Origin of the sequence: Pseudomonas sp. S09G 359 (assembly GCF_002843605.1) — a bacterium.
GTDB lineage: Bacteria > Pseudomonadota > Gammaproteobacteria > Pseudomonadales > Pseudomonadaceae > Aquipseudomonas.
Genome location: NZ_CP025263.1, coordinates 3,519,754 through 3,576,586, shown reverse-complemented (window position 1 = coordinate 3,576,586; position 56,833 = coordinate 3,519,754). Strand labels below are relative to the sequence as shown.

Annotated in this window: 51 protein-coding genes (2 of these 51 running past the window's edge); 20 read left to right on the top strand and 31 right to left on the bottom strand. The window is 61.9% G+C overall.

Annotated elements, in window-relative coordinates; genetic code table 11:
• A protein-coding gene (ahpF, locus tag CXQ82_RS16005) for an alkyl hydroperoxide reductase subunit F (RefSeq protein WP_101270640.1) crosses the window boundary here: on the top strand, positions 1-548 show its 3' portion. The gene continues 1,018 nt to the left of window position 1, outside the view; 548 of the gene's 1,566 nt are visible here — the last part of the coding sequence; the start codon falls outside the window, past its left edge; its stop codon occupies positions 546-548.
• Between the two features lie 62 nt (positions 549-610).
• Here ahpF and gloA read toward each other — a convergent pair whose 3' ends face one another.
• Positions 611-1,132 (bottom strand): lactoylglutathione lyase, encoded by a 522-nt coding sequence (gene gloA / locus CXQ82_RS16000; RefSeq protein ID WP_101270638.1) that lies wholly within the window; start codon positions 1,130-1,132, stop codon positions 611-613.
• A 194-nt stretch (positions 1,133-1,326) separates the two neighbouring features.
• Here gloA and CXQ82_RS15995 point away from each other — a divergent pair, with 194 nt between their 5' ends.
• Positions 1,327-1,863, top strand: a complete 537-nt coding sequence (locus CXQ82_RS15995) for a DUF4946 domain-containing protein (RefSeq protein WP_101270636.1) — start codon at positions 1,327-1,329, stop codon at positions 1,861-1,863.
• Between the two features lie 110 nt (positions 1,864-1,973).
• On the opposite strand, the gene CXQ82_RS15990 is transcribed toward CXQ82_RS15995, so the two are convergent.
• The 3 genes from CXQ82_RS15990 to CXQ82_RS15980 form a co-directional block, all read right to left on the bottom strand.
• Positions 1,974-2,339, bottom strand: coding sequence for a histone-like nucleoid-structuring protein, MvaT/MvaU family (locus CXQ82_RS15990; protein ID WP_101270634.1), 366 nt, complete (start codon positions 2,337-2,339; stop codon positions 1,974-1,976).
• A 198-nt stretch (positions 2,340-2,537) separates the two neighbouring features.
• On the bottom strand, positions 2,538-4,079 hold the full coding sequence (locus CXQ82_RS15985) for an EAL domain-containing protein (RefSeq protein ID WP_101270632.1): 1,542 nt from the start codon (positions 4,077-4,079) through the stop codon (positions 2,538-2,540).
• Between the two features lie 16 nt (positions 4,080-4,095).
• Positions 4,096-5,007, bottom strand: coding sequence for a LysR family transcriptional regulator (locus CXQ82_RS15980; protein WP_101270629.1), 912 nt, complete (start codon positions 5,005-5,007; stop codon positions 4,096-4,098).
• A gap of 75 nt (positions 5,008-5,082) precedes the next feature.
• On the opposite strand from CXQ82_RS15980, the gene CXQ82_RS15975 reads away from it, so the two are divergent.
• Together CXQ82_RS15975 and hppD are read left to right on the top strand one after the other, a co-directional pair.
• A complete protein-coding gene (locus CXQ82_RS15975) occupies positions 5,083-5,997 on the top strand; it encodes a DMT family transporter (protein WP_101270627.1) in 915 nt (304 codons plus the stop codon).
• A 244-nt stretch (positions 5,998-6,241) separates the two neighbouring features.
• Positions 6,242-7,318, top strand: coding sequence for a 4-hydroxyphenylpyruvate dioxygenase (gene hppD / locus CXQ82_RS15970; RefSeq protein ID WP_101270625.1), 1,077 nt, complete (start codon positions 6,242-6,244; stop codon positions 7,316-7,318).
• Between the two features lie 45 nt (positions 7,319-7,363).
• Here the strand turns inward: hppD and rarD are convergent, their stop codons facing one another.
• From rarD to CXQ82_RS15955, 3 genes are all read right to left on the bottom strand, one after another.
• Entirely contained in the window at positions 7,364-8,245 is an 882-nt protein-coding gene (rarD, locus tag CXQ82_RS15965; protein ID WP_101270623.1) for an EamA family transporter RarD, read from the bottom strand.
• A gap of 673 nt (positions 8,246-8,918) precedes the next feature.
• A complete protein-coding gene (locus CXQ82_RS15960; protein WP_101270621.1) occupies positions 8,919-9,929 on the bottom strand; it encodes an aldo/keto reductase in 1,011 nt (336 codons plus the stop codon).
• Positions 9,930-10,010: 81 nt separating this feature from the next.
• Complete coding sequence (locus tag CXQ82_RS15955) at positions 10,011-10,913, bottom strand: LysR family transcriptional regulator (protein WP_101270619.1); 903 nt, start codon at positions 10,911-10,913, stop codon at positions 10,011-10,013.
• Positions 10,914-11,013: 100 nt separating this feature from the next.
• Between CXQ82_RS15955 and CXQ82_RS15950 the strand changes: the two genes are divergently transcribed.
• Entirely contained in the window at positions 11,014-11,718 is a 705-nt protein-coding gene (locus CXQ82_RS15950; protein ID WP_101270617.1) for an SDR family oxidoreductase, read from the top strand.
• Between the two features lie 129 nt (positions 11,719-11,847).
• Here the strand turns inward: CXQ82_RS15950 and CXQ82_RS15945 are convergent, their stop codons facing one another.
• Complete coding sequence (locus tag CXQ82_RS15945) at positions 11,848-13,158, bottom strand: MFS transporter (protein WP_101270615.1); 1,311 nt, start codon at positions 13,156-13,158, stop codon at positions 11,848-11,850.
• A 161-nt stretch (positions 13,159-13,319) separates the two neighbouring features.
• Here CXQ82_RS15945 and CXQ82_RS15940 point away from each other — a divergent pair, with 161 nt between their 5' ends.
• The 4 genes from CXQ82_RS15940 (at position 13,320) to CXQ82_RS15925 (ending at position 17,361) form a co-directional block, all read left to right on the top strand.
• A complete protein-coding gene (locus CXQ82_RS15940; protein WP_101270613.1) occupies positions 13,320-14,420 on the top strand; it encodes a sugar diacid recognition domain-containing protein in 1,101 nt (366 codons plus the stop codon).
• Positions 14,421-14,517: 97 nt separating this feature from the next.
• A complete protein-coding gene (locus CXQ82_RS15935; RefSeq protein ID WP_101270611.1) occupies positions 14,518-15,657 on the top strand; it encodes a glycerate kinase in 1,140 nt (379 codons plus the stop codon).
• Between the two features lie 53 nt (positions 15,658-15,710).
• Entirely contained in the window at positions 15,711-16,787 is a 1,077-nt protein-coding gene (locus CXQ82_RS15930) for a DUF1176 domain-containing protein (protein ID WP_101270608.1), read from the top strand.
• Positions 16,788-16,848: 61 nt separating this feature from the next.
• The gene (locus tag CXQ82_RS15925) at positions 16,849-17,361 is read left to right on the top strand and encodes a GNAT family N-acetyltransferase (protein ID WP_101270606.1); all 513 of its coding nucleotides are present in this window, start codon (positions 16,849-16,851) and stop codon (positions 17,359-17,361) included.
• Here CXQ82_RS15925 and CXQ82_RS15920 read toward each other — a convergent pair.
• Positions 17,358-18,050, bottom strand: a complete 693-nt coding sequence (locus tag CXQ82_RS15920; RefSeq protein ID WP_101270603.1) for an aspartate/glutamate racemase family protein — start codon at positions 18,048-18,050, stop codon at positions 17,358-17,360. The two genes, CXQ82_RS15925 and CXQ82_RS15920, sit on opposite strands and share 4 nt — an antisense overlap.
• A 162-nt stretch (positions 18,051-18,212) precedes the next feature.
• Here CXQ82_RS15920 and CXQ82_RS15915 point away from each other — a divergent pair, with 162 nt between their 5' ends.
• Complete coding sequence (locus CXQ82_RS15915; RefSeq protein ID WP_101270601.1) at positions 18,213-18,707, top strand: hypothetical protein; 495 nt, start codon at positions 18,213-18,215, stop codon at positions 18,705-18,707.
• 5 nt (positions 18,708-18,712) lie between these two features.
• On the opposite strand, the gene CXQ82_RS15910 is transcribed toward CXQ82_RS15915, so the two are convergent.
• Complete coding sequence (locus tag CXQ82_RS15910) at positions 18,713-20,929, bottom strand: tetratricopeptide repeat protein (RefSeq protein ID WP_101270599.1); 2,217 nt, start codon at positions 20,927-20,929, stop codon at positions 18,713-18,715.
• A 172-nt stretch (positions 20,930-21,101) separates the two neighbouring features.
• On the opposite strand from CXQ82_RS15910, the gene CXQ82_RS15905 reads away from it, so the two are divergent.
• A complete protein-coding gene (locus CXQ82_RS15905; protein WP_101270597.1) occupies positions 21,102-21,776 on the top strand; it encodes a DUF3313 domain-containing protein in 675 nt (224 codons plus the stop codon).
• Positions 21,777-21,791: 15 nt separating this feature from the next.
• Here the strand turns inward: CXQ82_RS15905 and CXQ82_RS15900 are convergent, their stop codons facing one another.
• The 15 genes from CXQ82_RS15900 to CXQ82_RS15830 form a co-directional block, all read right to left on the bottom strand.
• Positions 21,792-24,284 carry a spermidine synthase gene (locus CXQ82_RS15900; protein ID WP_101270595.1) on the bottom strand — a complete coding sequence of 831 codons (2,493 nt, stop codon included), beginning with the start codon at positions 24,282-24,284 and terminating at the stop codon, positions 21,792-21,794.
• Positions 24,285-24,350: 66 nt separating this feature from the next.
• The gene (locus CXQ82_RS15895) at positions 24,351-25,937 is read right to left on the bottom strand and encodes an arylsulfatase (protein ID WP_101270593.1); all 1,587 of its coding nucleotides are present in this window, start codon (positions 25,935-25,937) and stop codon (positions 24,351-24,353) included.
• 76 nt (positions 25,938-26,013) lie between these two features.
• Positions 26,014-27,015 carry an HAD family phosphatase gene (locus CXQ82_RS15890; protein ID WP_101270591.1) on the bottom strand — a complete coding sequence of 334 codons (1,002 nt, stop codon included), beginning with the start codon at positions 27,013-27,015 and terminating at the stop codon, positions 26,014-26,016.
• Positions 27,012-28,061: a BatD family protein gene (locus tag CXQ82_RS15885; RefSeq protein WP_101270589.1), complete on the bottom strand. Its 1,050-nt coding sequence runs from the start codon at positions 28,059-28,061 to the stop codon at positions 27,012-27,014. Before CXQ82_RS15885 ends, CXQ82_RS15890 begins: the two co-directional genes overlap by 4 nt.
• Entirely contained in the window at positions 28,058-29,524 is a 1,467-nt protein-coding gene (locus CXQ82_RS15880; RefSeq protein ID WP_101270586.1) for a VWA domain-containing protein, read from the bottom strand. Before CXQ82_RS15880 ends, CXQ82_RS15885 begins: the two co-directional genes overlap by 4 nt.
• Positions 29,511-30,506, bottom strand: a complete 996-nt coding sequence (locus tag CXQ82_RS15875) for a VWA domain-containing protein (protein ID WP_101270584.1) — start codon at positions 30,504-30,506, stop codon at positions 29,511-29,513. The genes CXQ82_RS15880 and CXQ82_RS15875 overlap by 14 nt, the downstream gene beginning before the upstream one ends.
• Positions 30,493-30,948 carry a DUF4381 domain-containing protein gene (locus CXQ82_RS15870; RefSeq protein WP_101270582.1) on the bottom strand — a complete coding sequence of 152 codons (456 nt, stop codon included), beginning with the start codon at positions 30,946-30,948 and terminating at the stop codon, positions 30,493-30,495. Before CXQ82_RS15870 ends, CXQ82_RS15875 begins: the two co-directional genes overlap by 14 nt.
• The gene (locus CXQ82_RS15865; RefSeq protein ID WP_101270580.1) at positions 30,945-31,868 is read right to left on the bottom strand and encodes a DUF58 domain-containing protein; all 924 of its coding nucleotides are present in this window, start codon (positions 31,866-31,868) and stop codon (positions 30,945-30,947) included. The genes CXQ82_RS15870 and CXQ82_RS15865 overlap by 4 nt, the downstream gene beginning before the upstream one ends.
• Positions 31,865-32,839, bottom strand: coding sequence for a MoxR family ATPase (locus tag CXQ82_RS15860; RefSeq protein WP_101270578.1), 975 nt, complete (start codon positions 32,837-32,839; stop codon positions 31,865-31,867). The genes CXQ82_RS15865 and CXQ82_RS15860 overlap by 4 nt, the downstream gene beginning before the upstream one ends.
• A gap of 24 nt (positions 32,840-32,863) precedes the next feature.
• Complete coding sequence (locus CXQ82_RS31445; RefSeq protein WP_177409910.1) at positions 32,864-33,358, bottom strand: hypothetical protein; 495 nt, start codon at positions 33,356-33,358, stop codon at positions 32,864-32,866.
• Positions 33,359-34,172: 814 nt separating this feature from the next.
• On the bottom strand, positions 34,173-34,925 hold the full coding sequence (locus tag CXQ82_RS15850; protein WP_101270574.1) for a DUF2092 domain-containing protein: 753 nt from the start codon (positions 34,923-34,925) through the stop codon (positions 34,173-34,175).
• 48 nt (positions 34,926-34,973) lie between these two features.
• Positions 34,974-35,879 (bottom strand): transporter, encoded by a 906-nt coding sequence (locus CXQ82_RS15845; RefSeq protein WP_101270572.1) that lies wholly within the window; start codon positions 35,877-35,879, stop codon positions 34,974-34,976.
• A 60-nt stretch (positions 35,880-35,939) separates the two neighbouring features.
• On the bottom strand, positions 35,940-37,340 hold the full coding sequence (locus CXQ82_RS15840) for a DUF1254 domain-containing protein (protein ID WP_101270570.1): 1,401 nt from the start codon (positions 37,338-37,340) through the stop codon (positions 35,940-35,942).
• 62 nt (positions 37,341-37,402) lie between these two features.
• A complete protein-coding gene (locus CXQ82_RS15835) occupies positions 37,403-38,194 on the bottom strand; it encodes a hypothetical protein (protein WP_101270568.1) in 792 nt (263 codons plus the stop codon).
• Positions 38,195-38,334: 140 nt separating this feature from the next.
• Positions 38,335-38,697 (bottom strand): response regulator, encoded by a 363-nt coding sequence (locus tag CXQ82_RS15830; protein WP_101270566.1) that lies wholly within the window; start codon positions 38,695-38,697, stop codon positions 38,335-38,337.
• 311 nt (positions 38,698-39,008) lie between these two features.
• Here CXQ82_RS15830 and CXQ82_RS15825 point away from each other — a divergent pair, with 311 nt between their 5' ends.
• The 5 genes from CXQ82_RS15825 to CXQ82_RS15805 all read left to right on the top strand — a co-directional run bounded on the left by CXQ82_RS15825 (position 39,009) and on the right by CXQ82_RS15805 (position 45,576).
• On the top strand, positions 39,009-42,506 hold the full coding sequence (locus tag CXQ82_RS15825; RefSeq protein ID WP_101270564.1) for a response regulator: 3,498 nt from the start codon (positions 39,009-39,011) through the stop codon (positions 42,504-42,506).
• A complete protein-coding gene (locus tag CXQ82_RS15820) occupies positions 42,507-43,337 on the top strand; it encodes a protein-glutamate O-methyltransferase CheR (RefSeq protein WP_177409909.1) in 831 nt (276 codons plus the stop codon).
• On the top strand, positions 43,334-43,933 hold the full coding sequence (locus CXQ82_RS15815; RefSeq protein ID WP_101270562.1) for a chemotaxis protein CheB: 600 nt from the start codon (positions 43,334-43,336) through the stop codon (positions 43,931-43,933). Before CXQ82_RS15820 ends, CXQ82_RS15815 begins: the two co-directional genes overlap by 4 nt.
• Positions 43,927-45,120, top strand: a complete 1,194-nt coding sequence (locus CXQ82_RS15810; RefSeq protein ID WP_101270560.1) for a hybrid sensor histidine kinase/response regulator — start codon at positions 43,927-43,929, stop codon at positions 45,118-45,120. The genes CXQ82_RS15815 and CXQ82_RS15810 overlap by 7 nt, the downstream gene beginning before the upstream one ends.
• 78 nt (positions 45,121-45,198) lie before the next feature.
• Positions 45,199-45,576, top strand: coding sequence for a response regulator (locus tag CXQ82_RS15805; protein WP_101270558.1), 378 nt, complete (start codon positions 45,199-45,201; stop codon positions 45,574-45,576).
• 23 nt (positions 45,577-45,599) lie between these two features.
• Here the strand turns inward: CXQ82_RS15805 and CXQ82_RS15800 are convergent, their stop codons facing one another.
• The 4 genes from CXQ82_RS15800 to CXQ82_RS15785 form a co-directional block, all read right to left on the bottom strand.
• Positions 45,600-47,270: an ATP-binding protein gene (locus tag CXQ82_RS15800; protein WP_101270556.1), complete on the bottom strand. Its 1,671-nt coding sequence runs from the start codon at positions 47,268-47,270 to the stop codon at positions 45,600-45,602.
• Positions 47,270-48,769 (bottom strand): ATPase domain-containing protein, encoded by a 1,500-nt coding sequence (locus tag CXQ82_RS15795; protein ID WP_101270554.1) that lies wholly within the window; start codon positions 48,767-48,769, stop codon positions 47,270-47,272. Before CXQ82_RS15795 ends, CXQ82_RS15800 begins: the two co-directional genes overlap by 1 nt.
• Positions 48,770-48,874: 105 nt before the next feature.
• A complete protein-coding gene (locus CXQ82_RS15790) occupies positions 48,875-49,933 on the bottom strand; it encodes a tetratricopeptide repeat protein (protein ID WP_101270552.1) in 1,059 nt (352 codons plus the stop codon).
• A 64-nt stretch (positions 49,934-49,997) separates the two neighbouring features.
• Positions 49,998-50,891 carry a bestrophin family protein gene (locus CXQ82_RS15785; protein WP_101270549.1) on the bottom strand — a complete coding sequence of 298 codons (894 nt, stop codon included), beginning with the start codon at positions 50,889-50,891 and terminating at the stop codon, positions 49,998-50,000.
• Positions 50,892-51,094: 203 nt separating this feature from the next.
• Between CXQ82_RS15785 and CXQ82_RS15780 the strand changes: the two genes are divergently transcribed.
• The 4 genes from CXQ82_RS15780 to CXQ82_RS15765 are packed head-to-tail and all read left to right on the top strand — an operon-like array spanning position 51,095 to position 54,981.
• Positions 51,095-51,862, top strand: a complete 768-nt coding sequence (locus tag CXQ82_RS15780) for an SDR family NAD(P)-dependent oxidoreductase (RefSeq protein ID WP_101270547.1) — start codon at positions 51,095-51,097, stop codon at positions 51,860-51,862.
• Positions 51,863-51,874: 12 nt separating this feature from the next.
• Entirely contained in the window at positions 51,875-53,059 is a 1,185-nt protein-coding gene (locus CXQ82_RS15775) for an acetyl-CoA C-acyltransferase (RefSeq protein ID WP_101270545.1), read from the top strand.
• A 9-nt stretch (positions 53,060-53,068) separates the two neighbouring features.
• Positions 53,069-54,196, top strand: a complete 1,128-nt coding sequence (locus CXQ82_RS15770) for an acyl-CoA dehydrogenase (protein ID WP_101270543.1) — start codon at positions 53,069-53,071, stop codon at positions 54,194-54,196.
• 11 nt (positions 54,197-54,207) lie between these two features.
• Positions 54,208-54,981 (top strand): enoyl-CoA hydratase, encoded by a 774-nt coding sequence (locus CXQ82_RS15765; RefSeq protein WP_101270541.1) that lies wholly within the window; start codon positions 54,208-54,210, stop codon positions 54,979-54,981.
• A 385-nt stretch (positions 54,982-55,366) separates the two neighbouring features.
• Here CXQ82_RS15765 and CXQ82_RS15760 read toward each other — a convergent pair whose 3' ends face one another.
• Both CXQ82_RS15760 and CXQ82_RS15755 read right to left on the bottom strand, forming a co-directional pair.
• Complete coding sequence (locus CXQ82_RS15760) at positions 55,367-56,518, bottom strand: acyl-CoA dehydrogenase family protein (protein ID WP_101270538.1); 1,152 nt, start codon at positions 56,516-56,518, stop codon at positions 55,367-55,369.
• A gap of 3 nt (positions 56,519-56,521) precedes the next feature.
• Positions 56,522-56,833, bottom strand: the 3' end of a protein-coding gene (locus CXQ82_RS15755) for an enoyl-CoA hydratase/isomerase family protein (protein WP_101270536.1). 792 nt of this gene lie beyond the right edge of the window; 312 of the gene's 1,104 nt are visible here — the last part of the coding sequence; its start codon lies off the right edge, out of view; the stop codon is at positions 56,522-56,524.

Here is a 56,833-nt window from a genome sequence, read left to right as displayed (position 1 = left end):
GCGTGTGCTTCTGCCCGCACTGCGATGGTCCGTTGTTCAAGGGCAAGCGTGTTGCGGTGATCGGCGGCGGTAACTCCGGTGTTGAAGCGGCTATCGACCTGGCCGGTATCGTCAGCCACGTGACCCTGCTCGAGTTCGACAGCAAATTGCGCGCCGATGCGGTGTTGCAGCGCAAGCTCTACAGCCTGCCGAACGTGGACGTGATCACCAGCGCGCTGACCAGTGAAGTCAAGGGTGATGGCCAGAAAGTCACCGGCCTGGCGTACAAGGATCGCGACAGCGGCGAGTTCAAGACCATCGACCTGGAAGGTATCTTTGTACAGATCGGTTTGCTGCCGAACACCGACTGGCTCAAAGGCACCGTGGAGCTGACACCGCGCGGCGAGATCATCGTTGACGCGCGTGGCGAGACTTCACTGCCAGGTGTGTTCGCTGCCGGTGACGTCACGACTGTGCCGTACAAGCAGATCGTGATCGCCGTAGGCGAGGGTGCCAAGGCTTCCCTGAGTGCTTTCGACCACCTGATCCGCACTTCCGCCCCGGCATAAACCCGGGCCCGGAAATGAAAAACCCCATGAGCGATCATGGGGTTTTTTATTGTCTCAGACTTTTACAGCGGTGCTGGCTGAATAATCTCGACCCAGTAAGCATCAGGGTCTTTGATAAAGGCCAGGCTCTTCATGCGGCCGTCGCTCAGGCGCTTCTGGAAGTCACAGCCCAGCGCTTCGAAACGCTCGCACGCAGCGACGATATCCGGCACCGAAATGCAGATATGGCCAAAGCCACGCGGATCGCTGTTGCCGTTGTGGTAGGCAAAATCGGCATCGTTTTCAGTGCCGTGGTTGTGGGTCAGTTCCAGGATCCCCGGGATCGACTTCATCCACTGGGTACGCGCGGCGGCGTCGGCCGGGATCTGGGATTTGTCCACCAGGGCGAGGAAATACAGGCTGAATTCGGCTTCCGGGAAGTCACGTTTTTCAACCAGGGAAAAACCCAGCACGCGGGTGTAGAAATCCAGCGACTTGGTGATGTCCTTGACGCGCAGCATGGTGTGGTTGAACACGAAGTTCGAGGTGGCGGTATCAGGTTGGGCGGTGACGCCCGGGAAGGTGTTCAATTCGTGCAGGCTCATGGGCCCTCCAGAAAAAATGGGGCAAACGCGGCTCCAGAAAATGAGCGATCCCTTGGCTTGCGGCAAGCATCCGTGCAGCCGAACCATGATACGCAGGGCTGCCGGCTGCGCCAAATTAAAAAGCGCCCGCAGGCCTTGCGAGCAACGGGTGGCGGGCTCAAACTTTGCTGCTTGAACCTTGGGCGTTTTTTGCAATGATCGGATTTCGTAAATCGCTGTTGAGCACTCTCTGTTTACTGCTGGGCAGCCCCTGTGTGCTGGCGGCCGACCCGGAGATTCATTGGCCCAGTGGCTGGCAGGTGGAGGAGGTGGTTGCCGACGACCAGGCCCCCGTCAAGCCGTCTGCCGTGTCGCGCCAACGTGCAATCAAGAACGACGAAAATGGCACCACCTTGATGGTCATGGAATTGACCGGTACGCCGATTGAAGCCGGCCATAAAGTTAATCTTCAGGGCGTGTTGCTGGAAATGCGTAAATCCATCCAGAAGGATTTTGCTCAAGGCGGCTATCAAAGTGTGTGCACCAAGATGCACCCGGCGACATTGAGCGGCCTTGAAGCGTTGGAAACTACTTGCGTGATTACAGAGAACGGCCGACACGTGCTGTCGCAAACATTGGTGGGTGCTGTTGATACTGATAAGGCGTATGTTTTTTCTTACGCAGGCCAAGCCGAGGCATACGAAGCCAGCAAGGAAGAAGTCGATTCGGTACGCAACAGCCTGAAACTTTAAATCCTGTTGCCGAGCGTTTTTGAACAAAGTGAAATGTTATTTAAGTTCGGTTTCGAACCCTTGAATAAAAAAGCCCCGCATAGGCGGGGCTCTCTTTTAGTGCAGCTCGATCACTTGCGCAGCCACGACTCTACGGTCTCCGAACCGTGCTGTTCTTTCCAGGCTTTGAGGCCGCGGTGGTTGCCGCCTTTGGTTTCAATCAGCTCACCGGTGTGCGGGTTCTGGTAAACCTTGACCACGCGCGCGCGGCGCTGTTTTGGCGCAGGAGCCGCTGCAGCGCTGGCCTTGCCCAGGTTAGGATCGAGGATAGCGATGATGTCACGCAGGCTTTTGCCGTAGGTCTTCATCAACCCTTGGAGCTTTTCTTCGAATTCGATTTCTTTCTTCAGGCCAGCGTCGTTCTTCAGGGATTCCAGCTGGGCAAGCTGCTCTTGAAGGGCTTTTTCTGCTGCGCGAAATTCGGCGAGTCTGGACAAAATAGGTACTCCAAATAATGGTGTTGGCTGATATCAACTGCAAACAAAGCTGTAAGCCAAGAGCGTTAGGCTACTCAAAAAATCGCCTTCCTGCGTGTTCAACACAGGCAAGGAAAAATTGTAGTAGTTAATTCGCTACGAGTAAATCACGTCTTTTGTTTCACCAACATTATTTCAACCCGCCTAGTGCATGGCTATTCAATGGAGGGTCAGGGATTTAATGAATTCATCGTAAGGTAACGGTCTACCAAACAGGTAACCTTGTAGGAAATCTACACCTCGAGCGGCCAGGTATTCGCATTGCTGCTGTGTTTCAACGCCTTCTGCAACGATGCCCAGGTCAAGCTTGCCGGACAATTCGATGATGCTGTCGAGAATATGCCCAGAGAGTGCATCTGCACCAATCATGGCGACAAAACTCTGGTCGATCTTCAAGTAGTCCACATTGAAGTTGCGCAAGTAACCCAGGCTGGAATGGCCGGTACCAAAGTCATCAATGGCAATCAATACCCCCAATTGGTGCAGGGCGTCGAACAGGCTGCGGGTGATATCGGTGGGTACGATCAGCTCGCGCTCGGTCAGTTCCAGCACCAGCGTGACCTGGCCTGGCTCAAAGGCGGCGAGAAACTCACGGCAATCCTCCACCAGCGCCAGGTCCTGGCAATGCCGGGCGGTGATATTTACGCCGATATGAAAACCCGGAGTGAAACGCGACGCATGCGGCGCCAGTTGCGCAGCGGTCTGGCGCAGCAGGGCGCGCGTCATCGGCACGATCAGGCCACAATCTTCTGCAAGCGGGATAAACAGGTCGGGCCTGACCAGCCCTTCCTTCGGATGTTTCCAACGCATCAGCACTTCACAGCCGGCCCATTCACGGCTGTCGCCGCGCACCACCGGCTGAAAGTATGGGATGAACTCATTGGCACCCAACGCCCGTTGCAGTTCTTGGGTTGGCGCCGACGCGCGCTTTTGCAGCCAATGCGCAAGCAGGCCCGCCAACACGCCAAAGAACAGCACCAGGCTGAACAGCGCCGGATAACGCGCGTGCATATAGCGCCATACTTCGCCGTCGGGCATGCCGGCATCGACGCTGTAATGGTAGCGCTCCGATGCCAGGTGCTGGTGGGCCACGGCAAACTCCGGAACTGGCGTGTTCTGCACCTTGCCATCGGCGCCGAGCCAATTGGGGCCCACCTGTAGCACCAGCTGGGCATAGCGGCTGATCAGGCGTAGTGCGTTAGTGAGGTGGTAACCATCGATCGAGGCAAAAGCGGCCTTGTCGCCCTCGACCAGTCGGTATACCAGCAGCGCGGTATCCGGCGTCACCGGGTTGCCGTTCATCAGCCACAGTCGCCCGTCCACGTAGTCGTCGGGGTTTACCCGCGACTCATAGTTGCCGCCGAACAATGAGCTGCAATAGATGTTTTTTTGCCAGGACAATGTCGTCGCCCGTACAAACGGCCGGCGGGTGACCTGCTCACGCAGCGCCAATTGGGCGCCGTTGTCACACGGCTGCCCGGCCAATGGCAGCAGGCTCTGTGCGGCGAGGGCGGTGTTGTCGAGCATCAGGTCGAATTGACGCACGGCTTCTTCGGCCGTCCGCGCGGTGCTCTGCTCAAGGCTGGTTTCGGCCTGCCAATGCAGCATGAGCCCCCCCAGGAACACCGGCAGCAGGCCGCACAGCACACTGATCGAATGGCGGGTGAGGGGCTTTCGAGGGCCTTTGACGGTGAGGGGCATGGAGGTGAAGGCCTGTTTAGGGATGTGCCGATGATAGACGGCCCGGCTCAAACGTGCTCGCCAGAGCAAGGCCTTGCGCAATCTCGATAAAGGCCAGGGTGGCCGGTGACGATTGGCGGCGATCAAGCACCGCCAGGCCGATCCGCCGAGGTACGCGCGGCGTCAGTGGCCGTATTACATAGCGCGGATCGTGTGCCTGCGGCAGCGACGCCTGCGCGACGATGCTCAGCCCGTCCCCGCGGCTGACCGCTTCCAGGGTGCTCAGCAGTTGGGCGCAGCGGTAACGCACCTTGGGCCGCAGTTGGGCGGCGCTGAACAAGCGCGTGACCAGCTCAGACGAACCGGCCTCGGTAAGGATGAACGGGTCGTCACACAGGGCCTGCAGGGTCAGCGTGTCTTGCAACGCCAAGGGGTGGCCAGCCGGCAGCAGTGCCACCAACTGATCCTCGAACAACCCGAAGGTGTCGAAGCGCTCCTGCTCCAGCACCACAAAGCCCACATCGATGCGCCGCTCATCCAGCCACTGCAGCACTTGCCGGTCGGGCCCTTCGTCGATGTGCACTTCAATCCCCGGATGGGCCGCGCGAAACCGGCCGAGAATCGCCGGCAACAGGCGAATCGACGCGGTGGGCCCGAACGAACCGATGCGCAAGGTACCGCGCTTCATGCCTCGGGCATCGGCGGCTTCCTGTTGCAGGGTGTTGGCCAGACCCAGCATGGCACGGGCGCGCTCCAGCAGTTGCTGGCCAATGTCGCTCGGTTCTACCAGGCCCTGATGGCGTCTAAACAGCTCTACGCCGAGTTCTTGCTCCAGCGCCTTGATCGCATGGGACACCGCCGATTGGCTGATGCCCAATCGGTGCGCGGCACTGGTAAAGCCTTGCAGCTCGGCCACCAAGGAGAAAATCTCCAATTGAGTCAGGGTCATGAGTGATTACTCATTTTACGATGATCGGGGATTAGCTTGAGGATACGCGAATTCTTCCTGGCTTGAGCCCGCCTCATGAACGATCGCCTGACTTATTGCAAACTCGCCGCCGTCACTATGATCTGGGGCGGCACTTTTGTGGCGGGCCGCTTCCTGGCGGATCAGCTCAACCCGCTGCTGGCCGCCAGCCTGCGTTTTGTCTTGGCCAGCCTGGGGTTGCTGTTGTTCCTGGCCTGCGCGCGGATACGCCTGGCACGCCCAAGCCCCCGGCAAATGGCGCAATTGGCGGTGTTGGGGTTCTTCGGGATTTTTTTCTACAACCTGTGCTTCTTCTATGGGTTGCAGTACATCAACGCGTCCAGGGCCTCGCTGATTGTGGCGTTGAACCCGGCGGTGATCGGCGTGGCGAGCTGGCTGTTGCTCAAGGAACGGCTGGGACGTCTCAAGTTGTTGGGCATTGGGCTGTGCCTGGCGGGAGCGGCAACGGTGATTGTCAGCCGCAACCCGCAACTGTTGCAGGCCACCGCGAATGCCTGGGTCGGCGACCTGCTGATCCTCGGCTGTGTGGCAGGCTGGGGCGTTTACTCGCTGTATTCCCGGGGGCTCAGCCAAAGCCTGGGGCCGTTGCAAACGGTTACCTGGTCGGTGTTGCTGGGCACGCTGATGCTGGCCGTGACCACGCTGGTCACGGGCAACCTTACCGTGGAGGCGCTGGGCAGCGTGCATTTACCCCAGCTGTTGAGCCTGGCGTACTTGGGCCTGTTAGGCTCGGCGCTGGCCTATATCGGCTATTACGATGGCATCCGACGTATCGGTGCGACGCGCGCCGGCGTCTTTATCGCCCTCAACCCGCTGACCGCCGTGATCTGCGGGGCACTGCTGCTGGGCGAACACCTGACCATCCCCATGCTGGTGGGCGGCGCAGTCATCTTGCTGGGCATCTATCTGTGCAACAAACCCCTTGCACCGGCCAGGGCAATGGGGATTTGATAAGAGTACGGACAAATCCGGTTACGCTGTGTAGAATCGATTTACGCATACAAGAATATGGACTTGCGCTCACGCAAGCCTCGGCCGTCAGAGACTGATGCACCATGAAGCTACTCGGCTCCCCCCTCATTTTCGGTGACTTCCTCGCCCGCAGCGTGCGGGGTCTCTCCTGCGCGCCACCCTGCAACCTCATCCTTGCCTGCAAATAACTGATTGCTACCAACAAGAATGATGAGGTGCCGAAATGGCCGACCAATACGAAAACCCAATGGGCCTGATGGGCTTTGAATTTATCGAATTTGCATCGCCGACCCCGGGTACCCTGGAGCCGATCTTCGAGATCATGGGCTTCACCAAGGTGGCGACCCACCGCTCCAAGAACGTGCACCTGTACCGCCAGGGCGAGATCAACCTGATCCTCAACAACGAGCCCGACAGCCTCGCGTCGTACTTTGCCGCCGAGCACGGTCCGTCTGTGTGCGGCATGGCGTTCCGCGTCAAGGATTCGCAAAAAGCCTACAGCCGCGCCCTGGAACTGGGCGCCCAGCCGATCCATATCGAAACCGGTCCGATGGAGCTGAACCTGCCGGCCATCAAGGGCATCGGAGGTGCGCCGCTGTACCTCATCGACCGTTTCGGTGAAGGCAGCTCGCTGTATGACATCGACTTCGTCTACCTCGAAGGCGTGGAACGCAACCCGGTGGGTGCCGGCCTCAAGGTCATCGACCACCTGACCCACAACGTGTATCGCGGGCGCATGGTCTACTGGGCCAACTTCTACGAGAAGCTGTTCAACTTCCGTGAAGCGCGCTATTTCGATATCAAGGGCGAATACACCGGCCTCACGTCCAAGGCCATGAGTGCCCCGGACGGCATGATCCGCATCCCGTTGAACGAAGAGTCGTCCAAGGGCGCAGGGCAAATCGAAGAGTTCTTGATGCAGTTCAACGGCGAGGGCATCCAGCACGTGGCGTTCCTCACCGACGACCTGGTCAAGACCTGGGACGCGCTGAAGAAAATCGGCATGCGCTTCATGACGGCACCGCCCGACACCTACTATGAAATGCTCGAGGGCCGCCTGCCGAACCATGGTGAGCCGGTCGACCAGTTGCAGGCGCGCGGCATCCTGCTGGACGGTTCTTCGATTGCAGGCGACAAGCGCCTGCTGCTGCAGATCTTCTCGGAAACCTTGATGGGCCCGGTGTTCTTCGAGTTCATCCAGCGCAAGGGCGATGATGGATTTGGCGAGGGCAACTTCAAGGCGCTGTTCGAGTCGATCGAACGCGACCAGGTGCGACGCGGTGTATTGACCGCCGACTGAGTGTGAAAAAGCCCTGGCATGCCAGGGCTTTTTACTGCCTGCGCATCAGGCTTTGCGCTGACGCACCAAGTGCTTGAACCCTTCGAATACCAACACCATCACCGCGATCCAGATCGGAATGTAGGTCAGCCATTCGCCCGATTTGATCCCTTCACCCAGCAGCAGCGCGACCACCAGCAACAGCACCGGCTCGACGTAGCTGAGCAGCCCGAACAGGCTGAATGCCAGCAAGCGGCTGGCGATGATGTAGCTCACCAGCGCCGAAGCACTGATCAGGCCCAGGATCGGGATCAGCGCGTAGAGCTTTGGATGAGTATCCATCACCGCAAACCCCTGTTCGCCGCTTTGCACAAACCACCAGGCCACCGGCAGCATCAGCGCCATATCCAGCCAGAGGCCGCCCAGATGGTCGGTCTTGAGGTATTTGCGCACGATGAAGTACAGCGGGTAGCCGATGATCACCACCAGCGTTGCCCAGGAAAAACCACCGGCCTGGTACAGCTCGTTAAGCACCCCGAGGCCAGCAAAGAATACGGCGATTTTTTGCAGGTAGGACAGCTGCTCGCCCCACACCAGGCGCCCGGTGAGCACCATGGTCAGCGGCAACAGGAAGTAACCCACCGACACATCCAGGCTGCGCCCGTTCAACGGCGCCCACATGAACAGCCACAATTGCACGCCCAGCAATGCCGAAGACAGCACCACGCCGCCCATCAGCCGCGGCTTGGCCGCCAGCACGCGCAATAATTCCCAGGCCCGCCGCCATTCGCCGCTGACGAGCATGAACACGGTCATGCACGGCACGGTGAGCAACATGCGCCAGCCGAAGATTTCCAGGCCACTCAACGGCGTGAGCAGCGATGTGAAGTAATACATCACGGCAAACAACACCGAGGCCGATACCGATAACACAACACCTTTAGACACGCTGTCCTCGCGAAAACTGATGGGTACAAAAGAGGAGGAGATTATGGTGGTTTTGGCGAGGGATGGTTGCGCTGTTTTGGGGCGTTTTGAGAGAAATTTTCTCACCCGCAAGGTTTGCGCGGGGTTATGTGGCACTGGGCTTATGTGGCAGTGGGGTATGTAGCAATGGGCTTGTGTGGCAGTGGGGTATGTAGCACTGGGCTTGTGTGGCAGTGGGGTATGTAGCACTGGGCTTGTGTGGCAGTGGGGTATGTAGCACTGGGCTTGTGTGGCAGTGGGGTATGTAGCACTGGGCTTGTGTGGCAGTGGGGTATGTAGCACTGAGCTTGTGTAGCAGTGGGGAATGTGGCCCTGGGCTTATGTGGCACTGGGGAATGTGACACTGGATAATGTGGCGAGCGGGCTTGCCCGCGTTGGGGCGCGAAGCGGTCCCAATAAAGTCACTGCGGTTTTTTCAGTTAACACCCGGTGCCTGAACCAGGGGCCGCTTCGCAGCCCAACGCGGGCAAGCCCGCTCGCCACTAAAGCCCGGTGCGATATAAGCCTGCGGATACACAAGGCCGGTGCCATATAAGCTTGTTGCCACTAAAGCCCGCTGCGATATAAGCCTGCAGATACACAAGGCCGGTGCAATATAAACCCGCAGATACATATCCGGGCCGGCTCCCTCAGCCTACAGGCGTGCGATCCGGCCTGAGACAAAGTGGCTCACATCATTGAAACCAGGCGTGGACGCATGCCCCGGCGTCACCAGCGAATCAATAAAGGCTTCATCCTCCGCCGTGATCTTCACGTCCAGTGCCCCGGTATACGCATCCCACTGCGCTTCGGTACGTGGCCCTACGATCGCCGAGCTCACTGCCGCATTGTTCAACACCCAGGCAATCGCAAACTCGACAATCCCCACGCCGCGCCCTTGGGTGTATTGCTGGATCTGCTGGGCAATACGCAGCGACTCCACGCGCCACTCGGTTTCCAGGATACGCTTGTCCTGGCGCGCCGCGCGGCTGCCGGCTTCGGGAGTGACATCCGGCGCATATTTGCCACTGAGCACCCCTCGCGCCAATGGGCTGTAAGGCACCACGCCGAGGCCGTAGGCTGCAGCGGCAGTGATCTGCTCGACCTCGGCCTGGCGGTTGACGATGTTGTACAGCGGCTGGCTGATCACCGGCTTGTCCACGCCCAGCCGCTCGGCCACGCGAATCACCTCGGCGATGCGCCAGCCCCGGTAGTTGGACAGGCCCCAATAGCGGATCTTGCCCTGGCGAATCAGGTCGCCGATGGCCGACACGGTCACTTCCAGCGGAGTGTTGTGGTCTTCGCGGTGCAGGTAGTAGATATCGAGATAGTCGGTGTCCAGTCGCGTAAGGCTGGCTTCCAGCGCGTTGAAGATGCGCTTGCGGCTCAAGCCGCTGCGGTTGGGCAGGCCATCGGTGGGGCCGATGGCAACTTTGGACGCCACCACCCAATCTTCACGATGACGGGCGATGGCTTCGCCGACGATTTCCTCGGAGCGCCCGCCGGTGTAAACGTCCGCCGTGTCGATAAAATTGATGCCCTGGTCCCAGGCCTTGTCGATGATGCGCAGCGAGTCCTCGGTGTTGGTCTGTTCGCCAAACATCATGGTGCCCAGGGTCAAGGCGCTGACCTTCAACCCGGACTGGCCCAATGTGCGGTAAATCATGCAAAGCTCCTTGCGGCTGGGAAAGGTGCCCTATGCAATACCAGACTCAAGGGCTCTGGAACAAGCCCTGCGCGTGTTTCTTCATGCTGACAGCAAGGCCTGACAGCGCTGCTGTAAAAAACCATGCAGCACCTTCACCCGTTCCGACACTTGCAGGCGGTGAGGGCACATCAGGTTGAAGGGCGTGGGTTCGCCTTGCCATTCAGGCAACAGCGGCACCAGCCGTCCGGCTTTGATATCGCGGGCAATATCAAGGTTGGCCTTGTAGGCGATGCCGTGGCCGGCCAGGGCCCAGCGCCGCACGATTTCACCGTCATCGCTGAGGTAGTCACCGCTGACCTCGACCTCCTGCAGCACTGCGCCCTGGCGAAAATACCAGGTGCTGTTGGCCCGCCCCCGGCGCATATAGCGCAGCGTACTGTGCTGGGCCAGATCGGCAGGCGTACGCGGCGTACCGTGGCGGGCCAGGTAGTCCGGGCTGGCGCAGGGAATGCGATGGTGGCCGGGTACCACCGGCAGCGCCACCAGGCTGGAGTCCTGGGGCACGCCAAACCGCAGCGCGATGTCGACCGTGTCACGGAACAAATCGGCATTGCTGTCGTTGAGCAGTAATTGCAGACGGATATTCGGGTGTTCGAGCTTGAACTCGTCCAGCCAGCCGAGCAGCACATTGCGCCCGAAATCCGAGGGCGCCGCCAATTGCAACAAGCCGCTGAGGCTCTGGCCTTGCTGCTTGATCGCTTGCTCGCCTTCGGACAGCGCTTCCAGCGCCACGCGCACGCTATCCAGGTAGCGCCGACCTTCTTCGGTCAAGCGCATGCTGCGGGTGGAGCGCGCGAGCAGGCGCATGCCCAGCCGGGTTTCCAGGCGTTTGAGGGCGATACTCGCCGCCGCCGGTGTCAGGCTGAGGCTGCGCGCCGCCGCCGATAGGCTGCCCGTATCGGCCGTGCGTACGAAGACTTCCAGGTCAAGGATTGAGCTCATTTGTAAAAATCCTTTAAAGATCTTGTCGTTTTACCGGGATTTTTCGCCGATTGCCAAGCTGGGAAGATGAACGCTCACTTTCTTACCCAGGACTTTTCCCATGACTTCTTCCCTCAACGGTAAAACCGTCGTCGTAATCGGCGGCAGCAGCGGTATCGGCGCCGCCGTGGCCAAGGCCGCTGCCGCCCGTGGCGCCCAGGTAGTGCTGGCCGGGCGCCGCCTGACGTCGGGCGTGGACAACGGCGTGCGCAGCGAGCCGGTGGATGTCACTGACGCCGCCTCCGTGCAACACCTGTTCGAGGCCGTGGGGCGCTTTGACCACCTGGTGTACACCTCCGGCCCGTCGGTGCGCGCCAAGCCGCTGGCCGAGACCGATCTGGACGAGGCCCAGGAAAACTTCAAGGTAAAACTCTGGGGATCGTTGCGGGCGATTCAGCTGGCGTTGCCGTTTCTCGCTGAGCACGGCAGCATCAGCCTGACCTCGGGGCAACTGGGGCGTAAATTGGCGCCGGGACAGTTCATCAAGACCGGCATCAACGCCGCGACCGAAGCACTCGGCAAGCAATTGGCCAAGGAACTGGCGCCGCGTCGGGTCAATGTGATCAGCCCGGGGGTGATTGATACGCCGGCGTATGCGGGGCTCGCCGAAGAACAGCGCCTGGCGATGTTTGCCAAGGCGGGCGGGGCGTTGCCGGTTGGGCGAGTAGGGCAGGCGGAGGAAGTGGCGGCGGGGTACGTGCTGGCCATGGAGAATGGCTTCATGACCGGCGCCGTTATCGATATCGACGGCGGCGGCCTGCTGTAAACACAGCGCCAAATGTGGGAGGGGGCTTGTGTGGGAGCGGGCTTGCTCGCGAATGCGTTGGTTCAGTCGCCTGATAGGTTGACTGACACTCCGCTTTCGCGAGCAAGCCCGCTCCCACACTGACCTGAGTCAGGCTTTCAAAGTACGCGTCATGCGCAGCGCCAGTACGCTACCGGCGACAATCACCGCCGCCAGCAGGTACAGCGCCACATCCGTAGAGCCGGTGGCATCCTTCACAAAGCCGACGATATACGGGCTGAGGAAACCCGCCATCTGGCCCATGGAGTTAATCAACGCCAAGCCGCCGGCCGCAGCGCCAGCACTGAGCATGGCGGTCGGCACTGGCCAGAACATCGGCAGGCCAGTGAGGGCGCCCATGGTCGCGATGGTCAGGCCAAGGATCGCGATGGCCGGCGTGGTGGCGAAGTTCACCGCGATCACCAGGCCGACGGCCCCCATCAGCATCGGCACCACCAAGTGCCAGCGGCGTTCTTTGCGCAAGTCTGCCGAGCGGCCCACCAGCAGCATGAACACCGCCGCCAGCAGGTAGGGGATCGCACTCAGCCAGCCAATCACCAAGTTATCGCTGAACCCCAGATTCTTGATGATCGACGGCAGCCAGAAGTTGATCGCGTACACGCCGCTCTGAATGCAGAAGTAGATCAGGCCGAATGCCCAGATCGCCGGGTTCTTGAACACTTCGGCGAGGGAATCGGTGGAGGTTTTCGGTTTGTTCGCCAGGTCCGTGGCCTGGTCGGCTTCCAGCACGGCGCGCTCGTGGGGCTTGAGCCACTTGGCGTTGGCAAAGCTGTCACTGAGCAGGAAGTAGGCGAGGGCGCCGAGGATCACGGTTGGGATGCCTTGCAGCAGGAACATCCATTGCCAGCCCGCCAAACCGCCTTGGCCGGCGGCGAAGTGGTTGAGGATCCAGCCGGAAAACGGGCTGCCGAGCAAACCCGACACCGGGATCGCCGACATGAACAACGCCATGATCCGCCCACGGCGGAATGTCGGAAACCACTGCGAGAGGTACAGCACCACACCGGGGAAGAAGCCGGCTTCGGCGGCACCGGTGAACAGGCGCAAGGTGTAGAAATGCGTCGGTGTGGTGACGAACAGCAGGCAGGTCGACAAGGTGCCCCACACGATCATCATCAATGCAATCCAGCGCCGTGGACCGAACTTGGTCAACGCCAGGTTGCTCGGTACGCCGCACAACACGTAGCCGATAAAGAAGATCCCGGCGCCCAGGCCGTACACGGTTTCGCTGAATTTCAATGCATCGAGCATCTGCAACTTGGCAAAGCCAACGTTTACCCGGTCGAGGTAGTTGAACAGATAGCAGATAAAAATGAAGGGGATCAGGCGCAGGGTGATGCGCTTGTAGATGGCGTTTTTATCGTCATCGGTGGCCAGTGTGACAGCGGCGCTCTGTGACATGGGAGTCTCTCTTTATTATGATTTTTTGCGATGCGAGGTTAACGTTGATCGCCCAATCAGTCTCGGTGACACGATGGGGTACTGTCTTTGTGCTTGCGCACAGCGAAGCATCCTTTGCGCTGTGCCTGTGAACAACCCGCTTTTTTTAAGGAAATGGCCCCATGTTCGAGCTGGATCATGACCTGGCGCAGGATATCGTCAATCGCACCATGGCGATCCTGCCCTATAACGTCAATGTCATGGACAGCCAGGGCTTGATCCTCGGCAGCGGCGAGCCGGAGCGCATCAACACCCGCCACGAAGGCGCGCAGCTGGTACTTGCAAATGGCCGCGTGGTGGAAATCGACGGGCAAACCGCCAAGCACCTCAAGGGCGTGCAGCCGGGTATCAACCTGCCACTGATGCATGATCAGCGCCTGATCGGGGTACTCGGCATTACCGGTGAGCCGGAAGGCCTGCGCACCTATGCCGAGCTGGTGCGCATGACTGCCGAGATGCTGGTCAGCCATCGCCATCAGCAGGTGGAGCAACAATGGCGGCGCCAGCGTTGCGATGACCTGCTGGCGTTGCTGCTGGCCGACAACGGCGACTCACCGCGCTTGGTCGACGAAGCACAGCAACTGGGCCTCAAGCCGCAGCTGGCACGTACGCCGTATTTATTCGAACTGGGGGTGGGGCAATCGGCAGAGGCGTTGAGTGCCTGGCTGACCTCGCGCTACCCGGACAGTTGGTGTGTCAGCTCGGCACAGTTTTCCCTGCTGTGGTGCCGACCTGCCGCCGTGCAGGTCGACAACCCGCGCCTGTTGGAAAAACTCGAAGGCCTCGGCTGGACAGTGCTGCGGGTGGCCGTGGGCGGGCAAGCCGACGGTCTGGCGGGGCTGCGCCGTTGTTACCGTCGGGTTGGCGATCTGCTCGCCTATGGGCGTGATGTGCTGCCGCAGTCGCGGCTGCTGACCCTCAACCGCTACCGGCTGCCGGTGATGCTCTGGCGCCATCGTAACGACGATGCTCTCGACGAGTTGCTCAAACCGCTACGCAAGGTACTGGCCAAGGACAGCAACGGCCAACTGCTGGCCACCCTGCGCAGTTGGTGTGAACACGACGGCCAAAGCCAGGCCTGTGCCGACGCCCTCGGCATCCACCGCAACAGCCTGCGCTACCGCATGGAGCGTATCGCTGAACTCAGCGGCGTCGACCCGCTGACCCTGGATGGCATGCTCGCGCTGTACCTGGGTGTGCAACTGCTGCCGCAGCCTTTGTAGAAATGAACAACAAACCTCACCCGCACTTGTGCATCGGACCGGCGTCATTGCCGGTGCCAGCTGGCAGCATGGGCAGCATAAAAACCGGAGAAAGCCCATGAAAATCATCATCGCCCCCGACTCGTTCAAGGACAGCCTGAGTGCCGAAGGCGTGGCCCAGGCCATTGCCGCGGGCTGGGCACAGGTGTGGCCTGACGCTGAGTTTGTGCAATGCCCGATGGCGGACGGCGGTGAAGGGACAGTCGCAGCGGTGCTCGCGGCGTGCAACGGCGAGTTGCGCAGCCAAACGGTCCAAGGCCCCTTGGGCGGGACTGTCGAAGCGCGGTGGGGCTGGCTGGCCGAGAGTCGCACCGCCCTCATCGAAATGGCCGAGGCCAGCGGCCTGCAACTGGTTGCGCCGGGCAAACGCGACGCGTGCTCCAGCAGCACTTATGGCACCGGCGAGCTGATCCGCGCGGCCCTGGACCTGGGCGCCGAGCGCATCATCCTGGCGATTGGCGGCAGTGCCACCAACGATGGTGGCGCCGGGGCGATGCAGGCCCTCGGCGTGCAGCTGTTGGATGCCGAAGACCAGGCGTTGGCACCCGGCGGCTTGGCGCTGGGGCGCCTTGCACAGATCAACCTTGAGCACTTGGACCCGCGCCTGGCCGCTGTGCGCTTTGAAATTGCCGCCGATGTGAACAACCCCCTGTGCGGCCCCCAGGGTGCCTCGGCGATTTTTGGCCCGCAAAAGGGCGCCAGCCCGGCGCAAGTGCAGCAGCTGGACGCCGCCCTCGGCCATTTCGCCGACCACTGCGCCAAGGTCCTGCCAGAGGACGTGCGCGACGAACCCGGCAGCGGCGCCGCCGGCGGCCTGGGCTTTGCCGCCAAGGCGTTCCTCGGCGCGCAATTTCGTGCCGGTGTGGAGGTGGTCGCTGAACTGGTCGGTTTGGACGCCGCCGTGCGCGGCGCCGACCTGGTGATCACCGGTGAAGGCCGCTTCGACGCCCAGACCCTGCGGGGCAAAACCCCGTTTGGCGTGGCACGTATCGCCCAGCAGCACGGCGTGCCGGTGATCGTCATCGCCGGCACCCTGGGCGACGGTTATGAACAGATGTACGCCCATGGCGTGGACGCCGCCTTTGCCTTGCCCTCCGGCCCGATGAGCCTGGAGCAGGCCTGCAGCGAAGCCCCGCGCTTGTTGCGTGAGCGCGCGGCGGATATCGCGCGGTTGTGGCGCACAGCTGGCGGGCGCTGACGTACAACGCTGAACATGGGACAATCCGCGCCTTTTCGACACGGAGAGTCCCCATGCTGCGCCCCGCATTCCTGGCCCTGTTGCTGACCGGCACCACCTCGCAAGCTTTCGCCCAACCGCCCGCCGAAACCGTACCGCTGCTGCGCGAAATCAAGCAGTGGGTCGTCGGTTGCGACAACCTGCGCAATTGCCATGCCCTGAGTGCGTCCAGTGGCTTCGAGGAAGAGGACTACAGCTCGCTGACCTTGCATATCTGGCACCAGGCCGGGCCTGAAGGTTACCTGCGTTTGCGCTTTGATCATCGCGGCGAGGCGCTCGACCTTTCCACTTTGCAGTTGGATGGTCAGCCCCTTGGTCAACCGCTGACCCAAGACCTGCACGTAGAGCTGGACGACCAGGGCGGCGATCCCGAGGTGCAGTCCTATGGCGTGATCGAGGATGCTGCGGCACGCCGCTGGTTACAGCTTTTGCGTAACGGCCAGCGCCTGCAATTGCCAGGCGATAAGGACGCACATGTTTCGCTGAGCGGGCTGAGTGCGTCGCTGCTGTTGATGGATGCGGTGCAGGGGCGGGTGGATAACGTCACCGCACTGGCCCGGCCGGGTAAAGTCGCGGCCAATGCCGTGCCTGCCCGTTTGCCGACGCCGGTGTTGCGCAAGTTCCCCGCTGCGCCCGTATTGACCGCACAAGAACAGGCCGGCCTGGTCGCGGCGGCTTTGCGCACCATCACCCAGGAGGACAATGGCACCGGCGCCGAGCCCGAGGCTGAAGCTGGCGCCTTGACCGCGCAGCAGGCCATGACCGTGGTGCGTTATGACTGCGCGGCCTACAACTGCGAGTACGACGTGGTCAGCCGCCAACGCCAGGCGCCCTATGCCGAAACACCGATGAAGCTTGAGCCGCTGCCGTTGGACGGCGCTGCGCTGCAAGGCTCGGTGGGCTATGACGCAGGCACAGGCACCTTGAGTTATTTCTACAAGCAGCGTGGAATCGGTGATTGCGGTGGCGGTGGCGTCTGGGTGTTTGACGGCCAAGGCTTCCAGCTCAGCGAGTTCAAGATGATGCCGCGCTGCACCGGGGTCGGTTATGGCGACTGGCCGGCATTGTGGTCCACCGTGCCTGCACCCTAGCCAGCATGCGGGCACGGCCTCTACACTGGGCGGCCACTTGTCTTTCAAAGGATGAAACACAATGCACACACCTGAACCCCATATCGTCATCCAGCGCTTCAGCGAGGCCCATCTTGAAGGCGTCGCTGCGCTCTACAACGACCCGGCCGTGTGCCGTCAGGTGCTGCAGATGCCTTACCAATCGGTGGAGGCGTGGCGCAACAAACTGGTGACGGATAACGAGCGCCGGCTCCAGTTGGTGGCGGTGCACGGCGGTGAGGTGATCGGCCAGCTCGGCCTGGAACAATACCTGCGCGTACGCCAGGCGCATGTCGGCTCGTTCGGCATGGGCGTGGCCCCGGCCTGGCAGGGCAAGGGTATCGGCTCGAAGCTGTTGAGTGCCGCGCTGGATGTGGCCGACAACTGGATGAACCTGCACCGGGTCGAACTCACGGTGTATGCCGACAACGAAGCCGCGCATCAGCTGTACCGCAAATTCGGCTTCGAGGTCGAAGGCCGCTTGCGCGACTACGCCCTGCGTGACGGCGTATTCGTCGACACCCTGAGCATGGCGCGCCTGCGTAAGTCGGCTTAATCCCCCAGCGCAAACGCCACCGCAGCCTGCGCATGCAGCTCGGTGGTGTCCAGCAACGGCAGGTCGCTGTGTTCGGGTTTGACCAACAAGCTGATCTCCGTACACCCGAGGATGATTGCCTGGGCGCCGCGCGCGGCCAGGGACTCGATCACCCGCTGGTAGACCTGGCGGGATTCGTCGCGGATGACCCCCACACACAACTCGTCATAGATGATCCGGTGCACGGCCTGGCGCTCGTGTGCGTCCGGCACCAGTACGGTCAGCCCCTGGGCGGCCAGGCGCGAGGTGAGAAAATCCTGCTCCATGGTGAACGCCGTACCGAGTAAACCCACGGTCAGGGTGCCGGCTGCCACGGCCGCTGCACCGGCAGCATCGGCGATATGCAGGAACGGAATCGACACCGCCGCCTCGATACGCGGAGCCACCCGGTGCATGGTGTTGGTACACAGCACCACACACTCGGCGCCACCGGCTTGCAAACGCCGGGCGGCATCCTCGAGGATCAGCGCGGTGTCATCCCAGCGCCCGGCGTGCTGGGCTTGCTCCACTGGGCCGAAGTCCACGCTGTACATCAACAGTTGCGCCGAGCGCAGCGGCCCGAGCTGGTCGCGCACGCGCTGGTTGATGATGCGGTAATACTCGGCGCTGGACTCCCAGCTCATGCCGCCGATTAGGCCGATGGTACGCATGCGATGCCCCTGACAAGGAATGTCGCATCACCTTACCCACCGGGCGCGGATTAGTCATACGCAGTTGCCGTGCAAATCACCGGTGCAGTTTTAAGCCGTACGCGCACCGGCCGCATCTGCCATGATCGGGCTTCGTTACCTGCCCACCCAAGGAACTCCGCAATGGACGATGTACAGCAACTGGGCGAGATGCTCCGTCATTACGCCGATAGCGAAGCACATAAAAAGCAGCAATTCGACCTGCAGTCGGCCCGTTGGGCGCAGAAGCTCAGCGAGTTGTTCGGGCAGATCGAGCTGTGGCTGGAGCCGGTCAAACACGTGGGGTTGCTCGAGGTTCATCGCGAGGCCTACGTGGCCAGCGGGCCGAGCGTGCCGGTGGAGACATCGACGTTCAGCACCGAGAAACTCAACGTGCAGATCACCGGTAAAACCGTCGAGTTCGTGCCCGAGGTGATGGGTGTCGGCGGTTCTATCGCGGTGTCGGTCATGGGCCTGACCGCCGCCCGCCACGGCAGCGTGTCGTTGGTACTGCCGGCGGACACGAATGACTGGCTGTGGAAGAAGACCAATGGCCTGAAAGACCCGGACACCTATGCCTTCGACGCCAATTTCCTCGCCTCGCAGCTACAGAGCCTGATCCCGCGCGAACGCGCCTAAGCGTTCTACTTCAGCGCCGGGTCGCCGGGGTTGAGTGCCTTCCAGCTCTGCAACACCACCTGTGCCTTGGGTTCCTGGCCGTTTTCCAGGTAGTACTGGATCAGTGACAGCCGCGCATTGCGGTTATACGGCTGGCGCTGGAGCAGGTCCTCCAATTGTTGGCAGGCGTGTTCGACATTGCCGCTGTCGTGCAACGCCACCGCCAGCACAAATGCGTACTGGCCGTTGGCGGGATCGAGGCGCACGGCGTTACGCAGGTGGGGCATGGCGTTGACCGCATCGCCCGCACGAATCCGCATCAAGCCCTGGGTGTGTTGCAGCAGTGCGGCGTCTGGATGCTGCGCCAGTTGCTCGGCAATCAGGCGGCGGGCTTCTTCGCTACGTCCGTTGGCTTCCAGCCACTGCGCGAGGGTCACCAGCGCCGGGAAAAAGTCTGGGTCGCGCACCAGCGCCGTGCGCAGTTGGGCTTCTACTCTGTCGCCACGACCGCTGGCCTGGTAGAGCATCGCCAGGTTGAGGTTGGCTTCGGCGCGCTCCAGCAGGCTCGATTGCACCTGTTCGTATTCGGCGATGGCGCTGCTCCAGGCCGGACCTTGCCCTGGCACGCTCAACAGATCCCGCGCGGCCAGGATGCGCACCGCCAGCACCGGGTCCTTGAGCAGGGGCCCGTAGAGTGCGACCCGCTCGGGCGGTGGCAGTAACGCACTGACCGCGCGCACCGCGCTTTCGCGCACTTGCGGGGCCGGGCTGGACAAGTCCTTGGTCGCCAGTTTCAGCGCCTGCTCGCTGGGGTAGTTGGGCAATTCAACCAGCAGCGTGGCGCGCTGGATCGCCGGCAGGTTGCTGCGTGCCAGTTGGTCGTACAACGCCTGGGCGGCACCCGGCTGGCCGCCGCGAATCAGCGCCATGCTCTCGGCATAAGTGGGGGCGCGCAGCACGTCGCGGGCACCGGCAGGGATGCTGAAGCTGTGGTCATGCCGAAAATCGTTGCCCATGTAGAACTTGCCGGGCATATGGCAATCGACGCAGAACGACCCCGGCTGACCCGGTGGCAGCCGTGTGTGCTCGATGGCGTCGTAGTTTTTGGCCTGCAAGCCGCGTCCATCCACGCTGGCATACGGGGTTTTGCCCGACGGGTTATGGCATTGCAGGCACACGGCATTGCCCGGCGCCTTGAGCTCGTTGCTGTGGGGGTTGTGGCAGTTGCTGCAGCGCACGCCTTTTTCGGCCATTTTGCTTTGGGCGAAGGAGCCGTGTTCAAACACTTCATCCTTGATCTTACCGTCCAGGGCGTACAGCTCGCGGGTCAATACGCTGGGCAGGTAGTCGTCCATCAGCCGCTTGCCTACGGTAAACCCATCGCCCAACGGCGCGCGCCGTGCATGGCAACGGGCGCAGGTTTCCAGTTCGACGGTGGCGTCCTGGTCTTTCAAATCCACAGCAAACCCCAAGTGCAGCAGGTCGCCTTTTTTCGCGGCCCACGCCAGGTGATTGGACGCCGGGCCGTGGCAGGCCTGGCAGCCGACACCCAGGCTATGCCATTGACTGTCGAAGGTGTTGTTTGCCGCATCGAAGTTGCGCTTGTAGCCGGTGGTGTGACATTCCACGCACATGAAGTTGGCGTTCTGGCTGGGTTTGCTCCAGTGCAAGGGGTTCTTGAAGTTCACGCCTTGGCCGGGATAGAGATGAAACCAGCGGCTTTTCTGGGTATCCCACGCCACGCCCAGGGCTTGCAGGCGCCCGTCGCCAACCTCGATCAGGTATTGCTGCAACGGCGCGATGCCGAAGGTGTAAGCCACCTTGAAGTCGGCTGCCTTACCGTCGCTGCCCGGCGTATTGACCCAGAACTCATCGCCGCGTTGATAGAACCGCGTGGTTTCGCCTTCGGCACTGAACGACGCGTTGTTGAAATCTGCCGGTACCGTCTGCGGCGTGGCGACCTGCATCGCCAACTGGTGGTGGGAGCCTTGCCAGTCTTTGGCCTGGGCCTGGTGGCAGCCCTGGCACTGTTGCTCATCCACCATGCGCGCAGGCGCTGCTGGGGTCACCACCGGTTTGGCCGTGGCCACGGGCACCGGTGCCGGCAACCTGGGCGTGCTGGCCTGGAGGAAAAACCAGATCCCGGCCATGGCTGCCAACAGCAGCACAATCAAAACGGGGTACAGGTAACGACGGGATGGATCACGGTGGGGTACAGCGCTGGCTTTTTTGGGCTTGGGCATTCCGACTTCCGCTGTCTTGATGCATGGACGCTCTACGGCGTGCTTAAGCTTCGTGCAGCTTTGACGCTGGCTGCAGTCCTGTCAAACAGACAGCTGAAAAAAGCGCGATTTCGTCAGGATTGGCTATACCTACAACTCACTGTTTCGATGATGACCGCCAGGGAGTTCAATGATGAAACTAAGGCTAATGATCAGCACATTGTGCATCGCTTCAATCGGAATGACAGGTTGTGCCAGCAAGGTGACCCAGCCGGACGAGTATTCAGGGTTTCTCTCCGACTACAGCCAGCTCAAGGAAGCCAAGTCGCCCTCGGGCGCTGAAGTAATGCGCTGGGTCGACCCCAAGCTTGACCTGAGCGACTACCGTGCGGTGTACATCGAACCGACCCAGTTCTACCCCAAGCCACAGGCCACCGCGAAAATCCCCGAAAGCACGCTTAACGGCATCAACACCTACTACAACCAGGCACTCAAGCGCGAACTGGCCAAGTCATTGCCCTTGGCCAACGGCCCTGGCCCAGGCGTGATCGTGGTGCGCGCGGCGATCACGGCGGTCAGCAGCAAGACCGAAAGCCTCAAGCCCTACGAATACATTCCTGTCGCGCTGGTCGCGGCGGCAGTGAGCACGGGTACGGGCATCCGTGACCAGGAAACCACCCTCGGCACCGAGGCGCAGTTCCTTGACGGCGCGAGTGGCAAGGTCATCGCCCAAGTGGTGCGCAAAGGCACCGGCAAGCCACTGGCAAACGACTCACAGGTGATGAAGGCCGATGACGTGAAAAGCGTGATCGATGGCTGGGCGTCGGACCTGCATCAGTCCTACGTCAAGCTGCACAAAGGCAAGTAAGCCCTCAGCGTTGCCTCAATTGCCGCCAAACCACCGGTAGTACGGGTTGGCGGCGTCTTCTCGCAGCACCTCGCGAATGTCCCGCCCCCAGGCGTCCCGGTCGCCATCGTAGGCATGCAGGCTGGCGCGGTAGAACTGCATCAGGCGTTGTTGCTCGGCTGCCAGGGTGCGGGTAAAAGCGGCATCGGCGTTGCGCAGCGGTGCGGGCACACGCAGGTCAAGCAGGGCGGGCAGCACACGGGTGATTTCCTTGCTGCGTACCCAGGGCGCGTATTCGATGCGCGGCTGGTCGTCGGTGACGGGCAAGGCATTGCCGGCAAAGCGTTCCAGGCCCTGGCGGTCGGTGACCCAGGTAGCCAGCAGGGTGGCCGCCGAGTCGATACCCACCGCGGCCAACGCGCTGCGCACACTCGGTTGTTCGAAGCGTTGGCGGATACGTGCGGCGTCCAGCTCAATGGGGTCGAGGGAGCCCACCAGCAGCATCTCGTGGAATTCACTGGTCCACAGCGACGCGTGCGGGAATACATTGAGGAAGCTGCGCACCAACGCGCGTGAATCGTCGATGTTTTGCGTGGGCAACGGTAGCCACTGCGCCAACAGGCCTTTGGGTGCCAGGCGCTGCGCGGCCAATTGGTAGAAGTCCTGGGAATACAGATTCACCACGCCGGCAGCGGAGGGCGGTGGCGGCTCAAGGGTGATCAGGTCATAGGCCTGCGCGTTGCGCAGCAGCTCCTGGCGCCCGTCGCGCAGGCGCACGTCAATGCCTGGGTCACTGGCCGCGTTGTAATTGCCTTTGAACAGCGGCGCGGCGTGCACCACCGCCGGCAGCAGTTCGGCAACCACGCGGTGTTCCAGGCCGGGATAGCGCAACAGCGCGCCTGCGGTGATGCCGGTGCCAAAACCGATCACCAGTGCTGACTTGGGTTCGGCGTTATGGATCAATAGCGGCAGCAATGCCTGGATACGCATGTAGCGCAGGGACGGCATGGCGTCGCCGGTGTTGGACACGCCCTGGATATACAAACGCTGGAACGCCCGCGCGCCCTGGCCTTGGGTGACCACTGCGACAGTCGCGCCGCGACCCTCCTGGTAAAACGCCAGGCTGCCATTGCGCGCGCCGGGCAGCAGGTTGGCGAGGCGGTCGACCGGGGTCAGCAGCGCCACGGCCAGCGACACCAGCCCCAACGCGACCACCGCTTGGCGTCGGCCCTTTTTTACTCCGTGGCCACGGCGTACGGCGATATAGCCCACCGCGCCGGCAACCACCGCCAGCAGGCCCAAGGTATGCACCAACCCCAACCAGGGAATCAGCACAAAGCCACAGAGCATCACGCCGACAATCCCACCCAAGGTATTGAACGCCACGACCGCGCCCACATCCCGCCCCACATGGCGGTTGCCGACACTCAAGCGCAATGCCACCGGGAACGCCGCCCCCAGCAGCAGCGTCGGCACAAACACAATGCACAACGCCGCGGTGGCGAAACGTGCACTCATCCCCGGCAACTCACTGCCGCCCAGGCTCAGCACCAGCCCCTCGGCCTGGGTTTGCAGCAGCACCAGCCAACGGCCGAGCAGGGCGATTTCCACCAACGCCACCAGCCCCGCGCCAGCAATCAACAGGCCGAATACACCCCAGGGATCCCGCAGGCGTTCCACCCGGCGTGACATCAACTGGCTGCCGATAAACAATCCGCTCAGGTAGGTGGCCAGTACGACGGCGAAGGCATAGGTGCGGGTGCTCATAAATTGCACAATGGATTGCGACCACACCACCTCATACCCCAATGCCACGCCACCGGCGATGGCGTAGAGCACCAGCGCCAGCCGCGCCGGGTCAACGGGCCGTGCCGGCGCAATGGCAACCGGCGCGTGATGGCGCACATACACCAGCGCACCCAGCGCCGCCACCAGGTTGAGCAGCGCTGCCACCAGCGCGCTGCCGCGTACGCCAAACTGTGCGATCAGCACAAAGGCGGTCAGCAAGGTGCCGGCAATTGCCCCGGCGGTGTTGGCGGCGTACAAACGCCCACCGGCCTGGCTCAAGCCCTTCGCGTCGATCGCCAGCGAACGCACCAGCACTGGCAGCGTGCCGCCCATCAACAAGGCAGGTAAGCCCACCAACAGAAACGGCAGCACCCAGGCCAGCAGCCCGATGCGCTGCTCCAGCCAGGCAAACGGTTCGGCCGCCGTGCCCAGTGCCAGCGTGGCGCCGACACCCAGCACCGCCACCAGTAATTCCAGACCTGCATACAACAACAGCGGCCGTGCAAAGCTATCCGCCAGACGCCCGAACAGCAACCCCCCCAAGGCCAAGCCGGCAAAAAACGCGCTGATGCCGGTGGTGATCGCATACACCTCGACGCCGACCACCAGCGACAGCTGTTTGATCCACAGCACCTGATACACCAGGGCCGCGCCGCCGGAGATAAACAGCAGGAGGGCAGGGATCAGGGTTGAGGCGGTGGTCGGTAATTCAAGGGATTTGCTGGCGGTACGTGAAGACATTGCAGATAGCCTTGTTCGAAAATACCCGGTCAGTGTGGGAGGGGGCTTGCCCCCCTCCAACATGGTTTAGCCAGCAGGTGTTGCCTTCATCTTCTCTTCAATCTTCTTGTCTACCGCTTCGCGGATCTGGTCGATGCTGAAGCTTGGAGGTTTCTGGCTCGGTGGGTAGTCGACAAAGGTTTGCAGGAACTTGGCCGCTTTGGTCACCGCCACCGCGCCCAGGTAGACGTTTTTGGTGGTCCAGTCGTAATACTGGTCAGACACGATGTCTGCGCGCTCATACGGGTCCATCCTCAGGTTGAAGATTTTCGGTACCCGCAGTTGCACAAACGGTTCGCTCCAGACCCGGAAACCACCCGGCTGGCGTTGCTCGGCGAATACCACTTTCCAGTTGTCGAAGCGCATCGATACCAGCATGCCGTCGTCATTGAAGTAGTAGAACTCGCTGCGCGCGCCTTTGGGCTGTTGCCCGGTCAGGTAGGGCAGTTGGTTGTAACCGTCCAGGTGCACCTTGAAGTTGGTGCCGCCTGCGGTCGGCGCCCAGCCTTTGAGCAGCTTGTCTTTGACCTCAGCGTCGCCAGCGGCGGCCAGCAGGGTCGGGAACCAGTCCATCCCCGAGACCATTTCGTTGGACACCTCACCCTGTTTGATCTTGCCCGGCCAGCGGATGATCGCGGGTACCCGGTAGGCGCCTTCCCAGTTGGAGTCCTTCTCGTTGCGGAATGGCGTGGTCGCCGCGTCCGGCCAGGAGAACTGGTTGGGGCCGTTATCGGTGGTGTAGACCACGATGGTGTTGTCGGCGATTTTCAGGTCGTCGAGGGTTTGCAGGAGTTTGCCGACGTCGCCGTCGTGCTCCAGCATGCCGTCGGCGTATTCGTTACCGGGCATACCGCTCTGGCCCTTCATCGAATCGCGCACATGGGTGAACACGTGCATGCGCGTGGTGTTCATCCACACGAAGAACGGCTTGTTGGCTTCCGCCTGTTTCTTGATAAACGCCTGGGCCGCTGCAGTGGTTTCGTCGTCGATGGTTTCCATGCGCTTGGTGGTCAAGGCGCCGGTGTCTTCGATCTTGCCGTCGGCAAAGCTGTGGATTACCCCGCGCGGGGTGTTGGCCTTGACGAACTCGGCATCGTCCTTGGGCCAGTAGGGGCGTTCGGGTTCCTCTTCGGCATTGAGGTGGTACAGGTTGCCGAAAAATTCATCGAAGCCATGGTTGGTGGGCAGGTATTCGTCGCGATCACCCAAGTGGTTCTTGCCGAATTGCCCGGTGGAATAGCCCAGCGACTTGAGTGCCTGGGCAATCGTGATATCGCGCTTTTGCAGCCCCACCGGCGCGCCCGGGATACCCACCTTCGACAGGCCGGTGCGCAACGGCGTCTGGCCGGTGATAAAGGACGAGCGCCCAGCGGTGCAGCTGTTCTCCGCGTAGTAGTCGGTGAACATCATGCCTTCTTTGGCGATCCGGTCGATGTTCGGGGTCTTGTAGCCCACCACGCCCATGGAATAGGCGCTGATGTTGGTTTGCCCGATGTCATCACCGAAGATCACCAGGATATTCGGCTTGTCGGCGGCCCAGGCGGATGCCGAGGCCCCTAGCACCGAAACCGCCACCAGGGCGAGTTTCGGCAGCCACTTACGTATGCGAGTCATAAGACTTGCTCCTTTTAGGGCTTGAGTCGCATTGCCTGCGACCAACGTTTATTACAGTCCATCGCGACGTCTGGTTTTATTGCACCTGCGGTTGCACAGCCGGCTCGAAGGGGTAGATGCGGCGCCATTCGCTCGCCATATCCACCACGGTCCAGTTCTGTGTTCGGGCTTGGTCGAGGGCCTTGTCCAGGCGCCCCACCTGAGAATTGCGGTCATAGGCCCACTCCCGCCTGGCGTCGGTGTGGTGTACCAGGCCCATGAAACGCTTGCCGCTGCCGGCGGCGGTCCATTGCAACATTTGCAAGTCGCCGTCGGAGTTGCCAAAGGCCAGGATGGGTCGGCGGCCAATGATCGCGTCGATGCTTTCCGGCTTGCCCGGGCCATCGTCGTTGTGCGCCAGCTTGGCGGTGCGCAGTACCTGGGGCTTGCCGTTGTTGAGCTGGAACTGGGTGACGAAGTTCGAACCGATCACCTGCTCCGGTGGCACGCCGTAGACCTCTTCGGCGAAGGCACGCATGAAGGCGGTGTCACCCCCGGAGACGATGTAGGTCTTGAACTGCTGGCTGCGCAGGTAGTCGAGCATCTCCAGCATGGGCTGGTAGATCATCTGGTTGAACGGCTTGCCGGTTTTTGGGTGGCGGGCCTGTTTTAGCCAGTTTTTCGCGTTGTCGATAAACGCCTCGGTGCTGACCCCGGTGTGCGTGGCGCCGATGACTTTCAGCAGGCCGTCCATGCCGCTTTCAGCCAAGGCCTTGTGGTCGCCCTCAAGCACCGCTTTGAAAGGCTGGGTGGTTTTCCAGTCGGGGTGCTGGGGCGCCAGGCGCTTGACTTCATCGAAGGCGAACAGCACTTCGAAATACGCCGGTTGCTCGGTCCACAGCGTGCCGTCGTTGTCGAACACGGCGATGCGCTCAGCAGGTTTTACGTAATCCTTGGAGCCTTCGGCGGTGACGGCCTGGACGAATTCGATGATCTGCTTTTTGCTCGGGCCTTCGTTCCACGACGGCAGCGGGTCGGCGGCCAGGGCGGGCAGGCTGAGCAACAGCAGCAGGGGCAGGGCAGAACGCAATGACGTCATGGGAAATCCTTTTCGCGACGAGGGTTCAGTGGAAGCAAGCGTAGTTGACGACACACCCAACGCAATGTTGCGCACAGGTTTCGCCAGATCGGCGGCAGGCGCGGCCACAGCCCATGCACCAGGTAACCGGCCAGTACCAGCAGCACCACGGCCGCCGTCCACGCCACCAGGTGCCGCGACAGCTGCCAGCGCGTGTGTTGCCCAAGGGCCTTGAGGTCGTCAGCGATGGCGAAGGGCGGCGCGTAGGTGCTGGCGGCCTGGGCGTCGACCGTGAGCGCCGGCACCTGCGCAACTTGCAGGCGCTGGTTGCGGGTGTCCCACCATTTCACGCTGATGGCCGGCAGGCTGTAATGCCCGCCCTGCACGACGCGGTACACCAGTGGGTCGATTCGCTGGCCACCCGTAACGGCGCCGCGCCCGTCCCCCAGGTTGCTGATACTCGGCGCCTGTGGGTAGAGGCGCAGGCCATCGATTGCCGCCGCAGCTGGCGGAGGAAGCGCCAAGCCCGGCGTGTCGTCGGCTTGCAAGGTGAGGGTTCGGGTAAGGCTGTCGCCGACTTTCAGGCCCGCAGCCTCCAGGGTTTGGCTCAAGCGTACGGCGCTGGCGACCAGTACCGGCTCGCCCGGGGCAAATCCCGGGGGTTGGGTGGCCTCGAAGGTCAGCGCTGCGGTCTGGGCGCTCAGGGGCGCAGTGGCTTGGCCCGGCTGGGCACTGACGGTCAGCGAAGGCACCGTGAAGTGCTGCGCCACGCTCGGTGTGATGCGATAGGCGTAGCGCATGCCGTAGAAGGTTTGCCCGCCAATCACCTGGGTGGTGTGCTCGGCCTCGCCACCGGGCGCCTGGACCCGCGCGCCATTGAGCTTGAATTCCGGCAGGCTCGCGCCCGCGGTGAACCAGGTGTCGGTCAGCACATCCACCTGCACCTGCACTTGCTGGCCCACCACCACCGCGCTGCCCGGCAGTAATTGCGCCTGCACACGCAGTTGCGGTTCGGCGGCCCACAATGGCCCGGCGAGTAACAGCAGCAAGCCGCAGTAGCGCGTCATGGGCGTGCGTCCTGTTCTTGCAGGCTGAATTTGCGCCGCAGGAAATTCGCCGGCGAAGTCGTCAGGTTCTGGAGCCACAGCGCATCGTTATTGGCTTGTTCGGTCTGGATCGCCTTGCTCTGGCCCTTGCCGGGCGCCTTGTCGAATTTGATCGCGTCCGGCTTGACCTCGGGGGTGTTTTTCTCAGCGCTTTCGGTGTCTTTTTTCAAGGCCAGCGCCAGCGCCAGGTTGGCACTGGCCTGGGGGAACACCGGTTGTTGTTGCAAGGCGTGTTGATAGGCCGCGATGGCCTCATCGAACCTGAAGCGGCGTACGTGAATATTTCCCAGATAGAACGCCGCTTGCGGGGTGTCCAGCGCGGCGAAAGTGGCTTGTGCCAGGTCGTAGTCAGCGGCGTTGTAGGCGGCGATGCCTTTCCAGTACGGGTCGACAAACCGCGCTGCGGCCTCGGGGTAGTGGTGGTGTTCAAAGGCCCAGCGGCCTTGTTGGTCTGGGGTCAGAAACGGGTTGGCCTCGGCCTGGGGCGGCGCTAGCAGCACACCCAGTAACACGATGGCGGTCCAGTTCAGGCTCCAGCCGCGCCGCACACTGAACAGCGCCATCAGCAGCAACGGCCAGCACAGCCAGTAACCGGCGTCCTTCCACTGCAACAGGCGCTGTTGCTCATCCGCGTTCTGGAAGTGCGCCTGGGCGTGGAGTTCGATCCAGTCCAGGTCATCGTCATTCAAGGTCAGGCTGCCCAAGGGCGCGTCCGTAGCCGAAGCCAATGCCTTGAGCGTGGGGCTGCTGCCGAGCGCCAGCACCAGCACTTGTAACGGGCTGTCGGCCAAGTGTTGCTTGAGCGTGGGCAACTGCGCGGTGTCGGCGCCATCGGTGATCAACAGCAAGGTGCCGGGTGCCTGCTGCAGCAAGCGCTTGGCCTGGTCGATGACGCCGGCGACGTCCTTGCCGGGGCTGGTGATCAAGTCGGTGGCGAGTGCCTGGATAAAGCTGTCGAGCAGCGCAGGGTCATCGGTGGGTGGCAATACCAGGTGCGCGCTGCCGGCGTACACCAGCAGTGCGGTGCGCGCGCCTTTGCGCCGCTGGATCAGGTCGTGCAGCTTGTGTTTGGCGGCGGTCAGACGCGTAGGCGGTACATCGGCGGTGTCCATGGACGGCGACAAGTCGAGGGCAACGATCAAGGGTGCGCGGTTTTCGAGGAAGTCCGGGTGATCCTGCTCCCAGGTCGGCCCGGCAGCGGCAATTGCGCCGAGCATCAACAACGCGCTGACCAGGTGCACGGGGCGCAGGCGATGAGCATCGGTGGGGGTGAGCAGCAGATGCGGCAACAGATGCGCTGCGATAGTGCTGCGCAGGCGCCGTTGCAGGTCGCGGCTGCGCCGCCAGATCAGCGGCAGCAGCGCGCCGAACAATGCCAGCAACAGCCAGGCGGGGCGCAGGAAGTGCAAGTCAGTGAAATCCATCGGCGGCCTCGCGTTTGAACCGGTGGGGCCAGCACGCGCCGATCAGGTGATACAGCGCCAACACGGCCAGCGCCGCCGACAGCGGCCACCAGAACAGGTCGCGCTTGGGCTGGTGGCTCAGGGTGTTGACTTGATGCGGGGTGATTTGGTTGAGGGTCGCGTAGACCTGGCTCAGGCTGTCGCGGTCTTCGGCGCGGAAATAGCGGCCACCGGTGGCCGCGGCAATCGCCTGCAACGCGCTGAGATTGACCTTGGCTTCGCCGCTCGCCTGCGGGTCGCCGATGGCGATGGTATGGATGATCACGCCCTTGGCGGCGGCCATGTCGGCGGCGTGGTCGGGGGTGATCGCGCTGCTGGTGTCATTGCCGTCGGTGAGCAGGATCAGCACTTTTTCCGGCTCATGGGCCTGGTCCAGCAGCTTGAGGCCCAGGCCGATGGCGTCACCAATGGCGGTATTCGGCCCGGCCATGCCGATGCCGCTGTCGTCCAGCAGCAGCGACAGGCTGGCATGGTCCAGGGTCAACGGCGCCTGCGGGTAGGCGCCGCTGCCAAACAGGATCAGGCCAATGCGGTCATCCTTGCGCTGCTGGATAAAGCCATGCACCACCTGTTTGACGGCGGCCAGGCGGTCGATTTTCTGCCCGTTGGCGTCGGTAAAGTCCTGGGTCTGCATGGACTGGGAGATGTCGATGGCGAGCATCAGGTCGCGCACCGGCTGTTGGCGTTCGATGGGTTTTTCGACCCATACCGGGCGGGTGATGGCCAGCACCAGCAAGGCCCACACCAGCAGGTTAAGCAGCAACTGGCGGCGATTGCGGCGCGTGCCAGTGGCCGACGGCGCCGCACCCGCCGCCTGGCTCATGCCAGCGAAAAACGGCACACGCACCGCGCTGCGCGCTTCGCTGTAAGCGGGCAGCCAGCGGTAGGCCAGCCACGGCAGCGGCAGTAACAGCAGTAACCAGGGGTAATCAAGCTGCCACATGGTGATGCTCCACCCAGGCTTTGCACTGGGCCAGGAGTTGCGCGTCCGGGGAAGGATTGCCGTAGGCCAGTTCGGCCAACCGTTGGCTGAGATCGTCCGGGATCGGCGCGCCGGCGTGGCGTTGCAGGAAGGCTTGCCAGTCGCTGCCACTCAAGGTCGGGACGCGCTGGTGTTCCTCGGTCGACAGCGGCATCGACAGCGCGACCCGCTTGAGCAGTTCGGGCAGCTCGCGCAGATCGGCCAAGGTATTCAAGCGCGCCAAGGCTTGGCGCCGATACGCATCGCGGCGCCAACGCAGCCATTTGCGGGTGGCCAGCACCAGCAACCCCACCACGACGACGCCCAGCAGCGCACCCCAGCCCCAGGTCTGCGGCCAGTAGCTGACCGGCGCGGGCAAGCCCAACTCCTGGAGTTGTTCGATGCTTGGCACGGGGTTGGTCACCGGTGTTTCCCCAGTTCGCTGCGTAACTGGTCAGCGGCGGGAGCGGCGGTGCTGATCATCAACAACGGTACCTGGCTGCGGCGCAGCAGAGTGGCTACGTCCTTCAAGCGCCCGCCAAGAAAATCCCCCAAGGGTTGGCGCACCTGGCGCTTGCTCACCTCCAGGGTGACTTGCAACTGGCCCTGAGTGATCAGCAATTGCCCGCGACTGGGCACGTTCAGCGCCAACGGGTCGTACACCTGCAGCGCCACCACGTCGTTATGCGCCGACAGTTGTTGCAGCAATTGCAGGGTGCGCGGGCTGGCGTCGGCAAAGTCGCTGACCAGGCAGATCAAGTGATCGTGGCCGGCCACGGCCAGGCACTGCTGCAAGACCTTGTCCAACTGGCTGGGGCCTTGGGGGTCGACATTGCTGGCGGTCAATTCGGCATTTTGCTCGGCGATGCGGCTGCACAGCGCCTCGACGCGCTTGCGGCTGCGCAACGGCGCCACGCTGTCGATGCGTGCATCGTTGAACACCAGGCCACCCACCCGGTCACCGGCGTTGAACACCATCCACGCCGCCAGCGCGCCAAGCTCTGCCGCCACGGCGGATTTGAAGCTGCGCACCGAGCCGAAAAACATCGACATGCGCTGGTCCACCACGATCAGTGCCGGGCGGTCGCGTTCTTCGGTAAAGGTGCGCACCACGGGTTTACCGGTACGCAGCGATGCGCGCCAATCCAGGTGGCGCAAGTCATCGCCGGGTTGGTAGCGGCGCAGCTCATCGAAATTCAAGCCGCGCCCACGCAGGCGTGACGCATGGTTGCCCGCGAGGATGCTGCCCTGGGGCTGGCGCGCGACAAAGCTCAAGTCCCGCGCCTGGAACTGCAAGGCCATCAACTGCGCGAGGCTGACGTAGACCAGGCCGTCGGCGTTCATGCCGGGATCGCCACTTTGCTGAGCAGGCGGTCGAGTACCTGGTCGGCGCTGACGCCATCGGCCACCGCGTCATAACTGAGTTGCAGGCGATGACGCAACACCGGGTGGGCCACCGCTTGCACATTGGCCGGGGTCACAAACGCCTGGCCCTGCAACCATGCCTCGGCCCGCGCGCAACGGTCCAGGCCGATACCGCCACGCGGGCTCGCGCCCAGGCTGATCCAGCGTGCGAGGTCGGCGTCGTAGTCGGCGGGATGGCGGGTGGCGTTGATCAGGTCGATCAGGTAGCGATCGATGGCGGGCGAGACCTGAATCGCGCTGACTTCCTGGCGCGCGCTGAAGATGACGTCTTGCGCCAGGGTAAAACCCAGGACGGCCTGGGTGGTTGCTGCCTGTTCTTCCTCGCGCAGCAGGCGCAGTACCTGGCTTTCATTCTCGGCGCTGGGGTAGTCCAGCAATACTTTCATCACAAAACGGTCCATCTGCGCTTCCGGCAGCGGGTAGGTGCCTTCCTGCTCGATGGGGTTTTGCGTGGCCACCACGATAAACAGCGTTGGCAGCGGGTGGCTGGCGCCGGCCACGGTGATCTGGCGTTCTTCCATGGCTTCCAGCAAGGCCGCCTGGACCTTGGCCGGGGCGCGGTTGATCTCGTCGGCGAGGATCAGGTTGCCGAACAGCGGCCCCGGCTGGAAGCGGATCTGGTTCTGGCCGTCGACCTGGTGCAGTACCTCGGCGCCGGTGATGTCCGAGGGGAGCAGGTCGGGGGTGAACTGGATGCGGCTCATCTTCGCGTCCAGGTGCCGGGCCAGGGCCTTGACCGTGCGGGTCTTGGCCAGGCCCGGAAGGCTTTCGAGCAACAGGTGCCCGTTGGCCAGCAAGCCGATCAGAATCTGGCGGATCACCTGGTCCTGGCCCAGAACACTTTCGGCCATGCTGGCTTGCAAGGCATTTAAATCGTTGAGCGCTGTCATGCCAATCGTCCTTGAAGCAGTGGGTCACCAGGGCGCGGCGACCACGATGTACTGAACCGCACCGCCGACGTAACGCGGCTGGTACCAGGTAGGCCCGCAATGCTGGTAGGCCACGCCATTAGCAACCACCGAGACACACTCCGCTGGCACGCTGCTGACCTGGGTGCCGATGGCCAGGATGGTCGCGGTGGTGGCGCCCACCACGGCCGCCGTGGCCCAGGGGTGATACCAGTCATCCGGGTGCGGCGGTGGAGGCGGCGGCGGTGGTGGATAAGGATGCGGACCAGGCGCTGGCCCCGGGTGCGGTTGCGGTTGCGGTCCCGGATACGGATGGGGCTGCGGATAGGGATGCGGCTCAGGGTGCGGCGGCATAGGCCGTGGTGCCGGCATTGGATGGTGCTGGGGCACCACAAATGTGCGTGCGCCTGCGCCACCGCGCACTTGCCAGGCCTGGGCCACCAACGGACAGAACGCCGTCAGCAGCAAACTTGCCGTCAGTACCGCTGCCGTGACCTTCATGGCTGCTCTCCCTTTACATCGCCCCGTGGCGAGCGGGCTTGCCCGCGTAGGGCTGCGTAGCAGCCCCAAAACCGGGTGCTGCGGTCTTTCAGGAAGTCTCTGGATGTGCTTACTAGGGCTGCTGCGCAACCCAACGCGGGCAAGCCCGCTCGCCACAACAGTGGGTTTGGCAGAGGGGGCGGGGTCAATGGGGGGCGGCTCCCTGTGGCTGCGGTGGCGTGAACCACATCGCCCCGTGGCGAGCGGGCTTGCCCGCGTTGGGCTGCGTAGCAGCCCCAAAACCGGGTGCTGCGGTCTTTCAGGAAGTCTCTGGATGGGCTTACTGGGGCTGCTGCGCAGCCCAACGCGGGCAAGCCCGCTCGCCACAACAGTGGGTTTGGCAGAGGGGGCGGGGTTAATGGGGGGCGGCTCCCTGGGGCTGCGGTGGCGTGAACTACATCGCCCCGTGGCGAGCGGGCTTGCCCGCGTTGGGCTGCGTAGCAGCCCCAAAACCGGGTCCTGCAGTCTTTCAGGAAGTCTCTGGATTGGCTTACTGGGGCTGCTGCGCAGCCCAACGCGGGCAAGCCCGCTCGCCACAATAGTTGGTTTGGCAGAGGGAGCGGGGTCAATGGGGGGCGGCTCCCTGGGGCTGCGGTGGCGTGAACTACATCGCCCCGTGGCGAGCGGGCTTGCCCGCGTTGGGCTGCGAAGCCGCCCCAAAACCGGGTCCTGCAGTCTTTCAGGAAGTCTCTGGATTGGCCTGCTGGGGCTGCTGCGCAGCCCAACGCGGGCAAGCCCGCTCGCCACAATAGTTGGTTTGGCAGAGAGGGTGGGGTCATTGGGGGGCGGCTCCCTGGGGCTGCAACTGTTGCATTGGGACGGCGCGCGCGCCAGGCGGTGGTGTGAACTCAAAGTCGTCGGGCGACAGGGCGGGGCTGAGTTGCCATTGATAGTCGACGCTGTGGCGCGGCTGCTCGGCGCTGTCACGTCGGCTGATTACCAGGCGACAGGGCACGGGCTGCGGGCCCTGGCGGATCCACAGTTGCCAGTCGATATCCGGTTGGCGAAAGGCGTAATGGTCACAGGCCTTGCCGTCGAGGCTGTCATGGCCGATCAGCAAGGCACTGCTGAGGCCGACGGCATTGGCCGTGTCGCGGTTCCAGCGGAACAGGTCGGCCAGCGGCAGTTCGATGCCATAGCGTTGGCTGAGCTGGTCGAGCAAACCGCTGATATCCGCCGGCGCATCCTGGCTGGCGAAGTAGCCACTGCGGCTGTCGAACAAGGTGAAACGCTTGCCGTCGTAGAACAGGCTGCGGCGCTTGCCGTCACTCTCGACCGACACGTGCAGCTTGTCCGGCCGCTTGGCTTGCAGGCGGGTGTGGTGGCGGAACTCGACGACCTGGCCGTTTTCCAGCACCTGGTCGGTACGGCTGTCGGCCTCGATGCGAAACTGCGCCAGGCTGCGCAGGTAGCCGCCCATCTGCTCCAAGGCGCTAAGGGCCTTGGGTTCCAGCTCGTCGGCAACGGCGGCGCTGGCGGCGAGTAACAGACCGATCAAGATGAGGCGTGTGCGATGAAAGCGGGACATAAAGCACCTCGTTCAAACCGGCGCACAGGTACGCTGTGCGCAAGGTGTTCACCACACGTACTGCAGGCGCAGAGTCCAGGTGGTCACATCCGGTGAGCCGCGACGCTCAGCCACCGTGTCGGTGTAGGCGAGCAAACCACCGAATTGCGGTGACAACATAAAACCCATGCTCGCACCGAGCAGGCCGTTTTCCTGCTTGTTGTCTTGCCAATCGCCGTCGATACGGCTTTCACCGCCACGGCTGTAGGTGGCATCCGCAGAGACCCACAACGCACGGTTGATGGTGTAGCTGTAGTGGCCTTCAATCGCGTACAGCGGCTTTTGTTCAAGCTTGCTGTCGCCGTGGTAGTCATCGTTGTCGCCGAACAGCGAGACCCAGGTGTTGATTTCCAGCCAGGTTGGGCCAATCGGCGTGCCAAAACCCAGCTCGGGCTTGAACACCCAGCGGTTGGAGCCGATGTTGATCACCCGGTCCTTGTCGTAGTCGCCCGTTGGTGCGGTGATCCATAGGGCGCCGGTGAGGAATGTCTCGGGTTTCCAACTGGCAAACTCTTCGGCAGTGAGCGCCGGGCCGCCGAAGATATTGTGGACAAACACCACTTGGGCGTCGCCCCGGCCGCCGTTGTGCTTGGTGCCATCGAAAAATTGCGCGTTGTCGAAGGAGGCGGACACGTCGGCGTAGGGCTGGATGAACTGCACAGCGCTGTTGCGCCCGTCAATGCTGAACGAACGGGCGAAGCGCAGCAGGTAGAGGTCGGCATTCAACGACAGGCCGGTGATCGGCAACGTGGTGTCGATGGGAGTGTTGGTGTCGATGCGGTTGTAGTAACCGAACACCATGTTCAAGTCGGTCGGGGTGTTCTGCCAGTCCCTGGCGTTGTCGGCAAACCCTAGCGCTGGCATCAACGCCAGTGTTGATGCACACACTGCACTCAGTCGGACACGTAAAACCATGGCGCTACTCCTTGTATCGGCCTGATTCAGTGAGTGACGTGCCCGACCGGGCACGTCGTATTACTTAAGCGGTGTCAGTGGCGGCAGCTTCCATTGGCCATTACCCACCTCAGGCTTGGGCAGGTAAATCCGCAGTACGGCGTAAAACGGGCCTGGTGGGGCCGGCAACCAATTGCTCTGTTCGGCTTTCGGCGGTTCGTGGTGCTGCAAGGCCAGGGTCAGGCCGCCGTCGGCGTCCCGTTTGAGGCCCGCGAGCATGCGCGAATTGATCAGGTAGCGTTTCTTGTGATTGGGGACGAGCAATTTGGTCTTGCCGTCGTACATGGTCAGCGACCAGAACGCGTCGGCCGGCGGCAGTTGGTCCTTGGCGAAATGCACGGTGTAGCTGTGGCGGGCGCCGTTGGCAGGTTTGCCCTCGCTGTCGACGAAGTAGCCCAGGTAGGCGGCTTCATCGGTGGAGTTGCCGAAAATCCCCATGTCGGCGCCGGCATAGCGGTACAGGTAGTTGTTGTTCAAGTGGTCGCGGCTGCCGAACAGGTCACCGCTGGTAACCTGGTGGGTGTCGACCTTGTCTTTTTTGAACGTGGCAAATTCGGCGCGGGCGTCGCTGATGCCATCCTCCAGGGCCTTGCGCTGTTCGGCGGTCAAGTCCTTGAACTTGAACGGCGCGCCCGGGACGATACCGATCTTGGCAAAGCGCGCGAGCAGGTCTTTTTCGCTGTCCTGGGGGGCGGCGAACGCCAGCATAAAGTTCAGGTAGCGAAACAGTTGCGGGCCTTCGGTCATGGTGGCCATGGGCTTGGGCCATTCGATCTTCGGCGCCTTGGCCGGGGCGGCCTGCTTCACGTAGTTGCTCAGCGATTGCACTTTGTAGCCATTCTGGATCTGCTTGACCTTGTTCAGGTCCTTCTCGTCAAACAACTGCGTGCGGTACAGGGCGTAGGCGATATTGCTCTCGCTGTACACCACGCGGTCCACGTCCACCGGTTGCTGACCTTTCCAGTCGGGGCCGGCGATCATGTAGTGGCCGCCGTTGTTGCCGGTGCTGCGGGTACCCAGGTAGGCAAAGTTCTGCGTATAGAGGTCGATCAACTGCACCGAGTAGTAGCGGTTGTCTTCGATCTTGGGCAGGGTCAGCACTTGGGGTTCGCTGCGCAGGTCCAGCCACACGAAGGAGTAGGGCGTGTCTGAGTTCGGGGTGACGAACGCGGTGTCCTTGGGCGTAAAAACCTGGGCGGTATTGCCGATATGGTTGAACGGCGCCTTGAAGTTGGCACCGCCTTTATCGACCGCCTGGGTGTAGAGCGTCTTGTACATTTCCACCACCGGGTAGCCATACAGGTAGGCTTCCTTGGCAATGGCCCGGGCTTCGCTCGGGGTTGCGCTGAAGTCGGCCCAGGCGCCGGTACTCATCAGTATCGAGAGGCTCGCCAACAGCAGGCGCGTCGGTTTTCCAATCATGTTGTTGCGTCCTTCCAGGGTTCTTTTACAGGGCGTGGGATGAAAGCGCCGAGTTAACCGTTTTATTTGCCGAACGTCACGTTAATCCCTGCAAACAAGGTGAACTGAGGCAGGTCGTCACCTTTGCGCGCCACGGTCCATTGCGGCTCGACAAAGGCGTTGATGATGTTGCTGCCGGACTTCCACGCCTTGCCCGCACCGAACCCGATGGGGATGTAATGGGTGTCGTTTTTCAGGTCGAAGGTCCAGGTGCCGGTGGAGCGCAGGTACCAGCCTTTGGGCAGGTTATGAATGATAAAGGGCTGGAATGTGGCGCTCTCCACATGCGCGCGGTCATGGTCGCCGGCGAATGAACTCTGGTATTGCACCAATGCGCCGAGCAAACCGCGTGGCGAGGCATCGATGGCGACGGCTGCCAGGCCCGCCTGCCACTTGCCCGTGCCGAGTTCATCGTGTTCGGCAGTGGGGGCGGTGATTTGCGGGCCGATGCCCAATTGCACGCCGTCGGTCTTGAGCAGGAAGATATCGAACAGGTTGAGGTCGCCGATGCCGGTGCTGTAGCCATTGTGGGGGTCTGGGCGGGTGCTGATGGGCAGGGTGGCGCGCAGTAACTGCGGCACGCCGATAAAGTCCGAGGGGGCGATGGGCAAGGTGCCGCGCAACAGCAGGTCGTTGGTGTGCGCGTTGGTGTCGTATAGCTTGGGGGTGTAGTAGTCCTGCAGGTTCGCGCCTGGCGCCAGGTTCAGCGGGTTATTGCTCTTGTTGGCCGTCTCCGCGTTATCGGCGTGGGCGGATAACGTCGGTAATGCGAAAGCGGCCAGCAACAATGCCGGTGCGAAAGGTGACCTGAGCATGACTATTCCCCCATTCCATGGCGACTGGCCCACAAGCGTCTTCGCGCTCGGGCTGTCCTTATGCGTAAACGCTGTAGGACATGTCGATTGAAATTAGCAGCTAAATCCAGACGCGCTAGCAATCCGAAGGAATTAGTTGTTTAGGCGGGAAGCATCGATTTGACTTTGTCGCGCAGCTGATCGATGGAGAACGGCTTGGCGATCACCTGCATGCCGACGGGAACGTCGATGTTCTCCGCATAGCCGCTGGCAAACAGGATGGGCAGTGCGGGGCGCAGTTCACGGACTTTGGTCGCCAGTTGTTTGCCATCCATATCGGGCAGGCCCACGTCTGTCATCATCAGGTCGATGACTTGGCTGGCGTTTTCGACCACCTTCAACGCCTCTTCAGCGTCCGCAGCTTCAACCACCGAAAACTCCAGTTCTTCGAGGACATCGACGATCAGCATGCGCACAATGGCATCGTCTTCGACTACTAGGATGGTGGAGGGGGCAGCGCACATAGGGGAAATTCCTGAGGGGTTATAGATGCAGGTCTTGTGTAATTCAACGACCACTCTGATCCCTGAGTCTTGTCGATCCAAGTAAGTTCCCTGGAATGCCATCATTGTGAAGGCAATGCGCGTAAAAGTCGCGCGCCGCGCCAGGTGAGCTGTCGCACGCGCCACCTTGCCTGCCGCGTAGGGCATGCCGAATCGATGCGTGATTCCATACTCGATCGTAGGCATTTGCCGCAAACCAGCGCAGAAACATAGCCCTGGCCCCTCAAGTTCGGGCAAACTCTGCGTTTTTCCCACTTGGACAAGGCATGCCCATGACTCCCGCGTCGTCAGTCGATGAAAAGAGCTTCCGAACACTGCTCGGCCGGAATGTGGCGTTGCCCCTGGGCGTCGGCGTACTCAGTGCGGTGTTTTTCGTCTGCCTGATCACTTATCTGCTGTCGGTGATCCAGTGGGTGGAGCACACCGACAGGGTTATCAATAACCTCAATGAGTCGTCCAAGCTTACGGTGGACCTGGAAACCGGCCTGCGTGGCTTCCTGATCACCGGCGACGAGCATTTCCTCGACCCGTACGAAGTGGCCAAGCCGCGGATCATTGGCGACCTGCGTAACTTGCAGGAACTGGTGGCGGACAACCCGCAGCAAGTGGACCGCCTCAAGCGTCTGGAGTCGTTGCAAACCGAGTGGAACAAATACGCCCAGTCGATGATTGACCTGCAACGCCAGAGCGGTGATTTCCGCGCGGCGGTAAAGGCTGGCCGAGGCAAGGGCCTGACCGACGCGATTCGCCAGGAGTATGCGGATGCGGTGGCGATGGAGCAGTCGTTCCGTATCGCGCGCAATCAGGATGTCACCCGTACCACGGTGATCAGTGTCTCGTTGTACCTGATCTTCGTGCTCGGTCTGAGTGGGGTTCTGGCGTATATCGGAAGAAAGAATTTATTAGCACTTTCAGATAGTTACAGCGCAAACCTCGCGTCGCAACAGAAGATCGCACGGCGCCTCGAACAACAGGCCTGGCTGCGCAACGGCCAGACCGAGTTGGCCGAACAGGTGCTGGGCCAACTAACGTTGAATATGCTGGGCCGCAATATTCTGCAATTCTTTGCCCAGTACATGGGCTCGGCGGTAGCGGCAGTGTATGTGCGCGAAGAGCATGGCGGCCTTAACCGCGTGGCCACCTATGGATTTTCGCGCGAGCAGGAACAGCTTGAACAGGCGATCTACAGCGACGAGGGGATTGTTGGCCAGGCCGCGCAGTTGAATCGCCTGATTCGCCTGGATGACGTGCCGGTGGATTATTTCAAGGTCAGTTCCGGCCTCGGTGAGGGCAATACCCGCAGCGTGCTGGTGGTGCCGACCAGTGATGACGACCGCGTCAACGGCGTGATTGAACTGGGTTTCCTGCGCCCGCTGGATGAACGTGATGTCGAGTTGCTGGAGCTGATTGCCGGCAATATTGGCACCTCCATCGAAGCCGCGCGGTATCGCCAGCGCTTGCAGGAAGTGCTGGCCGAGACGCAGCAGCTCAACGAAGAACTGCAAGTGCAACAGGAAGAGCTCAAGACCGCCAACGAAGAGTTGGAAGAGCAGTCGCGCATCCTCAAGGAGTCTCAGGCGCACCTGGAAACCCAGCAGGCCGAGCTGGAGCAGACCAATGAGCAATTGGCCGAGCAGACCCAGACCCTTGCCGACCAGCGCGACGCCATGGACCGCAAGAACATCGAACTGAACCAGGCCCAGGTCGAACTGGAAGACCGCGCTGAAGAATTGCAGCGCTCGAGCAAGTACAAGTCTGAATTCCTCGCCAATATGTCCCACGAGCTGCGTACGCCGCTGAACAGCTCGCTGATCCTGGCCAAGTTGCTGGCGGAAAACCCCCAGGACAACCTCAGCGCCGAGCAGGTCAAGTTTGCCGAGTCGATCTATTCGGCCGGTAATGACCTGCTCAACCTGATCAACGACATCCTGGATATTTCCAAGGTGGAAGCCGGCAAGCTCGAAGTGCGCCCGGAAAACTCCAGCGTCGCCCGACTGGTGGACGGCCTGCGCGGGATGTTTGAACCCCTGGCCGCCGACCGCAAGCTGGGCTTCCAGGTACAAGTGCAGGCGGATGCGCCGGCGATGCTGTTCACCGACCGCCAGCGCCTGGAGCAGATCCTCAAGAACCTGTTGTCCAACGCAGTCAAGTTCACCGAGCAGGGCGATGTGAGCCTGTCGGTATCCCGTGCGCCGGGCGAGGGCATTGCCTTTACCGTGCGCGACTCTGGCATCGGGATTGCCCCGGACCAGCAGGAAAGCATCTTCGAAGCGTTCCGCCAGGCCGATGGCACTACCAACCGCCGGTATGGCGGCACCGGCCTGGGCCTGTCGATTTCCCGTGACCTGGCCACCTTGCTTGGCGGCTATATCAGCGTGACCAGCACGCCGGGCACAGGCAGCACATTCACCCTGGTGCTGCCGGAGCAGTACGTAGAACGCGCGGAGGACGCGCCAGCCATCGAGCCGCCGCGCCACGTGGTCACAGCCCCTGTGCCCAAGCCCATCGCGATTTCACCGCTACCGCTGGCTGACCTTGCGCAGATCCCGCGTTTTATCGACGACCGCGACAAAGCGCCGTTCACTACACGCTGCATCCTCGTCGTGGAAGACGAGCCGAACTTTGCGCGCATCCTCTTCGACCTGGCCCACGAGTTGGGTTACAACTGCCTGGTCGCCCATGGTGCCGACGAGGGCTACAACCTCGCCGAGGAATACAGCCCCGATGCGATCCTGCTGGATATGCGCCTGCCGGACCATTCCGGGCTGACCGTGCTGCAACGCCTCAAGGAGCACGCCAAGACCCGACACATCCCAGTGCATGTGATTTCCGTGGAAGACCGCGTCGAAGCCGCCATGCATATGGGCGCCATCGGCTATGCGGTGAAACCGACTACCCGCGAAGAGCTCAAGGACGTGTTCGCACGCCTGGAAGCCAAGCTGACCCAAAAGGTCAAGCGCGTGCTGCTGGTGGAAGACGACGACCTGCAGCGCGACAGCATTGCCCGCCTGATCGGTGACGATGACATTGAGATCACCGACGTCGGTTATGCCCAGGCCGCCCTGGACCTGCTGCGCACCAATGTCTACGACTGCATGATTATCGATCTCAAGCTGCCGGACATGCTCGGCAACGAGTTGCTCAAGCGCATGGCCACCGAGGATATCTGCTCGTTCCCGCCAGTGATCGTCTACACCGGGCGCAACCTGACCCGTGATGAAGAAGCCGAACTGCGCAAATACTCGCGCTCGATCATCATCAAGGGTGCGCGCTCACCGGAACGCCTGCTGGATGAGGTGACACTCTTTCTGCACAAAGTCGAATCCCAGCTGTCCCATGATCGCCAGAAGATGCTCAAGACCGCCCGCAGCCGCGACAAGGTCTTCGAGGGGCGCAAGATCCTGCTGGTGGACGACGATGTGCGTAACATTTTCGCCCTGACCAGCGCCCTTGAGCACAAAGGCGCCGTGGTGGTGATCGGGCGTAACGGCCGTGAAGCCATCGACAAACTCAATGAAGTCGACGATATCGATCTGGTGCTGATGGACGTGATGATGCCGGAGATGGACGGTTACGAGGCGACCGCGCTGATCCGCCAGGACCCGCGCTGGAAGAAACTGCCGATCATCGCAGTGACGGCCAAGGCCATGAAGGACGATCAGGAGCGCTGCCTCGCGGCGGGTTCCAATGATTACCTGGCCAAGCCGATAGACCTTGACCGACTGTTCTCGCTGATTCGTGTATGGCTACCGAAGATGGAACGCATTTAAGTGGAGCAATGTTTTTTGGACAAAAGCAGCGACATTGAGCTGCGCCTGCTGATTGAGGCGATCTACCTCAAGTACAGCTACGATTTTCGCGATTACTCTGGTGCGTCGGTCAAGCGCCGTGTGGCCCATGCGCTGCGCCAGTTCGACTGCGCGACCATCTCGGCGCTGCAGGAGCGGGTGTTGCACGACCCGGCGGCGTTCATGCAACTGCTGCAATTTCTGACGATTCCGGTGAGCGAGATGTTCCGCGACCCGTCGCACTTCCTGGCGATCCGCCAGGAAGTGGTGCCGCTGCTCAAGACCTACCCGTCGATCAAGATCTGGATTGCCGGGTGCAGCACGGGCGAGGAGGTGTACTCCATGGCCATCCTGCTGCGTGAGGAGGGCTTGCTGGAGCGTACGATCATCTACGCCACGGACATCAACCCGACGTCCCTGGACAAAGCCAAGCAGGGTATCTTCTCCCTGGAGAATGTAAGGGCTTATACTGCCAACTATCAGCAGGCCGGTGGGCAGCGTTCATTTGCCGACTACTACACAGCGGCTTACGATTACGCGATTTTCGACAAGACCCTGCGCGAGAACGTCACGTTCGCCGACCACAGCCTGGCGACCGATAGTGTATTCTCAGAAACTCAATTAATTTCGTGCCGCAACGTATTGATTTATTTCAATAAAAAATTGCAGGATCGCGCGTTTGGATTGTTCCATGAGTCGCTCTGTCATCGCGGCTTCCTGGTATTGGGTAGCAAGGAAACCCTGGATTTTTCCGGCTACAGCAAACAATTCGAACCCTTGGTCAAGCAGGAACGGATCTACCGCAAATCATGAACGACGTGTACGCCAGCCCGATTCGCGGGATTGAAGCTATCGTCGTCGGCGCATCTGCCGGCGGCGTCGAGGCGTTGCTGAGTATTTTCGGCGAACTGCCCAAGGGCTTCGGGCTACCGATCATTGCCGTGCTGCACTTGCCGGATGAGCGCCGCAGCCAGTTGGCGGAAGTATTCGCGCGGCGTCTGCGGATTCCGGTGCGTGAGGCGCGGGATAAGGAAGTGATCGAGGCTGGCACGTTGTACTTCGCCGGGCCGGGTTATCACCTTTCTGTGGAGCACGACCGCAGCCTGTCCCTGAGCCAGGAGGACCGCGTGCACCATTCCCGCCCGGCCATCGATTACCTGTTTTCATCCGCCGCCGATGCCTATGGCAAAGGCCTGCTCGCGATTCTGCTGACCGGTGCCAACCAGGACGGCGCGCGCGGGCTGGCTCACGTCAAGCAATCGGGTGGCACCACGGTCGTGCAAGACCCTGACGAAGCGCGGATTGCGGTGATGCCACGGGCGGCCCTGGCGCTGCACACACCTGACCATATTCTCACACTGAGCCAAATCGGCTCGTTGCTGGCTTTGCTGGAATCTTCCCCATGTTAAGTACTGTCCAGGCCAAACTGCTGATCGTCGACGATCTGCCGGAAAACCTGCTGGCCCTCGAAGCGTTGATCAAGCGCGAGGACCGCCAGGTGTTCAAGGCATTGAGCGCCGACGAGGCGTTGTCCCTGTTGCTGGAGCACGAATTCGCCATGGCGATTCTCGACGTGCAGATGCCCGGCATGAATGGTTTCGAACTGGCCGAGCTGATGCGCGGCACCGAAAAGACCAAGAACATCCCGATCGTCTTCGTCAGCGCCGCCGGCCGTGAACTCAACTACGCGTTCAAGGGCTATGAAAGCGGCGCCGTGGACTTCCTGCACAAACCGCTGGATATCCACGCGGTCAAGAGCAAGGTCAATGTGTTCGTCGACCTGTACCGCCAGAGCAAGGCGATGAAGCAGCAGGTTGAAGCCCTGGAGCGCAGCCGCCGCGAGCAGGAGCTGTTGCTGGCGCGCCTGCAGGCCGCCCAGGCCGAGCTGGAGCAGGCGGTGCGCATGCGTGATGACTTTATGTCGATCGTCGCCCATGAAGTACGCACGCCGCTCAATGGCCTGATCCTGGAAACCCAACTGCGCAAGATGCACCTGGCCCGGGACAACGCCGCCGCGTTTACCCTGGATAAGATGCATGCCATGGTCGACCGCGACGAGCGCCAGATCCAGAGCCTGATCCGTCTGATCGAAGACATGCTCGATGTATCGCGCATCCGCACCGGCAAACTGTCGATCCGCCCGGCGCGTTTCGACCTGGCGCAACTGGTCAGCAACCTGGTGGACAACTTTGCGCCGCAAGTGGCGGCTGCCGATTCGTCCATGCAATTGGTTGCCGAGGGCCCTGTGGTGGGCAACTGGGATGAGTTCCGTATCGAACAGGTCGTCACCAACTTACTCACCAACGCCCTGCGCTACGGCGCCAAAAGCCCGGTGGACGTGCGGGTGTACTGTGAGCATGGCGAGGCGCGGGTGGAAGTTCGCGACCGCGGCATCGGTATCAGTGAAGAGAACCAGAAGCGTATTTTTCAGCAGTTCGAGCGGGTATCCGCCAGCCAGGTGGCTGCCGGGTTGGGGCTTGGGCTGTTTATTTCAGAGCAGATCGTCGCAGCCCATGGCGGCACCATCGAGGTCGAGAGCCAGATAGGCGAGGGCGCCCTGTTCCGGGTGTGCCTGCCCCTTGAACCGTCGGCGTGAAATCAATCGTCAGCCCGACGCAACCTCTGCGTGACCCCATGGTCGTAATTGCAGCAATTGACCGGACATAGGCTTCCCATGAGTGAAGATGCACAAGATGTCGTACTGATCGTCGAGGACGACGAATCCATTATGTTTGTGCTGGGTGAGTACCTGGCAGGCCTGGGCTATCGGGTGCTGAAGGCGATCAATGGCAAGGAGGCCTTCGAAATCCTCGCCACCAAGCCGCACCTGGACCTGATGGTCACTGATTACCGCCTGCCGGGTGGGATCTCGGGCGTGCAGATCGCCGAGCCGGCGCTGAAAGTGCGACCGGAGCTGAAAGTGATTTTTATCAGCGGCTACCCGCAGGAAATCCTCGACTGCAATAGCCCGATCACGCGCAACGCGCCGATCCTGGCCAAGCCGTTTGACCTGGATACGCTGCAAGAGCATATCCAGCGGTTGTTGGCGTAAAACTATCGGGCTGCTTGGCAGCCCTAGTCCCTGATCATCTCCCGAACCTTGGCCGTTAACAGGTCAAAGGTGAAGGGTTTGGTGATCAGTTGCATGCCTGGGTCAAGGAACCCACCCCGCACCGCCGCATGTTCGGCATACCCGGTAATGAACAGCACCTTCAAATCGGGCCGAATCTGCCGGCCGATCTCGGCCAGTTGCCGGCCGTTCATCCCGGGTAAGCCCACATCACTGATCATCAGGTCAATACGCTGGCCGGATTCGATAATTGGCAGCGCACCGTCGGCATCCCCGGCTTCAACGAAGGCGTAGCCCAGTTCACTCAATACCTGGCTGACCAACACCCTTACCGCCGGGTCGTCTTCGACGATAAGCACGGTTTCCCCGGCATTGGCGAATGGCAGCAGGGCAGGGTCGGTACGGACATCCGTGGTGGTTTGGCCGATAAATCGCGGCAGAAACAGGCTTACCGTGGTGCCTTTGCCGACTTCGCTGTGAATGGTCACATGGCCACGGGACTGGCGCGCGAAGCCATAAATCATCGACAAGCCAAGGCCCGTGCCCTGGCCGATGGGTTTGGTGGTGAAGAACGGGTCGAAGACCCGGCCGATCACGCTCTCGGGTATGCCACAACCGTTATCGCTGACGCTCAGTTCCACGTAGTCGCCAGGTGTGAGGGTGCCGTAGGCGGCAGTAAACACGTTGTCTAAGCGCCGATTGGTGGTTTCCACCACCAGCTTGCCACCGCCGGGCATCGCATCGCGGGCGTTGATGACCAGGTTGAGCAGGGCGCTTTCCAGTTGGTTGGGGTCGGCTTCGGCAGTCCACAGCTCGTCGGTGAGGCGCATCTCCAGGGTGATGCTTTCATTGATGCTGCGCTGCAGCAGTTCGCCCATCGACGTAACCAACTCATTGAGGCTGACCGATTTGGAGTCCAGCGACTGGCGGCGGGAGAACGCGAGCAGGCGGTGAGTTAGGCCGGCAGCGCGGTTGGCCGAGGTGACGCCCAGGTCGATCAACCCGTCGAGATCGTCCAACTTGCCCCGGGCCACGCGCCGGCGCAGCAACTCCAGGCTGCCGATGATCCCGGTGAGCATATTGTTGAAGTCGTGGGCAATGCCGCCGGTCAACTGGCCGACGGCTTCCATCTTCTGCGATTGGCGCAACGCTTCTTCGTTGTGGCGCAATTGCGCGGTGCGTTCCTCGACCTGCTGCTCAAGGGTTTCCAGGGTGCGTTGCAGGCGCAGTTCACTTTCGCTCAGGTCGATCAGGCGGTCGCGGGCTTCGTATTGCCTGCGCCGACCTCGTAGAGCAGTGCTCACCAGGCTTATCAGTGTGATCGGGTGGAACGGGCGCTCCAGGAATGTGACGTTGCCAAGCAGGCCACTGAGGTGGGATGAGCCGTTCTGTTCGCTGCCGCCGTGATGGGTCATCAGCACAATGGGCAAGTCCGACCAGGCCGGCTGCTGGTGCAAGTGCTCCAGCAGCGGCTCCAGGTCGACGCCACGCAGGGCTTCGGCGGCGACGATCAGCAGGCCAGCGCCCTGTTGCAGCGCTTCGCACAGCGCTGGCAGGTGGGTGGCGACGATACCGCTGTAGCCGGCCTCGTTAAGCATCATCAGCGCGAGTGCGCTGTCACGCCCCAGTGGCGCCAGGATAATTGCACGTTCAGTTACACCGGATAGTTTGGGCACTATCCCTCATCCTTGAGCAGAGGGGAGCCGGCGCCCATGTAGGTAGGAATGCCGCGCAAGACGCCCTGGAAGTTGTCCAGCGGTTCGCCGACGGTAAGGCCACGGTTGCTGATGCGGTATTCACGGATCGACGATTCGTGGGAGCCGGTGCGTTTCTTGATGATCGAGATCGCGCGGCGCACCTTGCCCAGCGCCTCGAAGTAACGCAACAGAATCACCGTGTCGGCCAGATATGTAATGTCGACTGGCGCCTGCATGTCGCCAACCAGACCATGCTGCGCGACGGTCATGAAGGTCGCGGCGCCTCGGCGGTTGAGATACAGCAGCAGTTCGTGCATGTGCAGGATCAGCGCGTTCTCTTCCGGCATGGCCGCCTGGTAACCATTGATGCTGTCGATGACCACGGTCTTGATCCCGCGTTCGTCCACGCAACGGCGCACACGGTGGGAGAATTCACCTGGGGACAGCTCGGCGGCGTCCACCTGTTCGATCAACAGGTTGCCGGTATCCTGCAGGGCGGCGAGGTCGATGCCCATGTTTTTCATGCGTTCGAACAACAGCCCCAGCTCTTCGTCGAAGATGAACAGGGCGGCCTTTTCACCACGGGTCACTGCTGCGGCGGCGAAGATCATCGAGATCAGTGATTTGCCGGTACCGGCCGGGCCGAGGATCAGGCTGCTGGAGCCGGTCTCGACGCCGCCGCCCATCAACGCATCCATTTCCCGAATGCCGCTGCTCAAGGTCTGGCGCACGTAGCCGCCACGGTGCTCGGCCGCCACCAGGCGTGGGAACACATGCACGCCACCGTGCATGATGGTGAAATCGTGGAAACCGCCGCGGTATTTCTGGCCACGGTATTTAACCACCCGCACGCGGCGGCGTTCGGCGCCGTAGTTGGGCGTCAGCTCTTCCAGACGGATCACCCCGTGGGCGACACTGTGCACGGTTTTATCCAGGGATTCGGTGGTCAGGTCATCCAGCAACAGCACCGTGGCGTCGTAGCGCACAAAGTAGTGCTTGATCGCCAGGATCTGCCGACGGTAGCGCAACGAGCTTTGCGCCAGCAGGCGGATTTCGGAGAGGCTGTCGATGACCACGCGGGTCGGCTTAACCCGTTCCACCACCTCGAAGATCTGCCGGGTAGCCTCGCCCAGCTCCAGGTCGGAGGAATACAGCAGGCTCTGCTGATGCTCGGCGTTGAGCAGGCTCTCCGGCGGGGTCAGTTCGAAGATGTGGATATTGTCATCCAGGTCCCAACCGTGGGACTTGGCGCCCTGGCGCAATTCGCGCTCGGTTTCCGATAGCGTGATGTACAACGATCGCTCGCCGCTTTTGGCACCGGCCTGCAGGAAATGCAGGGCGACCGTGGTTTTACCGGTGCCAGGTTCACCTTCCAGCAGGAACAAATGGCTACGCGAAAGCCCCCCGGACAGAATGTCATCAAGACCTTCGATGCCGGTGGCCGCTTTTTCGGATAGTTGCGCGTTGGATGTAGACAAGAAGTGCCCTCAGGTCACATACGAGTAGAGGATGCGCACCCCGTTGGGTGCGCCATGTTCTCTTGACCGTTGGGCGTTGCCACGGTTCCCACCAATTGCGCAAAACTACAAGCCTTGCTGCAACGCCGGGTCGTCTGGGTTTTGCTGTTCAAGCTGAGCGAGCAGCACTTGCACATTCTGTAACTGGCCGCTTTCTTTCCAGTAGTTGATCAGCAGCACCCTGGCCTTGCGATTGGCAGGGTGGCGCTGGACTATTTCTTCCAACTGGCGCTGCGCGGCCTCCTGTTCCTGCTGGGCATGCAGGGTGGTGGCCAGGTCATAGCGATAATCCTGGTTATCCGGTTCAAGCTCCACCGCCTTGGACAGGCCGAGCAGCGCATACGGGCGCTCGCCATGGTGCAGCAGCCACATGCCCAGGGCGTGTTGCAGGTAGGCCGATTCAGGATGCGCCGCCAGTTGCCGCGCGAGCAGTTGGCGGGATTCATCGGTCTTGCCTTGCTTGTCGAGCAATTCGATCTGCGCCACCCCGGCTTGCAGGTTGTCTGGCTGCAGGCGCATGGCCTGCTCCAGGGCATTTTGCGCCTCGGGCAGGAGGGTGCTGTGAATGTACAGGCGCGCCAATTGAATCCAGCCATCGGCCGTTTCCGGCTCGGCCTTGAGCTTTTTCACGAACTCATCCAGTACCTGCTGCAATGGCCCGAAGTACAGGCCCAAGGTGTCGGGCGACAGGCCGAGCAAGGCGTTGGCCGCGGCAAACCGTACGCTTTGTTCTGGATCATCCAGCGCCGGGCCGAGCAACAGCGTGCGCTGGCCGGTGGGGACCAGGCCGACGATGCTGTGGATGGAAGCTTCGCGCACCTGCGGCGACTCACTGGCCAAGTCTTTGTCCGCGAGTTTCAAGGCCTGGGGGCTGGGGTAATTGGGCAATTCGGCATGCAGCGCGGCGCGGCGCTCGGGGGTCAGGTCCGGCCGGCCCAATTGCTGGTACAGCACGCGCGCTGCGCCTGGCTCGCCGTTACGCGCCTGTTTCAGGGCTTTGGAGTAACCATGGGCAATGGCCGGAGGCACGGCTACCGGGGTGGCGCGGGAGAAATACCAGGTGAGCAGCACAATAAACAACAGGGCGCACAGGCCGACGATGGAGTAACGGCGTGACTTTGGCATGCAGGCGTCCAGCTAGAGCAAAGCCATCAGCTTCGGTCAGACCACGGCAGGTGTCAAACCCGCGTCAGGTGAGCACGTATTCCACCGGCTCCAGGGCCGGCGGCAAGTCGGTTTCGCCGAGCGCGGCGAGCACTTCGCGCTCCAGCGTGCGCAACAGGGCATTGCAGGGCAGGTCGTTTTCGTCGAAGCCGAACGGGTCTTCCAGGTCATCGCCGATTTCATCGAGGCCAAAGAAGGTGTAGCTGACGATGGCGGTGAACACCGGCGTCAGCCATCCCAGCGGCTCAGCCATGGCGAATGGCAGCAGAATGCAGAACAGGTAGATGGTGCGGTGCAGCAGCAGGGTATAGGGGAAGGGCAGCGGCGTGGTCTTGATCCGCTCGCACGAGGCTTGCACCTGGCTGAGGCTGACCAGCCGGGCTTCCAGCTGGGTATACCGCCACTCGCTGAGCACGCCTTGCTCGGTCAACTCCGAAAAGCGTGCGCCGACCTGTTGCAGGACCTTGTCAGGCAGGTTGGGATGCGGGTTTTCCACCGGCGCCCACGGCGCAATCGCCCGGGCTTCATCCTCATGGCGCAAGCGTGCGATCAGGCCATGGGCAAACCCACACAGCGCGCGCAGCACCGCCGCGCGTTCGGCCGGGTCCTTGAGTAGCTGGGTTTCACGAATCAGCGAGCGCACATCGATGATCATCTGCCCCAATTGCTTGCGGCCTTCCCACCAGCGGTCATAGCAGGCGTTATTGCGAAAGCTCATGAAGATCGACAGCGACAGGCCCAGCAAGGTAAAGGGCGTGGCGTTGACCTTGGAGAAATACGCCGGGTGCAGGGTCTCCACCAGCACGATCACCGAGGCCAGCAGGGTCACCAGCAGGCTACGCAGGGCGATGCGCTTGGCGATCGAGCCCTTGAGGGAAAACAGGATGCCCAGCAGGTTGGGTTTGGGACGCACGATCATGGCGGGGCAGGACTTCTCAGGTGGCGCAGGCCATCAGGTTAGAAGCGGATGCCGATGCCGTCCAATTGCTTGGGCTGACCGGCCGATCAGCCGGGTCGATGATTGGCCAAACCAGTCAACTATATTGAAGGCTTTGACCATTGTCGCTGCGGTGTTGCAGAGCGACTATTTCGCCCAATCGTGCACATTCCAAGGAAACAATAATGCAGATTGAGAACAAGGTATTCCTGGTCAGCGGCGGCGCCTCGGGCCTCGGTGCGGCCACCGCTGAGATGCTGGTAGGCGCTGGTGCCAAGGTGATGCTGGTGGACCTCAACGCCGACGCCGTGGCCGCCAAAGCCCAGCAGCTGGGCGACAATGCCCGCAGCGCCGTGGCGGATATCAGCCAGGAAGCCGCAGCCGTTGCGGCGGTGAATGCCACCGTCGCGGCCTTTGGTGGCCTGCATGGCCTGGTGAACTGCGCCGGTGTGGTACGGGGTGAGAAAATCCTCGGCAAACACGGTGCCCATGGACTCGACAGCTTTGCCCAGGTCATCAACGTCAACCTGATCGGCAGCTTCAACCTGCTGCGCCTGGCCGCAGCGGCCATCGCTGAAACTGAGGCAAATGCCGATGGCGAGCGCGGCGTGATCATCAACACCGCCTCGGTGGCTGCGTTTGACGGGCAGATCGGCCAGGCGGCCTACGCGGCCTCCAAAGGCGCGATCGCCAGCCTCACGCTGCCTGCCGCCCGTGAACTGGCGCGTTTTGGTATTCGCGTGATGACCATCGCCCCAGGCATTTTCGAAACCCCGATGATGGCCGGCATGACCCCGGAAGTACGCGATTCCCTCGCCGCCGGCGTGCCATTCCCGCCGCGCCTGGGCAAGCCCGCTGAATACGCCGCGTTGGTGCGGCACATCATTGAAAACAGCATGCTCAATGGCGAGGTGATCCGTCTCGACGGCGCCTTGCGCATGGCGGCCAAGTGAGGAGATTGACCCATGACTGATCCCATTGTGATTGTCAGCGCCGTGCGCACGCCCATGGGCGGCTTCCAGGGTGACCTCAAGAGCCTCACCGCGCCACAGCTGGGTGCCACGGCGATACGCGCGGCCGTCGAGCGTGCCGGCCTTGCCAGCGATGCTGTGGATGAAGTGCTGTTTGGCTGTGTGCTGCCTGCCGGACTTGGCCAGGCGCCGGCGCGGCAAGCGGCGTTGGGTGCCGGGCTGGACAAGTCCACGCGTTGCACGACCCTCAACAAGATGTGCGGCTCGGGCATGGAAGCGACCATCCTCGCCCATGACACGCTGCTGGCCGGCAGTGTCGACGTGGTCATTGCCGGGGGCATGGAAAGCATGTCCAACGCGCCGTACCTGCTGGACCGCGCCCGCAGCGGCTACCGCATGGGCCATGGGCGAGTGCTCGACCATATGTTCCTCGACGGCCTCGAAGACGCCTACGACAAGGGCCGTCTGATGGGTACCTTTGCCGAAGACTGCGCCCTGCATAACGGCTTTACCCGTGAAGCCCAGGATGCCTTCGCCATTGCTTCCCTGACGCGTGCGCAGGAAGCCATCACCCATGGCAACTTCGCCGCCGAGATCGTCCCGGTACAAGTCACCGTCGGCAAGGAGCAGAAAACCATCCTGCATGACGAGCAGCCACCCAAGGCCAAGCTGGACAAGATTACCAGCCTGAAACCGGCGTTCCGTGAAGGTGGCACCGTGACGGCGGCCAACTCCAGTTCGATTTCCGATGGCGCGGCAGCGTTGCTGTTGATGCGCGAGTCCGAGGCACACAAGCGTGGCCTCAAGCCGTTGGCGGTGATCCACGGGCACGCGGCATTTGCCGATGAGCCTGGGCTGTTTCCGGTGGCGCCGGTTGGGGCGATCCGTAAATTGATGCGCAAGACCGGCTGGAACCTGGGTGACGTCGACCTGTTCGAGATCAACGAAGCCTTCGCCGTGGTCAGCCTGGTGACCATGAGCAAGCTGGAAATCCCGCATGCCAAGGTCAATGTGCATGGCGGCGCCTGCGCCCTCGGCCACCCGATTGGCGCGTCCGGTGCGCGCATCCTCGTGACCCTGCTCTCGGCCCTGCGCCAGAAAGGCCTCAAGCGTGGCGTTGCGGCCATCTGCATTGGCGGCGGTGAAGCCACGGCCATGGCCGTTGAATGCCTGTATTAAGGATTTTTTATGCTGCCCAATGACGAACAACTGCAAATCAGCGACGCGGCCCGCCAGTTCGCCCAGGAGCGGCTCAAACCGTTTGCCGCCGAATGGGACCGCGAACACCGCTTTCCCAAGGAAGCCATCGGCGAAATGGCCGAACTGGGGTTTTTCGGCATGTTGGTGCCGGAACAGTGGGGCGGGTGCGACACCGGCTACCTGGCCTACGCCATGGCCCTGGAAGAAATCGCTGCTGGTGATGGCGCCTGTTCGACCATCATGAGCGTGCACAACTCGGTGGGCTGCGTGCCTATCCTTAAGTTCGGCAACGATCAGCAGAAGGAGCAATTCCTCAAGCCCTTGGCCAGCGGTGCGATGCTCGGCGCGTTTGCACTGACCGAACCGCAAGCCGGCTCCGATGCCAGCAGCCTGAAAACCCGCGCGCGCCTCGACGGCGACCACTACGTGCTGAATGGTTGCAAACAGTTCATTACCTCCGGGCAAAACGCCGGGGTGGTGATTGTGTTTGCCGTCACTGACCCGGCAGCGGGCAAGCGCGGGATCAGTGCGTTTATCGTGCCCACTGACTCGCCGGGTTACACCGTGGCGCGGGTAGAAGACAAACTCGGCCAGCATGCGTCGGACACCTGCCAGATCCTCTTTGAAGACGTGAAGGTGCCCGTGGCCAACCGCCTGGGCGAGGAGGGCGAGGGCTACAAGATCGCCCTGGCCAACCTCGAAGGCGGCCGCGTGGGCATCGCCTCGCAGTCGGTGGGCATGGCCCGCGCGGCCTTTGAAGCCGCCCGTGATTACGCTCGTGAGCGTGAAAGCTTCGGCAAACCGCTGATCGAACATCAGGCCGTGGCGTTTCGCCTGGCGGACATGGCCACGCAAATCGCGGTCGCCCGGCAGATGGTGCATTACGCCGCCGCGCTGCGCGACAGCGGCCGGCCTGCGCTGGTGGAGGCGTCCATGGCCAAGCTGTTCGCCTCGGAAATGGCCGAAAAAGTCTGTTCGGCCGCCTTGCAAACCCTGGGTGGTTACGGTTACCTGAGCGACTTCCCCCTGGAGCGGATCTACCGCGATGTGCGGGTCTGCCAGATTTACGAAGGCACCAGCGATATCCAACGCATGGTCATCTCACGCAATCTCTAAGGAGCCGATACATGAGTTACGAAACCATTTTGCTCGAAGTCCAGGGCCGCGTCGGGCTGATTACCCTGAATCGCCCGCAGGCACTGAACGCGCTGAATGCGCAACTGGTCAGCGAGTTGAACCAGGCGCTGGATGGCCTGGAAGCCGACCCGCAGATCGGCTGCATCGTGCTGACCGGTTCGAAAAAAGCCTTCGCCGCCGGCGCCGATATCAAGGAAATGGCGGAGCTGACCTATCCGCAGATCTACCTGGACGACCTGTTCAGCGACAGCGACCGCGTGGCCAACCGCCGCAAGCCGATCATCGCCGCCGTCAACGGCTTCGCCCTGGGCGGTGGCTGCGAGCTGGCGTTGATGTGCGACTTTATCCTGGCCGGTGACGGCGCCAAGTTCGGCCAGCCGGAAATCAACCTCGGCGTGCTGCCGGGCATGGGCGGCACCCAGCGCCTGACCCGTGCGGTAGGCAAGGCCAAGGCCATGGAAATGTGCCTGACCGGGCGTTTTATCGATGCGGTGGAAGCCGAGCGCTGCGGGATCGTCGCGCGCATTGTGCCGGCTGATGAGTTGCTGGAAGAAGCCTTGAAAGTCGCCACCCTGATCGCCGGTAAATCGGTGCCGATCAGCATGATGGTCAAGGAAAGCGTGAACCGCGCATTTGAAGTGAGCCTGTCCGAAGGCGTGCGCTTTGAACGCCGGGTGTTCCACGCCGCCTTTGCCACGCAAGATCAGAAGGAAGGCATGGCCGCGTTTGTGGCCAAGCGTGCGCCAGAGTTCAAGGACCAGTAACCAGTAACACTGTAGATCCAAATGTGGGAGGGGCGGTGCGACGACTCGACTTGCCCCCTCCCACATTTGTTTTGTGCTGTGTCAGTTGGAACTGGTAGTTCTTCAGCGCTCGGTAATCCTCAAGTAACCCAAGCTCACCAACACTGAAGATCTAAATGTGGGAGGGGGCTTGCCCCCTCCCACATTTGTTGTGTGGTGTGTCAGCTGGAGCTGGTAGTTCTTCGGCGCTCGGTAATCCTCAAGTAACTCAAGCTCACCAACACTGGAGATCTAAATGTGGGAGGGGGCTTGCCCCCGATGGCCGTTTATCAGTCAGCAGATTTGTCTCTGACCCACCGCCATCGGGGGCAAGCCCCCCTCCCACATTTGTTTTGTGGTGTGTCAGTTAGAGCTGGTAGTTCTTCAGCTCTCTGGCAATCACCATCCGCTGAATCTCGCTGGTCCCTTCGTAAATCTGTGTGATCCGCGCATCCCGGTAGTAACGCTCCACCGGGTAATCCTCCAGATACCCATACCCGCCATGAATCTGCATCGCCGAGGAACAGACCTTTTCGGCCATTTCCGAGGCAAACAGCTTGGCCTGGGACGCTTCCGACAGGCAGGGTTTTCCGGCAGAACGCAGGCGTGCAGCGTGCAGTATCAGCAAGCGGGCGGCATTCAAGCGGGTTTGCATATCGGCCAGCAGGTTGGCCACGCTCTGGTGCTCGATGATCGCCTTGTCGAACTGCACCCGGTCACGGGCATAGGCCAGCGCCGCTTCGAACGCCGCACGGGCAATGCCCAAGGCCTGGGCGGCAATGCCGATGCGGCCGCCTTCCAGGTTCGACAGGGCAATCGCCAGGCCTTTGCCACGCTCGCCCAGCAGGTTGGCTTCGGGCACCGTGCACTGGTTGAGGGTGACGGCGCAGGTGTCGGATGCCCGAATGCCCATCTTGTGCTCGGTGCGGTCAACCACAAACCCGGAGGTGTCGGTGGGCACCAGGAACGCCGAAATGCCTTTTTTACCCAGGGTCGGGTCGGTCACAGCGAAGACGATGGCCAGCTTGGCGCGCTTGCCGTTGCTGACAAATTGCTTGGCGCCATTGATCACCCACTGGCCATTGACCAGTTCGGCGCGGGTGCGCAGGTTGTGGGCTTCGGATCCGGCCTGGGGTTCGGTGAGGCAGAAGCAGCCAATCGCTTGTCCGCTGGCCAGGTCAGCCAGCCAGGTTTGTTTCTGCGCTTGTGTGCCGTAGTTGAGGATAGGCCCGCAACCGACTGAATTATGGATACTCATCAGCGCACCGGTGGCGCCATCGCCGGCGGAGATTTCTTCGACCGCCAGGGCATAGGCCACGTAGTCGACATAGGTGCCGCCCCATTCTTCCGGCACAACCATGCCCAGCAGGCCGAGTTCACCCATCTTCGCCACCAGGGCGTCGTCAATCCAGCCGGCCTTCTCCCACGCTTGGGCATGGGGTGCAATTTCGCCACGGGCAAAGTCGCGAGCCATGTCGCGGATCATTACCTGTTCTTCTGTATATTCAATATCTTGCATGATTTAGTTCACAACCTGCTCGAAGTTATGGAAAAAACTCTCGACGTGGCTGTTGTCCAGCTCGCGGAGCGTTGGCGGGTTCCAGCGCGGTTGTTTGTCCTTGTCGATGATCAATGCACGAACCCCCTCGATCAGGTCACCACGCTTGAACCATTGGCGGTCAAGGTGCAGTTCCAGGGCAAAACACTGCTCCAGCGGTAAACGCCGACCGCGACGCAGCATCTGCAGGGTCACGGCCATCGCCAGGGGCGAGCGGGTGTGCATGAGGTCGGCGGTGTGCAGGGCCCACTGATGGCTGTCGGCGACGGTGACTTG

Bases quoted from the DNA above. Each gene is read 5' to 3' on its own strand.
- gloA (WP_101270638.1), bottom strand. From the start codon at position 1,132: ATGAGCCTGCACGAATTGAACACCTTCCCGGGCGTCACCGCCCAACCT.
- CXQ82_RS15995 (WP_101270636.1), top strand. From the start codon at position 1,327: ATGATCGGATTTCGTAAATCGCTGTTGAGCACTCTCTGTTTACTGCTG.
- CXQ82_RS15985 (WP_101270632.1), bottom strand. From the start codon at position 4,079: ATGCCCCTCACCGTCAAAGGCCCTCGAAAGCCCCTCACCCGCCATTCG.
- CXQ82_RS15980 (WP_101270629.1), bottom strand. From the start codon at position 5,007: ATGACCCTGACTCAATTGGAGATTTTCTCCTTGGTGGCCGAGCTGCAA.
- CXQ82_RS15975 (WP_101270627.1), top strand. From the start codon at position 5,083: ATGAACGATCGCCTGACTTATTGCAAACTCGCCGCCGTCACTATGATC.
- hppD (WP_101270625.1), top strand. From the start codon at position 6,242: ATGGCCGACCAATACGAAAACCCAATGGGCCTGATGGGCTTTGAATTT.
- CXQ82_RS15960 (WP_101270621.1), bottom strand. From the start codon at position 9,929: ATGATTTACCGCACATTGGGCCAGTCCGGGTTGAAGGTCAGCGCCTTG.
- CXQ82_RS15955 (WP_101270619.1), bottom strand. From the start codon at position 10,913: ATGAGCTCAATCCTTGACCTGGAAGTCTTCGTACGCACGGCCGATACG.
- CXQ82_RS15950 (WP_101270617.1), top strand. From the start codon at position 11,014: ATGACTTCTTCCCTCAACGGTAAAACCGTCGTCGTAATCGGCGGCAGC.
- CXQ82_RS15945 (WP_101270615.1), bottom strand. From the start codon at position 13,158: ATGTCACAGAGCGCCGCTGTCACACTGGCCACCGATGACGATAAAAAC.
- CXQ82_RS15940 (WP_101270613.1), top strand. From the start codon at position 13,320: ATGTTCGAGCTGGATCATGACCTGGCGCAGGATATCGTCAATCGCACC.
- CXQ82_RS15935 (WP_101270611.1), top strand. From the start codon at position 14,518: ATGAAAATCATCATCGCCCCCGACTCGTTCAAGGACAGCCTGAGTGCC.
- CXQ82_RS15930 (WP_101270608.1), top strand. From the start codon at position 15,711: ATGCTGCGCCCCGCATTCCTGGCCCTGTTGCTGACCGGCACCACCTCG.
- CXQ82_RS15925 (WP_101270606.1), top strand. From the start codon at position 16,849: ATGCACACACCTGAACCCCATATCGTCATCCAGCGCTTCAGCGAGGCC.
- CXQ82_RS15920 (WP_101270603.1), bottom strand. From the start codon at position 18,050: ATGCGTACCATCGGCCTAATCGGCGGCATGAGCTGGGAGTCCAGCGCC.
- CXQ82_RS15915 (WP_101270601.1), top strand. From the start codon at position 18,213: ATGGACGATGTACAGCAACTGGGCGAGATGCTCCGTCATTACGCCGAT.
- CXQ82_RS15910 (WP_101270599.1), bottom strand. From the start codon at position 20,929: ATGCCCAAGCCCAAAAAAGCCAGCGCTGTACCCCACCGTGATCCATCC.
- CXQ82_RS15905 (WP_101270597.1), top strand. From the start codon at position 21,102: ATGAAACTAAGGCTAATGATCAGCACATTGTGCATCGCTTCAATCGGA.
- CXQ82_RS15900 (WP_101270595.1), bottom strand. From the start codon at position 24,284: ATGTCTTCACGTACCGCCAGCAAATCCCTTGAATTACCGACCACCGCC.
- CXQ82_RS15895 (WP_101270593.1), bottom strand. From the start codon at position 25,937: ATGACTCGCATACGTAAGTGGCTGCCGAAACTCGCCCTGGTGGCGGTT.
- CXQ82_RS15890 (WP_101270591.1), bottom strand. From the start codon at position 27,015: ATGACGTCATTGCGTTCTGCCCTGCCCCTGCTGCTGTTGCTCAGCCTG.
- CXQ82_RS15885 (WP_101270589.1), bottom strand. From the start codon at position 28,061: ATGACGCGCTACTGCGGCTTGCTGCTGTTACTCGCCGGGCCATTGTGG.
- CXQ82_RS15880 (WP_101270586.1), bottom strand. From the start codon at position 29,524: ATGGATTTCACTGACTTGCACTTCCTGCGCCCCGCCTGGCTGTTGCTG.
- CXQ82_RS15875 (WP_101270584.1), bottom strand. From the start codon at position 30,506: ATGTGGCAGCTTGATTACCCCTGGTTACTGCTGTTACTGCCGCTGCCG.
- CXQ82_RS15865 (WP_101270580.1), bottom strand. From the start codon at position 31,868: ATGAACGCCGACGGCCTGGTCTACGTCAGCCTCGCGCAGTTGATGGCC.
- CXQ82_RS15860 (WP_101270578.1), bottom strand. From the start codon at position 32,839: ATGACAGCGCTCAACGATTTAAATGCCTTGCAAGCCAGCATGGCCGAA.
- CXQ82_RS31445 (WP_177409910.1), bottom strand. From the start codon at position 33,358: ATGAAGGTCACGGCAGCGGTACTGACGGCAAGTTTGCTGCTGACGGCG.
- CXQ82_RS15850 (WP_101270574.1), bottom strand. From the start codon at position 34,925: ATGTCCCGCTTTCATCGCACACGCCTCATCTTGATCGGTCTGTTACTC.
- CXQ82_RS15845 (WP_101270572.1), bottom strand. From the start codon at position 35,879: ATGGTTTTACGTGTCCGACTGAGTGCAGTGTGTGCATCAACACTGGCG.
- CXQ82_RS15840 (WP_101270570.1), bottom strand. From the start codon at position 37,340: ATGATTGGAAAACCGACGCGCCTGCTGTTGGCGAGCCTCTCGATACTG.
- CXQ82_RS15835 (WP_101270568.1), bottom strand. From the start codon at position 38,194: ATGCTCAGGTCACCTTTCGCACCGGCATTGTTGCTGGCCGCTTTCGCA.
- CXQ82_RS15830 (WP_101270566.1), bottom strand. From the start codon at position 38,697: ATGTGCGCTGCCCCCTCCACCATCCTAGTAGTCGAAGACGATGCCATT.
- CXQ82_RS15825 (WP_101270564.1), top strand. From the start codon at position 39,009: ATGACTCCCGCGTCGTCAGTCGATGAAAAGAGCTTCCGAACACTGCTC.
- CXQ82_RS15815 (WP_101270562.1), top strand. From the start codon at position 43,334: ATGAACGACGTGTACGCCAGCCCGATTCGCGGGATTGAAGCTATCGTC.
- CXQ82_RS15810 (WP_101270560.1), top strand. From the start codon at position 43,927: ATGTTAAGTACTGTCCAGGCCAAACTGCTGATCGTCGACGATCTGCCG.
- CXQ82_RS15805 (WP_101270558.1), top strand. From the start codon at position 45,199: ATGAGTGAAGATGCACAAGATGTCGTACTGATCGTCGAGGACGACGAA.
- CXQ82_RS15790 (WP_101270552.1), bottom strand. From the start codon at position 49,933: ATGCCAAAGTCACGCCGTTACTCCATCGTCGGCCTGTGCGCCCTGTTG.
- CXQ82_RS15785 (WP_101270549.1), bottom strand. From the start codon at position 50,891: ATGATCGTGCGTCCCAAACCCAACCTGCTGGGCATCCTGTTTTCCCTC.
- CXQ82_RS15780 (WP_101270547.1), top strand. From the start codon at position 51,095: ATGCAGATTGAGAACAAGGTATTCCTGGTCAGCGGCGGCGCCTCGGGC.
- CXQ82_RS15775 (WP_101270545.1), top strand. From the start codon at position 51,875: ATGACTGATCCCATTGTGATTGTCAGCGCCGTGCGCACGCCCATGGGC.
- CXQ82_RS15770 (WP_101270543.1), top strand. From the start codon at position 53,069: ATGCTGCCCAATGACGAACAACTGCAAATCAGCGACGCGGCCCGCCAG.
- CXQ82_RS15765 (WP_101270541.1), top strand. From the start codon at position 54,208: ATGAGTTACGAAACCATTTTGCTCGAAGTCCAGGGCCGCGTCGGGCTG.
- CXQ82_RS15760 (WP_101270538.1), bottom strand. From the start codon at position 56,518: ATGCAAGATATTGAATATACAGAAGAACAGGTAATGATCCGCGACATG.